The sequence below is a fragment of the Oceanisphaera sediminis genome, assembly GCF_039539745.1.
Lineage (GTDB): Bacteria > Pseudomonadota > Gammaproteobacteria > Enterobacterales > Aeromonadaceae > Oceanimonas > Oceanimonas sediminis.
Genome location: NZ_BAABDS010000019.1, coordinates 1 through 42,060 on the forward strand (window position 1 = coordinate 1; position 42,060 = coordinate 42,060).

Here is a 42,060-nt window from a genome sequence, read left to right on the forward strand (position 1 = left end):
GTTGGATGATTGAGAGGGGCTGCTCCTAGTACGAGAGGACCGGAGTGGACGAACCTCTGGTGTTCGGGTTGTATCGCCAGATGCATTGCCCGGTAGCTACGTTCGGAATCGATAACCGCTGAAAGCATCTAAGCGGGAAGCGAGCCTCGAGATGAGTCATCCCTAGAGCTTTACGCTCTCTAAAGGGCCGTTGGAGACCACAACGTTGATAGGCAGGGTGTGTAAGCGCAGCGATGTGTTGAGCTAACCTGTACTAATGACCCGTGCGGCTTAACCATACAACACCCAAGAAGTGTGAGACCTTGCGGTCAAGGCAACTACAGATTATTTCGAATAACGTCAGCTTTTCAGATTAAAGTTTATGCCTGGCGGCGATAGCGTTGTGGTCCCACCTGATCCCATGCCGAACTCAGAAGTGAAACGCAGCCGCGCCGATGATAGTGTGGCAGCTGCCATGTGAAAGTAGGTCACTGCCAGGCACCCAATACAAAAAGCCCGATTCGAAAGAGTCGGGCTTTTTTCGTTTTCGTGCTTTGAGGGCTTTGGCCTTCGCTCCTCCCCCTTCCTTCTGATCTGTCATACCAATCTAAGTAAGAATATGATCTATTTCAAAGCTGGATACTCGAGGCAACAGAGTCAGCTCCCACGACACGCCATAAACCCATCCATGGGGGCTCGGGAAATGCCATCCTTGGCATTTCACGGTCGTGGGAGCCGATCTCTGTTGCCTCTCCTTAAGCACCGAGTTGTCTGCAGGACGCTCCGACAGGCGACTCCGCAGCAGAGGGGCGGATGAAGGGTTCTACTCCAGCGACCATCACATGACAGGACGTCATGTGCTGAGCGTCGCAGGGATGCGGTTTAGCGTGTCGGTGGAGTAGACCCTTCGTTCGACCTTTACAGGGCAGCTAAATAGACCAGTTAGTTTTCCAGATTGGTATCACTTCATCTGTTACGGCTCCCAATTTAGTGAGCTGGTACTCATTCATGTTTACCCATTAGACAAGATTGCTTGCCTGAAGCCGAAAAACGGCATAGCGTTAGGTTGTAATAAAGCTGTCATTGCACTGTGCTTTAACTGGGCAATGACCATGATAAGGGCCAAGCCCGAGGGAGCATGTCTATGGACGACAATGACCGTAAACGCTTTATTCTGGATACCAACGTACTGCTGCACGAACCTCTCTCCATTTATTCATTCAATGAACATAACGTCGTCATTCCCATGACGGTGCTTGAAGAGCTGGATCGCATCAAGGATCGGCAAAAAGACGTCAGTCGGGATGCCCGGGTCGCGATTCGCACACTGGAAGGAATTTTTCACGACGCCACTCCCGAGCAGATTGTGGCCGGAGTCCCCTTGGGTCTTCAGGGCGCTGAAGCTTCGGGTACCATCGCCATCATTACCGACCGACACTTGCCGGAAGGCTATGCGGTATTTACCGATGATGAAGCCGATAACCGCATTATCAATACCGCACTCTATCTGCAAAAGCATACCGCCGAAGGCATGGCGGTGCTGGTGACCAAAGACATCAACATGCGGCTCAAGGCCAAGGGCGCGGGTCTGCAATATGTGGAGGACTACCGGTCCGATCAGCTGGTTGATGATATCCGTTTGTTATCCAAGGGTTTTTATCACCAGGAAAACAGCTTCTGGGATAGAGTGGGCGAGTGCGACAGCACCACTCATGGCCGGGAGGTCATTCATACCGTCGCCGACGAATTGTTGCCGGGAGCCTACATCAATCAGTACCTGGTTGATGACACGGATGACTTTGCCGGTCGTGTACTGAACAAGGCCGATGGCAAGGTCCGTTTCGTCGACCTGGGCCGAGAGCGAATGATGGGGCGCAAGGCCTGGGGGATTCATCCCAAGAACATCTATCAGGCCATGGCGCTGGATGCGCTGCTTGATCCCAATATCGAGCTGGTGATCCTCACCGGTCCGGCAGGCAGCGGTAAAACCCTGCTGGCCATGGCGTCGGCACTGGAAATGATCATTGAAAAAGGGATTTACGACAAGGTTATCGTGACGCGCAACACACCGGAAATAGCCGAAAGCATCGGCTTTCTGCCGGGAACCGAAGAAGAGAAAATGGCGCCCTGGCTGGCGGCCATCACCGATACGCTGGAAGTACTGCACAAGCAGGATGAATGCATGGACGGCTCGCTCAGTTACATCATGGGCAAGGCCAATATTCAGTTCAAATCGGTCAACTTCATGCGCGGGCGCAGCATTCAGAATACCTTCGTGCTGTTGGATGAATGCCAGAATCTGACCGCCTCGCAGCTGAAGACCATTATCACCCGCTGTGGTGAAGGCACCAAACTGGTGTGCTCGGGCAACCTGGCCCAGATAGACTCCAACTACCTGACCCCGGTGACCTCCGGGCTGACCTACATAGTGGAACGCTTCAAGGATTTTGAAGGCAGTGCCAATGTGTACCTCAACGGCGTGGTTCGCAGCCGACTCGCCTCCTTTGCGGAAGAAAATCTCTAGCGGCCGAGATAGGCCTTCAACTCTTTGGTTTGGGGAGCTGACAACAGCTCCCTTTTTCCTTGCTCCAGGATGCGGCCGTCATGCACAAAGGCGATGTTGTCGGCGACCCTGGCGGCTTCCTCCGGGTGGTGGGTGACCAGCAATACCGTCAGTTGCAGCCGATCGGTCTGATTGCGTAGCAGTTCCAGTAGCTCGAAGCGCAAGGCCGGATCCAGCGCAGAGAAGGGTTCATCCAGTAGTAACACCGGCTGGCGACGGGCCAGACAACGGGCCAGCCCCACTCTTTGTTGCTGACCGCCGGACAGGCTCGCAGGTTTGCGGTTCAGCAAGGCTTCTATGCCGACCTGACTGGCCACCTGCTGTACCCTTGCCTGTTGTTCTGGCGTGAGGCGCAACGAGGGGGCCAGGCCGATGGCGATATTCTGATACACCGTCATATGCCAGAACAGGTTATTATCCTGAAACAGGGTGGTGATCGGCCGCCGGGCCGGAGTCAGTGGCAGCAGATCCTGGTCATCATGCAGCAGTTGCCCGGAATCAATTTTGGTAAAGCCCCCCACCATGGCCAGCAGGGTAGACTTTCCGGCCCCACTGGGGCCGATAAGCGCGGTGACTTCACCGGCATTGGCCGCGAGGGTAAAACAGAGCTCCTGCTCCGGATAGCGGGAGCAGAGATTATTCAGTTGCAGCATCTTTGCCTCCCAGCACACCTTCTATCAAACCAAACAGGCCGAGACTCAGCAGCAACAGCATCAGCGCCGTGGCGGCGGCATCCGTCATCTGATAGTTGCCCAATTGCTGATACAGCAGCCAGGGCAGGGTCTGCAGTGACTGGCTGCCGAACAGGGCAATGGCACTGAGATCGCCGAGCGACAGCATCATCGCCAGCGCCAGTGCCAGCGCGATGGGCTTGCGCAGCAGCGGCCATTCCACCAGCCTGAGCCGCGCCATGCCCTGAACATCGAGGCTGGTACAGAGCCGGCCATACTGACGGGCAACCCGCTCCATCGGCAACTGCAAGGCGCGCAGCCCATAAGGCAACGCCATCAGGGCGTTGACCAGCAACACCAGTACCGGCCCCAGAGTAAAAACATCGGCCACGTTACGCAGCAAAATAAAAAGTCCGGTCGAGAGCACCACCGCCGGCAGCACCAGAATGACGGAGCCGGAGGCTTCCATCAGGGCGGCACCGAGCCTGCGATGTAACTGCAGACGCAAATAGCGGCTGCTGCTGAGTAGCCCCAGGGTCAGCAGTACCGACAGCAATGCCGCGCAGCCGGCAATGATCATCGAAGTCAGAGTGGCTTGCCACAGCTGGAGTGAATTCAGGGCGGGCCATAGTCGAGGGTTGAGGCCGCTGACGATGATGGCCAGCAAGGGCGGCAGAAACAGCCCCAGGCTCAGCGTCAGGATCAGGGCATCCCACAGGCGCACACCGATACGCAGTCTATCCGGCCGCAGCGCAAGCTCGTTGCTGCTGTTCTGCTCTGGCTGCACGCGAGTCAGCCCGTATTGCAGCAGCAGAAAACCGCTGCAGAACAACAGCTGCAACAAGGCGAGCATGCCCGCCAGTGGCAGATCGAAGTCGAAGCGCAACGCCTGATAAATGGCCACTTCCAGCGTGGTGGATTTAGGGCCGCCGCCCAGGGCCATGACGGTGGCGAAACTGGTAAAACACAGCATGAAGATCATGCTGGCCAATGCCGGTAGCGCACTTCTGATCGCCGGCCATTCCAGCCAGCGGAACAATTGCCAGCCGCTGAAACCGAGTTGGCTGGCGATTCGCCATTGACTGGCCGGTATGCTCTCTATGCCTTGCAGCAGAATACGGGCCGCCAGCGGCATATTGAAAAACACGTGAGCCAGCAGTATGCCGGCAAGGCCGTACAGATAACCCACAGACTCGAACCCCAGTGCCTGCAGCAACTGGTTCACCCAGCCCTGACGGCCATGCACGGTGACGATGCCGAATACCACCAGGATGACCGGCAGCACCAGTGACAGCCCGAACAACCGCAACAAGAGCCCCCGGCCCGGAAATTGGCGGCGGGACAGAGCCTGTGCCAGCGGAATAGCCAGCAGCAGGCTCAGCAGAGTAGACAACAACGCCTGATAGAAACTGAACCAGACAACATGGTGCAGGTAACTGTCGTGCAGCAGGCGAGACAGGCCGTTCTGACTGCTTTGCAGCAGCAGGGCGGCAATGGGTCCGGCAGTGAGCAGCAGAATACCGAGCAGGCTCAAGCTGCCCGGCAGCCACCAGTACTTGCGGTGCATCAGCGAGTGACGGCACTCAGCCACTGTCGAAGCCAGCCGCTGCGTTGGGTGGCCACCTGTTCGGCTCTAAACACGAGGCTCTGCTCGGGGCTGATCAGGGTATCGAAGCTGGCGGGTAACGGCGTCTCGATCACCGGATACATCCAGTTACCGGCGGGAATCTCTTGCTGAAAGGCGGGGCTGACCATGAATTGCATAAACTGCCTGGCCAGTTCGGGCTGTTGGCTGTTGCTGAGCATGGCTGCGACTTCTACCTGCAGATAATGCCCTTCCTCAAAGCCGGCGGCCCGATACCGGGTCTTTTGCTCGGCCTCGATATGGTAGGCCGGAGAGGTGGTGTAGGACAGCACCAGATCCGCCTCACCCTTGAGGAACATGCCGTAGGACTCGCTCCAGCCTTTGGTCACCGATACGGTACGCTTGGCCAGGTTCTGCCACACGGCCGGGGCCTCGTCACCATACAGCTTCTGTACCCACAGCATCAGGCCCTGACCGGGAGTGCTGGTGCGGGGATCCTGATACAGCAGGGTCAGTTCGGGGCGAGCCAGCAGTTCGGCAAAACTCTGCGGCGGCTGCTTCAGCTTGTCGGCGTCGTAGATAAAGGCGAAATAACCGTAATCGTAGGGCAGAAAGGTGCTGTCGCTCCAGCCGCCGGGCACCGTGATACCGTCCAGCGACTGGCCATGTTCGGCCAGCAGCCCGGTGTCCTTGGCGGCCTGCAGCAGATTGTTGTCGAGTCCCAGTATGATATCGGCCTTGTTATGACGGCCTTCCAGCCGCAGTCGATTCAGAATGGAGACACCGTCATCCAGCGCCACCAGCTCGAGCCGACAGGCACATTCGGCTTCAAAGGCTTGTTTGATGGCCGGACCGGGTCCCCAGTCGGACGCAAATGAGCTATAGGTATAGATGGTCAGAGTCGGTATTTGTGCCATTGCCTGGCCGGCTGTCACGAGCAGGGAAAGGGCAATAAGGAACTTGTTCACAGGCCACTCCTTGTGGATGGATAAGGCCGAAAGCTTGAATTCCTGCGCCGGCACGAGCCGGGGGCGATGCACGAGTATGATCTCAGCGGTTGGCCGCACCCCGTTTAAGAATGGCCGTTATTGTAGGGTTATTCTTTTTGCTAAACCAGTGTCTTATAAACCGTCTCTGATAAACCACAGCCTTATAAGCCACAGTCTGACAAGGAAGGTGAACCATGATGCCAGCTCAAGAAGAACAGCGAGTGTTCAGTCGTATGCAGCTCGACTCCAGGGTTATTCTGGCCACGACCCGGCAACGGGTAGAGGGAATTTGCCGTAACCTCAGTGCCGAAGGTGTACTGATGGAAGTGGCCACCGGTCAATGCGCGGTGGGACAGGAATGGCGGCTGGTGTTGCCTTCTGCCGACTCGGGGGTAGAGCCGCTGATTGCCACCGCGAGCGTGATCCGGGTGGATGCCGGAGAGAGCACCGACATGGTGGCGCTGGTATTGAGTGACGTGCACTGAGTCATGAGTACAAACAATAACGCCGGCTTGCGCCGGCGTTGACATCTATTACCTTGAAACCGCTTACAGCCAGCTGGGCTGCTTGGCCTCATAGGCGTCGATCTGATCCTGATGTTGCAGTGTCAGGCCGATGTTGTCGAGGCCGTTGAGCAGACAGTAGCGGCGGAACTCGTCGATTTCGAACGGGAAGTTGAGCTCGCCGGCACGTACCTGCTGGGCTTCCAGATCGACGGTGATCTCGGCCCCTTTATTGGCCTTGGCGTACTGGAACAGGGCATCGACCTGCTCTTCGGTCAGCCGCACCGGTACCATGCCGTTGTTGATGGCGTTGCCATAGAAGATGTCGGCAAAGCTGGGGGCGATGACTGCCTGCAGACCGAAGTCGGCCAATGCCCAGGGCGCGTGCTCGCGGCTGGAGCCACAACCGAAGTTTTCCCGTGCCAGCAGGATCACCGCCTGGTCGTAAGGAGTCTGGTTCAGCACAAACTCCGGGTTGGGCTGCTCGCCGGCATCATCGAGAAAGCGCGAGTCGTGAAACAGGTGCTTGCCGAAGCCGGACCGGGTGACCTTCTGCAAAAACTGCTTCGGGATGATCTGATCGGTATCTACATTGGCCGCATCCAAAGGGGCGGCAATACCGGTTAACTGCTTGAATCCGCTCATGTTGTACCCCTTATAATTCCCGAATGTCGACAAAGTGACCGAAGACGGCGGCGGCGGCGGCCATGGCCGGGCTCACCAGATGAGTGCGACCACCGCGGCCCTGGCGGCCTTCGAAGTTGCGGTTGCTGGTGGCGGCACAACGCTCGCCCGGCTGCAGCCGGTCGTTGTTCATGGCCAGGCACATGGAGCAGCCCGGCAGGCGCCATTCGAAGCCGGCTTCGATGAAGATCTTGTCCAGACCTTCCGCTTCTGCCTGGGCCTTCACCTGTTGAGAGCCGGGTACCACCAGTGCCTGTACGCCGGAGGCCACCTTGCGGCCCTCGGCGATGGCGGCGGCGGCGCGCAAGTCTTCGATGCGGCTGTTGGTGCAGGAGCCGATGAATACCTTGTCGATATTGACATCGGTGAGCTTGCCACCGGCCGGAATATCCATGTATTGCAGTGCCTTGACCGCAGACTGCCGCTCGGTGAGGTCTTTGATGTCTGCCGGAACCGGGATGATACCGTTCACCGGCATCACCTGGCCCGGGTTGGTACCCCAGGTGACCTGCGGCGCGATGTCGGCACCGTCCAGCTCGATAACGGCGTCAAATTCGGCGTCGTCATCGGACTTCAGGGTCTGCCAGTAGGCGACAGCCTGCTCCCAGTCGGCGCCTTCTGGTGCGAACGGCTTGCCCTTGAGGTAGTCGAAGGTGGTCTGATCGGGGGCAACCAGACCGGCCTTGGCGCCCAGCTCGATGGCCATGTTACAGATGGTCATGCGGGCTTCCATCGACAGCGACGCGATGGCGCTGCCACAGAATTCCACCACATAACCGGTACCGCCGGCGTGGCCGACCTTGCCGATAATGGCCAGCACCACGTCTTTGGCGCTGATGCCCGGCTTGAGCTCGCCGTTGACCTGAATCTTCATGGTTTTGGCCCGGCCCTGCTTCAGGGTCTGGGTGGCCATGACGTGCTCCACCTCCGAGGTGCCGATACCGAACGCCAGGGCGCCAAAGGCGCCGTGGGTCGCGGTATGAGAGTCACCGCAGACGATGGTGGTACCGGGCAGGGTCAGGCCCAGCTCGGGACCGATCACGTGCACTATGCCCTGGTACTTGTGGTGCAGATCATAGAGCGGTACGCCGAATTCTTCGCAGTTGCTGGCCAGCGTTTCCATCTGGATGCGGGCCATTTCACCGGAGGCGGCGATGTCGTTGGTCTGGGTGGACACGTTGTGGTCCATGGTGGCCCAGGTGCGATCCGGGCGACGCAGCTTGCGGCCTTTTTCGCGCAGGCCGTCGAAGGCCTGGGGCGAGGTCACTTCATGTACCAGATGGCGGTCGATATACAGCAACGGCGTTTCACCGGCCTGATCGCGCACCAGGTGGGCGTCGAAAACTTTTTGATAGAGGGTGGTAGCCATTAGTTTGCTCTCCGGATACGGGCGGTGATCTGCTCACCCATCTGGGCGGTGGTTTGCACCGGGTGGGCGGCGTCGGCACTGTAGAGGTCGCCACTGAAGTAACCGGCGGCCAGGGTTTCACTCACGGCACGTTCGATGGCCTGAGCGGCCTCTTCCTGCTTGAAGCTGTAACGCAGCATCAGGGCGGCAGACAGGATCTGGGCGATGGGATTGGCGATGCCCTGACCGGCGATGTCCGGGGCGGAGCCGCCGGCCGGTTCGTACAGGCCAAATCCCTTGTCGTTGAGGCTGACCGAGGGCAGCAGGCCCATGGAGCCGGTGATCATCGCCATTTCGTCGGAGATGATGTCGCCAAACAGGTTGGAGCACAGCATGACGTCGAACTGGGACGGATCCTTGATCAGCTGCATGGTGGCGTTGTCGATATAGATGTGGTTCAGGGTCACATCCGGATAGTCCCTGGCGACGTCGATGACCACTTCGCGCCACAGGATGGAGGCCTGCAGTACGTTGGCCTTGTCGACCGAGGTGACGATGCCGCGACGGCCGCGGGCGGCTTCGAACGCCAGGCGGGCGATACGTTCGATCTCGAAGCGGTGATAGACTTCGGTGTCGAACGCCTTTTCGTTGGCGCCGGTGCCTTCGCGACCCTTGGGCTGACCGAAGTAGATGCCGCCGGTCAGCTCACGCATGCAGACGATGTCGAAGCCGCGGGCGCTGATGTCGGCGCGCAGCGGCGAGAAACCTTCCAGACCCTGATAGATACGGGCCGGACGCATGTTGCAGAACAGCTTGAAGTGACCGCGCAGGGGCAACAGGGCGCCACGTTCCGGCTGCTCGTTGGGGGGCAGATTTTCCCACTTGGGGCCGCCCACCGAGCCGAACAGCACCGCATCGGCGGCTTCACAGCCGGCCAGGGTGGTTGCCGGCAGGGGAGTGCCGTGGTTGTCGATGGCGATACCGCCCACATCATGGTGGCTCAGTTCCAGGCTGAAACCGAATTCAGTCTGCACCTTGTCCAGTACCTTCAGCGCCTCGGTCATCACCTCTGGGCCGATGCCGTCTCCGGGCAATACGGCAACCTTGTAGCTTGCACTCATACTTACACTGTCTCCATACGAATTTTTTTCTGAATTTCTTCTTTCTTTTCCGCGACCTGCTCGGCCCGGTAGATGCTGTTGATCACATGTATCAGCGCCTGGGCCGAAGATTCGACGATGTCGGTGGCCAGTCCCATACCGTGGAACTTGCGTTCTTTATATTCGGCGACAATGTCTACCTGGCCGAGGGCATCTTTACCTTCGCCCTTGCTCTTCACTTCGTACTTGTCGATACGAATGTCGTAGCCGGTAACGCGGTTGATGCACTGGTAAACCGCATCGACCGGACCATTGCCCACGGCGGCTTCGTTGATGGTTTCGCCGCCGACGCTCATGCGCACGCTGGCGGTCGACATCACATTGCTGCCCGACTGTACGCTCAGGTAATTGAGCTTGAACTGCTCCGGCTCTTCGTGGATCTGGCTGAAGAACACCAGGGCCTCCAGGTCGTAGTCGAATACCTGACCCTTGCGATCCGCCAGTGCCAGAAAGCTGGTGTAGAGGGTATCGAGATCGTAGTCCTGCTCGGTGTAACCCATCTCGGCCATGCGATGCTTGATCACGTGGCGACCGGAGCGGGAAGTCAGGTTGAGCTGATTCTTGGGCAGGCCGATGCTCTCGGGGGTGATGATCTCGTAGGTATTCTTGTTCTTCAGCACACCGTCCTGATGAATACCGGACGAGTGGGCGAAGGCGTTGGCACCCACTATGGCCTTGTTGGGCTGCACCGGCATGTTGCACAGGTTACGCACCAGCTGGCTGGTACGGTAAATTTCCTGATGCTTGATATTGGTATGTACCCCGAGCAAGTCGCCCCGGGTCTTCATGACCATGGCCACTTCTTCCAGCGAGCAGTTGCCGGCCCGTTCGCCGATGCCGTTGATGGTACATTCGATCTGGCGAGCGCCTTGTTGTACTGCGGCGATGGAGTTGGCCACCGACATGCCCAGATCGTCATGGCAATGCACCGAGATGACCGCCTGATGGATGTTGGGCACCCGGTTGAACAGCGCCTCTATGATGCTGCCGAATTCGCTCGGCACCGTGTAACCCACGGTATCGGGAATGTTGACGGTGGTGGCGCCGGCCTTGATCACCGCTTCGACCATGCGGCACAGGTTGTCGATAGGGGTACGGCCCGCATCTTCGCAGGAGAACTCTACATCGTCAGTATAACCACGGGCATGCTTGACCGCGCCGACACTCATCTCCAGCACCGAGTCGAAATCCTTGCGCAGTTTGCTCTGCACATGAATGTCGGAGGTGGAAATAAAGGTGTGGATGCGAAACTGATCCGCGACCCGCAAGGCTTCGCCGGCGGCGTCGATATCGGCCTTGAGTGCGCGCGACAGGGCGCAGACTCGGCTGTTCTTGATGTGGCGGGCGATGGTCTGCACCGACTCGAAATCACCGGGTGATGAAATGGGGAAACCGACTTCCATCACATCTACGCCCAAGCGTTCTAATGCATAGGCAATTTGTAATTTTTCCTTGACCGTCAGGCTGGCGGAAAGCGCCTGCTCACCATCTCTCAAGGTGGTATCGAATATAATGACCTGGTTCGACATGTCGCTTTCCCTCTGTTGTTCCTTGCCGCCCGCGACAGATATAAAAAACCCGTGCGGATGGCACGGGTTTTAGTATGAATAGATGTGGATGATGAATTCCAGCTACGCTCGACCCGTGCGCTTGAGCACCTCTGAGGTTAGTAGTAGTAGCTGAATATGTTTGAACATAGCACTCATCACCGAAGAAGAATCCGTTAACAACGCTATACCAATAACGGGAATCGATGATGGTGTCAATATTAGCGACACCGATAACAAAAGACAGCTTGTGGGGTTGATAAGGTTATCATCTTGTTATGTGGTTTTTTATGTTGTTATTTAGCTTTTGACCTGGGTTTTAGTTCTTATTTTTTAATTATTATTGGTTTTTATGTCTCATGTCGGCGGTGGGTATTTTTTGCAGAAAAAGGGGTAATAATGATGTCATCTGTTCATCTCAACATAGTGCATGGTAGTGCAATGGTGTGACATGGCATTAACGGAGGCGTAGCCGGACCATGAAGGCGGCAACCCGGTTCAAACCGTGATTTGGTCTGACTTCAGGCTCGAAACTGGCCCCGTTTTCCGTATGGCGTCCGTGCTATAAAAACGCTGAGAGCTCTGCCTGGGCATGGTCGGACGTCGCTTTTTATAAAGCTCGTAGACAAGTGATTTAAAGCAGGTTAAGGTGATTTTTGATCCTTTTTCTGCCTATTTATATGCTGTGTGGCAGAAGTATTTGTTTCATAAAGATAAAAAACTGTTCACTTTGCCATATTACTTCAGTTCGACCGGGCTGTTCAGGCTGCGGAAGATGACAAGGTGAATGGAGTACAAGCCTGGAGGGCTTATCATGGAGATGTTATCAGGCGCGGAAATGGTAGTGCGGGCGCTGGAAGATCAGGGAGTCGAGCATATATTCGGTTACCCCGGCGGTTCAGTGCTTGATATCTATGACGCCTTATTTGAAAACGGCAAGATGGAACACGTGCTGGTTCGTCACGAACAGGCGGCCGTGCACATGGCCGACGGCTATACCCGCGCCACCGGCAAGGTGGGTACCGTGCTGGTCACCTCGGGCCCGGGGGCGACCAACTGCATCACCGGTATTGCCACCGCCTACATGGACTCCATTCCCATGGTTGTCCTGTCCGGCCAGGTGCCCACCTTCTATATCGGTGACGATGCCTTCCAGGAGACCGACATGATCGGTATCTCGCGGCCCATCGTGAAGCACAGCTTCCTGTGCAAGACCGCCGCAGATATTCCACTGGCAATCAAGAAAGCCTATTACATCGCGGCCACCGGGCGCCCAGGCCCCGTGGTGGTGGATCTGCCCAAAGATGTGCAGAATCCGAAAGAAAAGCATCCCTATGTGTACCCCAGCTCGGTGGAAATGCGCTCCTACAGTCCGACCGGTGTCGGGCATAAAGGCCAGATCAAGAAGGCGATGAAAGCCCTGGCCGATGCCAAGCGTCCGGTCATGTACGTGGGTGGTGGTGCCGTTACCGCCGAAGCCAGTGCCCTGGTGGTTCAGCTGGCCGAGTTGTTCAATCTGCCGGTGACCAACACCCTGATGGGACTGGGTGCCATGCCCGGCACGCACAAGCAGTTTGTCGGTATGCTCGGCATGCATGGCACCTATGAAGCCAACAAGACCATGCATAATTCGGATCTGATTCTGGCCATCGGTGCCCGCTTCGACGACCGGGTGACCAACAACGTCGAGAAGTTCTGTCCTCACGCCACCATAGTGCATGTGGATATAGACCCGACCTCGATTTCCAAGAATATCAAAACCCATATTCCCATCGTGGGCTCCGCCGATACGGTGCTGGCGCAAATGCTGGAAGCCATTCGCGAACTGGGTCTGAAAACCGACCCGCAGGCGATGAGCGACTGGTGGGAGCAAATCGAGCAGTGGCGCGCCCGTCAGTGCCTGAGCTTTGAAACCAGCGAGCAGTACATCAAGCCGCAACAGGTGATCCAGTCGGTCTATCGCATCACCAAGGGCGAGGCCATGGTCAGCTCCGATGTGGGCCAGCACCAGATGTTTGCCGCCCTTTACTATCCGTTCGACAAGCCGCGCCAGTGGATCAACTCCGGCGGCCTCGGCACCATGGGCTTTGGCTTGCCGGCGGCGATGGGTGCCAAGTTGGCGCGTCCCGACGCGGTGTCTGTCTGTGTCACCGGCGACGGCTCCATTCAGATGAACATTCAGGAACTGTCCACCTGTATGCAGTACAACATACCGGTGAAAATCATCTCCATGAACAACCATGCTTTGGGCATGGTGAAGCAGTGGCAGAAGATGTTCTACGAGGGGCGTCAGAGTCACTCCTACATGGATTCTCTGCCTGATTTCGTCAAGCTGGCCGAGTCTTACGGCCACGTCGGGATTCGGGTTTCCGACCCGAAAGAGCTGGATGCGGCGCTGGAGAAATGCTTCTCCATGACCGACAAGCTGGTGTTTATGGATATTCAGATTGACCCGGAAGAGCATGTGTATCCCATGCAGATCAAAACCGGAGCCATGGATGAAATGTGGTTAAGCAAAACGGAGAGAACCTGATGCGGCGTATTATATCCCTGTTGCTGGAAAACGAATCCGGCGCCTTGAGCCGGGTAGTGGGGTTGTTTTCCCAGCGGGCCTACAACATCGAGACCCTGACGGTGGCGCCGACCGAAGATTCGACCCTGTCACGGATGACCATCGTCACCACCGGTGATGATCGGGTCATCGAACAGATCACCAAACAGCTGAACAAGCTGGTGGATGTGCTCAAGGTCAGTGATCTGAGTGAAGGCGATCATATCGAACGGGAAATCGTGCTGGTCAAGGTACGCGCCGATGGTGCCAACCGCGATGAAGTCAAGCGTACCGCCGATATCTTCCGTGGCCAGATCGTCGATGTGACCCCGCACCTGTATACGGTGCAGCTGGTCGGCACCAGCGACAAGCTGGACGCCTTTATTCGCAACATGAGTGAAACCACCGAAGTGGTGGAAGTGGTTCGCAGCGGCGTCTGCGGCGTGTCGCGCGGCGAGAAATCCCTGCGCGCTTGAGTCCCGGTTGCCTGATGTTGAAAAACCGCCTGCGGGCGGTTTTTTATTGCCTGACGAACGGCTTTCCTTGCGGCGAGCGAACTATGCTTGGGGCAGGAGGTGCCGATGCGTTACGGGTGGGCAGGAGGGGGGCTGCTTTGGTTGTGCCTGGCGTTGATGCCGGCCCAGGCAGACAGTATGCGTTGCAACAACCGGCTGATCACCGACGGTGATCCCACCGCTCTGTTGTTGCTTTACTGTGGTGAGCCCCTGGTGCGGGAAACGGCCTGGCGGCATTATCGCAACCATTATGGCCGTTGGTACCAAGAGCCCGATGGCGAGCGTTGGACCTACCATTTCGGCCGCTACCAGTTCATGCAAATCGTCACCATCAGAAGGGGAAAAATTGTCAGCATCGAAAATGGCCCCCGCGGTTGAGTGGGTTTGTAGCTTAAATTTCCCTGACGGCGCGAGCGGGCTCCCAGCTGGTCTCAAAAATAGTTGACATCTGTCATCAGCAGTTGAAAATCAGAGCCAGATGTTTGGTGGGTGGGAGCCAGAAATGCCAGCGGAAAGTGGGACGGCCCGTTCCCTGAATAAAAGTGCAGCCAAAAATGCATTCAGCCGGCAAGACCGGCAGTTGCTGGATCTCCACGGCGTTCTGGTCGATGGTCTGGCCGATATGTTCGGCAAGCACTGTGAGGTGGTATTGCACTCGCTGGCAGACCCGAATCGCTCGGTACTCAAGGTGGCCAACGGCGGCCTGAGTGGCTGTCAGGTCGGCGCGCCCATAGGCGAGCCGGCGCTGCGGCTGTTGCCCGAGCTTGAGCGGCAAGGGGAGGCGCAGTGGCTGACCTGCTTTACCCAGAGCCGGTTAGGTACCCCGATGAAATCCTCGGTCCAGCTACTGCGTGATCTGCAGGGCGAGGCCATCGGCCTTCTGTGCATCAATCTGCACCTGGGCGCGCCGTTTCACGAATTGATGGCCGACTTTCTACCCAGAGTGGCGGAGCGGGCCGAAGTGTCGCCGGAAAACTTCAACAACAACGTCGAAGAGCTGGTGACCCTGACGGTGGAGCGCACCATCGATGCCATTAACGCCGATCCGGATGTGGCCAACAACGCCAAGAACAAGCAGATTGTCACCACCCTCTATGAAAAGGGCATTTTCGACATCAAGGACGCCATTGCCATGGTGTCGAACAAGCTCAATATATCCAAACACACGGTTTATCTTTATATTCGACAAAAAAAACGCGATGACGAAGAACCATCGCCCCACCAGGAGAACCCATGACTAAAACAATCATCGCCACCGACCAGGCTCCCGCCGCCATTGGTCCTTATGTTCAGGCTACCCGCATCGGCAATATGGTGTATACCTCTGGCCAGATCCCGCTCGATCCGGTAAGCATGGATGTGGTTGAAGGCGGTATCGAAGCCCAGACCAAGCAGGTAATGGATAACCTGATGGCCGTGTTGGCCGAAGCCGGTGCCGATGCCTCCAGCGTGCTGAAGACCACCTGCTTCCTGTCCGACATGAACAACTTCCTGGCCTTCAACGAAGTCTATGCCAGCTATTTCACCCTGGGTGCGCCGGCGCGTTCCTGTGTGGAAGTGGCCCGTCTGCCGAAAGACGTGCTGGTAGAAGTGGAAGCCGTTGCCTACGTCGAATAAGTCTTGCCCGGGGCAGCCGTCGGTTGCCCCATTCTGTCCGGATCCCGTCATGAAACCAGCTTCCCTGCAGTTTGCACTATTGGTTACCGGCCCCTGTTACGGCAGCCAGTCGGCGGCGGATGCCTACCGCTTTGCGCGCGCCCTGTTGCAGCAGGGCCATGTGCTCAATCAGATTTTCTTCTATCAGGAAGGCGTACATAACGCCAGCCAGCTGGTGCAGCCGGCCGGCGATGAAACTCACCTGCAGCAGGCCTGGGTCGAGCTGGCCGCCAAGCATGGACTGACGCTGGATGTTTGTGTGGCCGCCGCACTGCGCCGTGGTGTCAGCGACGAGCCGAGCGCGACTCAGGCCGGACTGGAACAGTGGAACCTGGCGGCGCCTTTTCGGCTCAGCGGGTTGGGCTCGCTGGCGCAGGCGGCGCTGAGTGCCGACCGGGTGGTGCAATTTTGAGTGGCGGTAACTTAACGAGTATATGCCGATGAACAAGGTCGCCTTTATTTTTCGAACGCCGCCTCATGGCTCGGCTTCCGGCCGGGAAGGACTGGACGCGTTGCTGGCTACCTCGGCGCTGAGTGAAGACATCGGCGTCTTCTTTATCGACGATGGTGTCTATCAGCTGCTGGCCGATCAGGACCCTGCCTCGATACTGGGGCGGCATTATGCGCCCACCTTCGGCCTGCTCGAGCTGTATGATGTCGATAACGTCTACATCAGCGCCGAGGCGCTGGCCGAGCGTGGCCTGCCGGTCGAACGGCTGGCCATCGAGGCGGCGGTGCTGTCACCGGCCGAATTGCAGCAACGGCTGGCGGATTACCCGGTACGGCTGAGTTTCTGAGGACCCCCATGCTACATACGGTAAAACACTCTCCCTTCGCGCGTCACGATCTGAAACAGGCGCTGGCGCAGATGCAGAATGACGATCGGTTATTGTTATGGCAGGATGCGGTGATTGCGGTCACGGTACCTGCCTGGCAGACACGGTTACAGGCCCTGGCCGACAGCAGACGCCTCTATGTGATGCAGGAAGACCTGCAGGCGCGGGGGCTGACGCATGGGCTGGGTGAACCTGTTACCATGGCCGGGTTGGTCGAACTGGTGGCAAAACTGGGTAGTCCTCAGGCCTGGTGACGACTTTTGCACAAATCATGTGCCAAAAATTGTATAAATCTTGACTCGCCAGCACGGCAAGCATAGAATTTTGCGTCCCCGCTTTTGGGGATAGATTTTTCACAACTGTAGAACGATACTTTTCAGGAGCTGTTAATGGCAACAATTAACCAGCTGGTTCGCAAGCCTCGCCAACAAGCCGTAGCTAAAAGCAACGTGCCGGCGCTGGAAGCTTGCCCGCAGAAACGCGGCGTATGTACCCGCGTATACACCACCACCCCGAAGAAGCCGAACTCCGCACTGCGTAAAGTATGTCGTGTTCGTCTGACCAACGGTTTCGAAGTCAACTCCTACATCGGTGGTGAAGGCCACAACCTGCAGGAGCACTCCGTCGTGCTGATCCGTGGCGGTCGTGTTAAAGATTTGCCCGGTGTGCGTTATCACACCGTACGTGGCGCACTGGACACCTCAGGTGTTTCCGCACGTCGCCAGGCCCGTTCCAAGTACGGTGCCAAGAAGCCCAAGTCTTAATGGTTCTCCGTTAAGTAAGGCCAAACATTTTATTTTTTAACCTGTTGTGTTTTGGGTTATCCCTGAAGTTACGGAGAGTTTGCAATGCCAAGACGTCGCGTAATCGGCCAGCGTAAAATCCTGCCGGATCCCAAGTTCGGATCCGAGCTGCTGGCAAAATTCGTAAACATCGTAATGGTAGATGGTAAGAAATCTACCTCTGAAAAGATTGTTTACGGTGCTCTGGAAATCGTTGCTGACAAGACCAGCAAAGAGCATCTGGCGCTGTTCGAAGAAGCGCTGGACAACATTCGTCCTACTGTTGAAGTTAAATCGCGCCGTGTAGGTGGTTCTACCTACCAGGTGCCGGTTGAAGTACGCCCCGTGCGTCGTAATGCCCTGGCCATGCGCTGGTTGGTAGACGCCGCTCGTAAGCGTGGTGAAAAATCTATGGCTCAGCGTCTGGCTGGCGAGCTGCTGGATGCTTCTGAAAACAAAGGTTCTGCGGTTAAGAAGCGTGAAGACGTGCACCGTATGGCCGAAGCAAACAAAGCGTTTGCCCACTACCGCTGGTAATTGGATGGGTGCGGCATTGCCGCACCCGTTTGATTGCTTACTAAGGACAATCGACCTTAGCAAGAGGATATTATTGTGGCTCGTACAACTCCCATTGAGCGTTACCGCAACATCGGTATCAGCGCTCACATTGACGCCGGTAAAACGACAACCACCGAACGTGTGCTGTTTTATACCGGTGTAAGCCATAAAATCGGCGAAGTACATGATGGCGCTGCTACCATGGACTGGATGGAGCAGGAACAAGAGCGTGGTATTACCATTACCTCTGCCGCGACTACCTGTTTTTGGGATGGTATGGCGCATCAGTATCCACAGCACCGTATTAATATCATCGACACCCCCGGGCACGTTGACTTCACCATTGAAGTCGAACGGTCCATGCGGGTGCTCGACGGTGCCGTTATGGTCTACTGTGCCGTTGGTGGCGTTCAGCCCCAGTCTGAAACCGTATGGCGTCAGGCCAACAAGTATGCGGTTCCGCGTATTGCGTTCGTCAACAAGATGGACCGTACCGGTGCCAATTTCCTGCGGGTGGTTGAGCAGATCAAGTCACGCCTCAAGGGCGTAGCTGTCCCTGTTCAGCTGCCGATCGGCGCAGAAGAACACTTCACCGGCGTTGTTGACCTCATCAAGATGAAGGCCATCAACTGGAGTGAAGAAGACCACGGTACCACTTTTGTCTACGAAGACATTCCTGCCGACATGCAGGAATTGGCCGACGAATGGCATCAGAACCTGGTTGAGGCTGCAGCCGAGGCCAATGAAGAGTTGATGGACAAGTACCTGGAAGGCGGCGAGCTGTCGGAAGCGGAAATCAAAGCTGCTTTGCGTAGTCGCGTGCTGAACAGCGAAATCATCCTGGTCACCTGTGGCTCTGCGTTCAAGAACAAGGGCGTACAGGCGATGCTGGACGTGGTGATTGACTATCTGCCGTCGCCGGTAGAAGTTCACGCCATCAGTGGTTTGAAAGCAGACGGCGAAACGCCGGACACACGTCCGGCCGACGACGCCGCTCCTTTCTCTGCACTGGCGTTCAAGATTGCGACCGACCCGTTCGTGGGCAACCTGACCTTCTTCCGCGTGTACTCCGGTGTGGTTAACACCGGTGATGCCGTGCTGAACTCGGTCAAGGGCAAGCGTGAGCGTTTCGGTCGTATCGTCCAGATGCATGCCAACAAGCGTGAAGAGATCAAATCCGTTTGTGCCGGTGACATCGCCGCCGCTATCGGTCTGAAAGACGTGACGACCGGTGACACCCTGTGTGCCCCGAACGCGCCTATCATTCTGGAGCGGATGGAGTTTCCGGAACCGGTTATCTCCGTGGCTGTTGAGCCCAGAACCCAGGCCGACCAGGAAAAAATGGGGTTGGCACTGGGTCGTCTGGCGCAGGAAGATCCGTCTTTCCGCGTATGGACCGACGAAGAATCGGGGCAGACCATCATCGCCGGTATGGGCGAGCTGCACCTGGATATTCTCGTTGACCGCATGAAGCGTGAATTCAAGGTAGAAGCCAACGTGGGTAAACCCATGGTTGCCTACCGTGAAAGTATCCGTGACAGCATCGAACAGGAAGGCAAGTTCGTACGCCAGTCCGGAGGCCGTGGTCAGTTTGGTCATGTATGGATCAAGATCGAGCCGCAGGCAGAAGGTACCGGCTACATCTTCGAGAACGCCGTTGTCGGTGGTGTTATTCCCAAGGAATACATCCCGGCAGTAGACAAGGGTATTCAGGAACAGATGAAGCAGGGCGTTCTGGCGGGTTATCCGATCGAAGACATCAAGGTCACTCTGTACGATGGTTCTTATCACGATGTTGACTCTTCTGAAATGGCCTTTAAAATCGCCGGTTCTATGGCGTTTAAAGCGGGCTTCATGAAATGTAATCCCGTGCTGCTTGAACCTGTGATGAAGGTTGAAGTAGAGACGCCGGAAGAGTATATGGGTGATGTTATCGGTGACGTGAATCGTCGTCGTGGTATCATCGAAGGCATGGAAGATGGCCCCTCCGGCAAGGTTATTAATGCCGTGTTGCCGCTGTCTGAAATGTTCGGCTACGCTACAGACCTGCGTTCACAGTCGCAAGGTCGTGCTTCTTACTCCATGGAGTTTGCCAAGTACGCCGAAGTACCTGCCAGCATGGCTGAAGCGATTATTGCTCGTAAAGGTTAACTAATCTTTGTTTAAACTCCCCATCCTTATAATGGGTGGGATCAAACTAGGAAGGACTAGTCCGTGTCTAAAGAAAAATTTGAACGTAACAAACCGCACGTAAACGTAGGTACTATCGGCCACGTTGACCACGGTAAAACCACTCTGACTGCTGCCATCACCAACGTGCTGGCCAAAAAGAACGGCGGTTCCGCCCGCGCATTCGACCAGATCGATAACGCTCCTGAAGAAAAAGCGCGTGGTATCACCATCGCTGCTTCTCACGTTGAGTACGACACTGACACTCGTCACTACGCTCACGTTGACTGCCCTGGACACGCCGATTACGTTAAAAACATGATCACCGGTGCTGCTCAGATGGATGGCGCTATCCTGGTTGTTGCTGCGACCGATGGTCCTATGCCGCAAACTCGTGAGCACATCCTGCTGGCCCGCCAGGTAGGCGTACCTTACATCGTTGTGTTCATGAACAAGTGTGACATGGTTGACGATGAAGAGCTGCTCGAGCTGGTAGAAATGGAAGTTCGTGAACTGCTGTCCGAGTACGACTTCCCGGGCGACGACATTCCGGTTATCCAGGGCTCTGCTCTGAAAGGCCTGGAAGGCGATGCACAGTGGGAAGAGAAAATCATCGAACTGGCCGATGCTCTGGATTCCTACATCCCCGAGCCCGAGCGTGCCGTTGACGGTGCTTTCCTGCTGCCGATCGAGGACGTGTTCTCTATCCAGGGCCGTGGCACCGTTGTTACCGGTCGTGTTGAGCGCGGTATCGTTAAAGTTGGTGAAGAAGTGGAAATCGTTGGTATCAAAGATACCATCAAGACCACTTGTACCGGCGTTGAAATGTTCCGCAAGCTGCTGGACGAAGGTCGTGCTGGTGAGAACGTAGGCGTTCTGCTGCGTGGTACCAAGCGTGAAGACGTTGAGCGTGGTCAGGTTCTGGCCAAGCCGGGTTCAATCAACCCGCACACCGACTTCGAATCCGAAGTATACGTGCTGTCCAAGGAAGAAGGCGGTCGTCACACTCCGTTCTTCAAAGGCTACCGTCCCCAGTTCTACTTCCGTACAACTGACGTGACCGGTACCATCGAACTGCCGGAAGGCGTTGAAATGGTTATGCCTGGCGACAACATCAAAATGGTTGTTAGCCTGATTGCTCCTATCGCGATGGAAGACGGTCTGCGTTTCGCCATCCGTGAAGGTGGCCGTACCGTAGGTGCCGGCGTTGTAGCCAAGATCGTTAAGTAATAACGTTTCTTGATTGCACGAAAAAGGAGGCTTCGGCCTCCTTTTTTCGTTTGGGGGCGCGACGGCAAACCAATAACATCAACATGTGCTAATGTTATTGGTTTGCAATCTGCGGTTAGCGATGTTGCTATCTGAGCCATTCAGTCAATTCACCGAGGTGTTATATGGACATCAAACCGGTTACTTCCTCTTTCTCGGTTGCCGACCAGGTGACCGCAGCCGATTTATCGCAGTTAAAGGCGCTGGGTTACCAGACGCTGATTTGCAACCGGCCCGATGGCGAGGTTGAAGGGCAGCCGGCGGCGGAGGCTCTGGCGGCCGAGGCAAGAGCGCAAGGCTTTGACTGGCACTGGATCCCTATCTCTTCCGGTCACTTTACCGATGAGGCGGTAGCCGACTTTGGTCAGGCGTTGGCCGGTCACGAACCGGTACTGGCCTTCTGCCGAACCGGCACCCGTTCCATTACTCTGTGGGCGTTGGCTCAGGCTGCTGAAAAGCCGGCGGCAGAGTTGCTGGGGCTTGCCGCCGCTGCCGGTTATGACCTGTCGGCTCTGGCACCGCGTCTGAGCGTCGCATCAGCCAAGCGCTAAGTGATGCAGCTGTTGCTTTCAGTCGGCTGCCAGGTGATGACAAGGCCACCCTGTGGCAGAATCCTAGGACGGTAGCGATTGTGATGCAGTCACCGGCTAGGCCCATGTTGGCCGAGTTGAGCGGCGACCCCTTTCTGACCCCGTATCAGGCCTGGAGCGGGGTGACGATACAGCCTGAATATGTGATTTGAGGCGCTTTTTTCAACGAATTATGACTTGCATTGATAACTCATATCATTTAGATTTACCGCATTAACGCGGAGGGTTCATCAATGTATGTGTGTTTGTGCAAGGGCATTACCGACAGCCAGCTGCGTGCGGCGGTGGCAGAAGGCAACACCGAATTCAGAGATCTGAAACAGGAACTCGGTGTGGGGGCCCAATGTGGCAAATGCATCCCGGTTGCCCTGGCCATATTGGCAGAAGAAAATGCCAAGGCACAGCTGTACTATGAAGTGGCCTGAACCTCATCAACCCGCCATGAAAAGCCCCGCAAGGGGCTTTTTTGCGTTTGGGCAAAAGAATCAAAACCCGATTCAGTGTCTGTCCAGTTGCTTGTAGGCGTACTTGGGGCGGTTGTTGAGGATCAGGTGCTTTTGTTCGTCGGTCATGTTCGTGGGGTTCAAACCCAGCACCTTGAAGGTGAGCAGGGGCCGTGCGGCTATGGTAATCATCAAGGGCTTGATGGCGTTGAGGCCTGCTTCTCCGGGTTCACCGAAGGCATAGGTCAGAATGCCCTGCTCCAGCAGATTTTTGACGGCCGGCTCGGTGACCGGCAATTTTATGACGTTTTTCCGTTGCAGTACGAACTCGCGCAGCACCGCCTTTTCGCTGGCGTCCAGGTAGTCCAGTAATTCCTTCAGCAGCTTCTGTTGCATCAAGCGCTGCTTGCGATAAAACACATGCTGAAACAGCATAACGGCGGCGTGGGATAAAAAGTAAGACGCAGACGCCACCATACCCAATACAAACAGCAGCCGATAGTCATTCAGCCAGAGACCGAAAGCACCGGAAAACAGCTGTTCTGGCAGCAGTGTCACCAGCATGCAGCTCAGCAGCAGCCAGCACATAAACCAGTTAAGCGGTGAAACCTGTCTTAAATCCAGCATCTTCTTCTCCACAATCCCGGACGCACCCGTCTGAAGTAGCAAGCATTAAAGCAAAGTGCGTGCCATGAGCCAGGCAAGTGCCATGGCGGGTATGACATCTGGCAGATATGAGGCTGGGCGGGTGGCTGACGTGCAGGGGCTTGCTTGGCGTAAATAAGTGATAAATAAATTACCTTTACGTTAAGTGTGTACAAAATATCTTAACATTGTGTGTATTTTGTGTTTTATTAGTATTCAAATAACCTCTATTGTTACAGTAGACAGGGAGTCCAGGTAAATGAGTACAGTTACACTTGAACAGGCGCTGACCATCACACGTGGTGCCTTGCAGCACGCATTGGAAGTCTCTGCTGCGCCGCTCACCGTTGCCGTGCTGGATAATGCCGGCCGTCTGGTGTCGCTGCAGCGTCAGGACGGCTCCAGCCTGTTGCGCCCCGATATTGCCACCGGCAAAGCCTGGGGCGCGGTTGCGCTGGGCCGCAGTTCTCGCGGTCTGGCAGACGTGGCCGCCGCCAGACCGGCATTTATGGCATCCGTTAACGTGATGGCGGGGGGCAATATCATTCCGGCGGCGGGTGGCGTGCTGATCCGTGATGCACAGAACCAGATTCTGGGTGCGGTAGGCATCAGCGGTGATCAACCCGATGTCGATGAAGCTTGCGCCGTTGCTGGCGTCAAGCTGGCCGAGCTGGTAGCAGATTGCGCCTGAATCTCGGTTTCAGGCAGTCAGCCTGATAAGTAAACCTGTTGTTTTGGTCGAGGGGTAACCTTGGTTACTCGTTTCAGCGCTCACCAGTGTGGGCGCTTTTTTTTTTGCGTTTTTTGCCGAACTACGACCGGAACTCGGGTATGGTTAGTCAATATCACTTCTTATTTTATGGCCTGGAGCCTGAAAATCAGTATGTCCCGGATCAGAGCTAAAAACGAAGAAATCATCATCCGCGCCGCCAGCCGTGTTTTTGCCGAAAACGGTTACGCCGCCACCAAGACCGCCGATATCGCCGTGCTGGCGGAGCTGCCGAAACCCAATATCTACTATTATTTCGGCAGCAAGGAAAAACTCTATCGCGCCGTGCTGGAGAGCGTGACCGAGCCTTTACTGGCGGCCTCGGCACCTTTTATCGAGTATCGGGATCCGGTCATGGCCCTGACGGCCTATATCAAATCCAAGCTGATCATTTCGAAAGACTACCCCTACGCCTCCAAGGTGTTTGCTAATGAAATCATGCATGGCGCCCCGCATCTGCCGGAAGACATCATAGCGCGCCTGAGTGAGCAGACCCGCACCCTGAGCGCCAAACTGACCGACTGGATGGGGCAGGGGCTGATGGCACCGGTCGATGCTCATCATCTGCTGTTCGCCATCTGGGCCTCGACCCAGACCTATGCGGACTTCAACTGGCAGATCACCATGGCACTGGGCAAGCAGGAGCTGGACGAGCAGGACTTCGAGCGGGCCGCTCAATTGATTACCCGGCTGGTGATTGGCGGCTGTGAGGTACAATCCCTGCCAACCACCTGATAACGACTTGCCTGTTACCTTGCGACCTCGATGACGTCAGTACCTTGTACTGACGTCATTTTTTTCATCTGTCATGACTTCTTTTCACCCGCCGTTATCTGGCGCCGTTCCCGCTACACTTTATATAAAGGACGAAAAAACTCGCCGCCGTAACCTGAGCACATGCCTGATAAATACTCATTGGTGACAATGGATTAACGGCCCCTGATGCAAGATTCAGGTTATCCGTCGGTAAAATATTTGTTGACTCTTTGGTCAGGTTTAACTTTAATTACACATGAAGATATTATTATTCCGCTGGTCGGTAATGTGTGCGATGTACTCGCTGAAGGAGGCAAGCCTTGATTAAGTTTCTGCTTAACCAGGAGGTGCGGGAGGAAAAAGACCTGTCGCCCAATATGACGGTGCTCAATTATCTGCGCACTCGCGTGGGTAAAAACGGCACCAAGGAAGGATGTGCATCCGGTGACTGCGGCGCCTGCACCGTGGTGCTGGGCGAACGCGAAGGCGAGCACATCCGTTATCAAACGGTGAATTCCTGCCTGACGTTCGTGTCGACATTGCACGGCAAGCAGCTGATCACGGTGGAAGACCTCAAGTCGCAAGACGGCAGCCTGCATCCGGTACAACAGGCGATGGTGGACTTTCACGGTTCCCAGTGTGGCTTCTGTACTCCGGGTTTCATCATGTCGATGTTTGCCCTGAGCAAGAACAAGCCCTCGGCCGACAAGCACGACATTCTCGAGGCCCTGGCCGGCAACCTGTGCCGTTGCACCGGTTATCGCCCCATCGTCGATGCCGCCAGGGCCATCGCCGAACAACCGCAACTGGCCGATGATTTTTCCCGCTACGAGTCCGAGGTGCTGGCCCGGCTCGATCAGATCCAGACCGATACCCTGGTTACCCTTAACGGAAACGGAAAGGTGTGCTACTCGCCCAGCAGCAGTGATGAAGTGGCGGCGCTGCTGGTTCAGCATCCGGGTGCCCGTCTGCTGGCCGGCGGCACCGACCTGGCGCTGGAAGTGACCCAGTTCTACCGCGAACTGCCGAAGATGATTTATGTGGGCAATGTGGCCGACATGAAACAGCTGAAAGAAGACGACCAACAGCTGGTGATTGGCGCGGCCCGCAGCCTGAGCGACAGTTACGAGGCGCTGAGTCGGGTCTTTCCCGACTTCGGCGAGCTGCTGCACCGCTTTGCCTCGCTGCAGATCCGTAATCAGGGCACCCTGGGCGGCAACGTCGGCAACGCCTCGCCCATCGGTGATGCACCGCCGGTGCTGATGGCGCTCGATGCCCGCCTGGTGCTGCGTAAGGGCGACCGTCGTCGGGAGCTGCCCATCGAAGCCTATTTCCTCGGCTACAAGGTGACCGCGCTGGAAGAGGGCGAGTTTATCGAGCAGATCATCGTGCCCAAACCGAAGGCCAATCAGCACTTCAGAGTCTACAAGTTGTCCAAAAGATTGGATGACGATATTTCTGCGGTGTGTGGCGCCTTCAATCTGACCATTGCAGGCGGCGTGGTGACCGATGCCCGCATCGGCTTCGGCGGCATGGCGGCGGTACCCAAACGTGCCTCTGCCTGCGAGCAGGCCCTGCTCGGCCAGTCCTGGAATCACGCCACCGTCAAGGCGGCGATGCAGGCGCTGACCGGTGATTTCGAGCCGCTGTCCGACTTCAGGGCCAGCAAGGAATACCGCAGCAAAACCGCCAGCAACCTGCTCTACAAGTTTTTTATCGAGCAGCAGAGCCTGAAACTGGAAACCAGGGTGACGTCTTATGTCTAACAAGCCAATGAACACACTGACCATCGACGAGATGATGGAGCGGGTCAAACAGAGCCTGCAAACCGGCGTGGGCAAGAGCGTGCCCCACGACAGCGCCGCCATGCAGGTGGCCGGTGAGGCCCAGTACATCGACGACCGGCTGGAGTTCCCCAATCAGCTGCATCTGTATGCGCGGCTGTCGGAGCGGGCCCATGCCCGTATTACCAGACTCGATGTGGCTCCCTGCTACCGGTTTGACGGTGTAACCATCGCCATTACCGCCAAAGACGTGCCCGGGGAGCTGGATATAGGCCCGGTACTGGCCGGCGATCCGCTGCTGGCCGACGGCAAGGTCGAATACCTGGGCCAGCCGATACTGGCGGTGGCGGCCAAAGATCTGGAAACCGCACGCAAGGCGGCGATGGCGGCCATTGTCGAATACGAAGATTTGCCGCCGGTGCTGTCGGTGGAAGAAGCGCTGGAAAAAGAGCTGTTCGTGACCGAAAGCCACAAGCAGCAACGGGGTGACTCCGCCGCCGGTCTAAAGCGCGCCAAGCATGTGATTGAGGGCAGCCTGCATATCGGCGGCCAGGAACACTTCTATCTGGAAACCCAGGTCAGCTCGGTGGTGCCCACCGAAGACGGCGGCATGATGGTGTTTACCTCCAGCCAGAACCCGACCGAGGTGCAGAAGCTGGTGGCCGGCGTGCTGGACGTGCCGATGCACAAGGTGGTGATCGACATGCGCCGCATGGGCGGCGGCTTCGGCGGCAAGGAAACCCAGGCTGCCGGACCCGCCTGCATGGCGGCGGTGGTGGCACGGCTCACCGGTCGCCCCACCAAGATGCGTCTGCCGCGGGTCGAAGACATGACGATGACCGGCAAGCGTCATCCCTTCTTCAACCAGTACAAGATCGGCTTCGATGATAACGGCCGCATCGAGGCGTCGGAAATCATCGTCGCCGGTAACTGCGGCTATTCGCCGGATCTGTCGTCCTCGATTGTCGACCGGGCCATGTTCCACTCGGACAACGCCTATTATCTGGGTGACGCTACCGTTATCGGCCACCGCTGCAAGACCAACACCGCCTCCAACACCGCCTATCGTGGTTTCGGTGGTCCCCAGGGCATGATGACGATCGAGCATGTGATGGACGAGATCGCCTCGAAGCTTGGCAAGGATCCGCTGGAGATCCGCAAGATCAACTTCTACGGCAAGGACGACCGCAACGTTACCCATTATCACCAGCCGGTGGAGCACAATATTATTCACGAGCTGGTGGCGGATCTGGAGCTGTCTTCCGAATACGCCAGCCGGCGCGCGGCGATCAAGGCGTTCAACGCCCGGAGCCCGATTCTGAAGAAGGGCATCGCCATCACCCCGGTGAAGTTCGGTATTTCCTTTACCGCCACCTTCCTCAACCAGGCCGGCGCCCTGGTGCATATCTACACCGATGGCAGCATCCATCTCAACCACGGCGGTACCGAGATGGGGCAGGGGCTGAACATCAAGGTAGCCCAGATAGTGGCGGAAGAATTTCAGGTGGACATCGATCGTATCCAGATCACCGCCACCAATACCGACAAGGTGCCCAACACCTCGCCCACGGCGGCGTCCAGTGGCACCGATCTGAACGGCAAGGCGGCGCAAAATGCGGCGCAGATCATCAAGCAACGGTTGATCGACTGGGCGGCGGGGCACTTTCAGGTCAGCCCGGAAGAAGTGGTGTTCAAGAACAACGTCGTGCGGGTGCGCAACCAGATACTGTCGTTCCAGGAATTCGTACAGCTGGCGTACTTCAACCAGATTTCGCTATCCAGTACCGGCTTCTACAAGACGCCGAAGATCTATTACGATCATGCCAGCGGATCCGGCTGTCCCTTCTACTACTTCGCCTACGGTGCCGCCTGTTCCGAGGTGATCATCGACACCCTGACCGGCGAATACAAGATACTGCGTGCCGACATACTGCACGACGTGGGTGACTCGCTGAACCCGGCCATCGATATCGGTCAGGTCGAGGGCGCCTTCATTCAGGGCGTGGGTTGGCTCACCACCGAAGAGCTGGTGTGGAATGACAAGGGCAAGCTGATGACCAACGGTCCGGCGGGTTACAAGATACCGGCGGTGGCCGACACCCCCCTCGACTTCCGCGTCAAGCTGGTAGAAAACCGCAAGAACCCGGAAGACACCGTATTCCACTCCAAGGCCGTGGGCGAGCCGCCCTTCATGCTTGGCATCTCGGTGTGGTGTGCGCTGAAAGACGCGGTGGCCAGCGTGTCGGATTACCGGAAATATCCGCACATGGACTCACCGGCCACGCCGGAACGGGTGCTGTGGGCGGTGGAGCAGATGCAGGCGCTGGTGGAACAGGACGAAGCCGTGACCGAGGAAGTGCTGGCTAAGTAAGGCGTATTCAGTAGCGGACTTAGGTGCTCAAGAGGCAACAGGGTTGCCTCTTCCGACCTGCTACAAGTACTTCCCTGTAACGCTCACACATGCCATCTGATCGCCATGGATGGCGAAAATGCCGGAACGGCAGGAGCATTTTCCGGCCATGGCATGTGATGGTCGGCCGAGGCAATCCCTGTTGCCTCTCCTTGACACTCGAGCTGCCAGCGGACTAGACCAACAGGCGACTCCGTCACCAAGGGAGGGCTGAGGGATCTGCTCCGCCGACCGTGACATGCCAGGGATGACATGTCCGAGCCCCCAGGGATGGGTTTATGGCGTGTCGGGGGAGTAGACCCTTGGCCCGATGTTTCTCCTGAGATAAAACCTGCGTTTGCTGTTGGTAGTAGAGGCGGTAGTAGAGGTGAAGTGATGTTCAAGGACAACTGGATTCAGGTGCTGGCCGAGCTGGAACGCAAGGGCGAACCCTGCGTGCTGGTGACTGTGGTCGAGCACAAGGGCTCTACGCCTCGCGACAGCGGCACCAAGATGCTGGTGACCGAGCAGGGCTGCTACGCCACCATCGGCGGCGGCCATCTGGAATACAAGGCGCTGAAGTTGGCGCGAGACATGTTGCTGCAAGGCGAACAACAGATGAAGGTCGAGCGATTCAACCTCGGCGCCAGCCTGGGCCAGTGTTGTGGCGGCATGGCCACCATCATGCTGGAGCCGGTGGTGCGGGCACGCCATCATCTGGTGCTGTTCGGCGCCGGCCATGTGGCCAAGGCGTTGGTGCACATACTGGCCACCTTACCGTTTCGCATTACCTGGATAGACGAGCGGGAGGATGAGTTTCCTACCGAGCTGCCGGCCGGTGCCAGCAAGCTAGTGAGCGATGATCCGGTGGCCGAGATCGACGGCCAGCCCGCCGGTAGCTTCTATCTGGTGATGACTCACAACCATCAGCTCGATCTGGAGCTCTGTGCCCGTATTCTCAAGCGGGGCGATGCCCGTTATTTCGGCGTCATCGGCTCGCGCACCAAGCGCAAGCGGTTCGATTACAAGCTGAAAGAGCGGGGATTCGACGAGGCGGCGCTGGCCCGGATGATCTGCCCCATCGGCCTGCCCGAGGTGATCGGCAAGCATCCGGCAGAAATCGCGGTGTCGGTGGCCGGCGAGTTGATTGGGGCCTATCAGCAGCCGGTCACGGCGCCCGGTACCGCGGCGGATACCCAGGCGGACGGCACCGAGTCGGTGCCGTCTCCATCATACCAAGTTTAAAGGAGCAGCCTTTACATGACGCAAGTGACCGCGTATCGCGCCGCCATTCTGCACAGCCTGGCCGATCCGGCCCGGGTCGGGCTGGACGCCAGCCATGCCTATTATGAAGACGGTGTGCTGGTGGTGGCCGACGGCCATATCTGCGATATCGGCCCGGCCGACCAGGTGCTGGCGCGCCAGCCGACGAATCTTGAGGTGATCCGTTTTGAAAACAAGCTGATCACCGCCGGCTTTATCGATACCCATATCCATTTTCCCCAGACCGAGATGATCGCCTCCTATGGCGAGCAGTTGCTCGACTGGCTGAACAACTATACCTTTCCGGAAGAGCGGAAATTTGCCGATCCCGCACACGCACGGCGGGTGGCGAGCTTCTTTCTGGATGAGCTGTTGCGTAACGGCACCACCACCGCCATGGTGTTCGGCACCGTGCACAAAGCCTCGGTCGATGCCTTTTTCAGTGAGTCCGAAAAACGTAACACGCGGATGATCGCCGGCAAGGTGATGATGGACCGGCACGCTCCCGACTATCTGCTCGATACTCCCGAGTCCGCTTATGCCGACAGCAAGGCATTGATCGAGCGTTGGCACCACAAGGGCCGCCAGCTCTATGCGGTAACGCCACGCTTTGCACCCACCAGTACCGCCGATCAGTTGGCCGTGGCCGGTCGCCTGCTGCAGGAATATCCGGATGTTTATCTGCAGACGCACCTGTCCGAAAACAAGCAGGAAATCGCATGGGTGAAGGAGCTGTTTCCCGAGCGCAAGGGCTATCTGGATGTATATGACCATTTCGGTCTACTCGGTGAGCGTTCGGTATTCGCCCATGCGGTACACCTGGAGCAGGAGGAATGCGAACGCATGGGGGAGACCGATTCGGTGATCTCCTTCTGCCCCACCTCCAACCTGTTTCTGGGCTCTGGGCTGTTCGATCTGCCCAGGATGGAAGCGCACCAGGTCCGGGTCGGTCTGGGCACCGACGTGGGCGGCGGCACCAGTTTCTCCATGCTGCAGACCATTGCCGAAGCCTACAAAATTCAGCAATTGCAGCAGCACAAGCTGCACCCGCTGAAGGCGCTGTATCTGGCTACCCTGGGCGGTGCCAAGGCACTTAGCCTGGACGATCGTATCGGTAACCTGACGGTCGGCAAGGAAGCCGATTTTCTGGTGCTGGATCTCCATGCCACCCCCTTGATACAGGCGCGAATGAAAAATGCTCACAATTTGTTCGAACAATTATTCGTGCTGATGATGCTGGGGGACGATCGGGTGATTGCCGAAACCTATATTTATGGTGACTGCTGCTACCGCCGGCATTAAGTTCCAATAGAAACCTCTTCTCGGCCCGCTGCGGCTGTGCTGCGAAAAGCGCCCATTTCGGGCGTTTTTTGTGTTCAGTCACAGTCTTGACTATTGCAACTGTCGTATCGTGCAAAACCCAGTAAGATTGTATACGAGATTACAAAAATTTAACTAACAGGCAAGCATGCGGTATACCTTTTGTCGTATATGCAGGCCGTAACTGGAAACCCACAGCATGAGTTCACTCAGTCAACTGGAGCCGAGACCCGTCAAGTCGAGCTCAAATACCCAGGATGATATTGTTTACGAACATATCTTCGATGCCATTCTCGAACAGCGGCTGGCACCGGGCACCAAGCTCAGCGAAGAAGCGCTGGGCGAAATCTTCGGCGTCAGCCGAACCATTATCCGTCGTGCTCTGTTGCGCCTGTCGCACGAGCAGGTCGTCAGCATCAGACCCAACCGTGGCGCCGTGGTAGCGGCCCCGAGTGTGGAAGAAGCGCGGCAGATTTTCGCCGCTCGCCGGGTGGTGGAGCTGGCGGTGATCGAGCTGGCGGTGAAACATGCCACGCCCGAAGGTCTGCAGCGCATCCGTACCATGGTGCAGGAAGAGCACGATGCCTTCGCGCGGGGTGACCGCGGCAAGGGCATTCGGCTGTCGGGCGAGTTTCATCTGGAGTTGGCCCACATGGCCAACAACACGCCGCTGCTCAACTTTCAGCGCAGCGTCGTATCACAAACCTCGCTGATCATTGCCCAGTACGAAGTCGGCCATCAGGTGCACTGCTCCTTTAACGAGCATGACGCCCTGCTGAAGGCCATCGAGTCCGGTGATCCGCAGCAGGCGGTCAACATGATGACCGAGCACCTGAACCATATCGAAGGCAAGCTGAACCTGGATAACGAGTCCGCTTCCACCGATTTGCATGTGGTGTTTTCCGGTGTGGTCAAGAAAAAGCCAGGCCGTAGCCGTTAAGCCTTAGCCGCTAAGCCATAGCCGTCAGGCCATGGTCGTTCATCTCCCCTGAGTGCGGAGCCGGTAGCAGGCTCCGCTTATCTTGTTGTTCTCTCTCACTTTATTCCTCCGCCTCCGCTGTCTTGCCGTGGCGTTTTTGTCGTGCCGACACCCCGGTCAGGGGGTGGTCCAAGCCACGGCAGCCAACTGGCGCTACCGGCATGGCCGCCTTCCTCCTAATGTTGTGAACATGTAAACGGCAGTAACAACTGCTGGATTTATGGTCATCGCACAGCCCAGACGGGGCTGCCAAAGGAGAATGTCATGTCAGCAGAAAATCAGAAAACCGTCGCCTTGCTTGAACAACTGTTTGCCGCCTTCAATCGTCACGATATCGAGGGCGTCATGGCCTGCATGAGCGAAGATGTTGTGTTCGAAGGTGCCGCCGGCACCGAAGCATACGGCACCCGTTTCGATGGTGCCGCCGCCGTGGCCGCCGCCTTCGTCAAGGTATGGACCACCTATCCCGATGTCAGCTGGCAGAACACCAGCCACTTTGCCGCCGGCGACAAGGGCGTGTCCCAGTGGACCTTCTGTGCTACCTGCCCGGATGGCAAGCGAATCGAAGCCGACGGCGTCGATATCTTTACCGTGAACGACGGCAAGCTGGTGCTGAAGCAGGCCTTCCGTAAAGACCGCCCGCTGCTGGATCCCAAGTAAACAACACCAGGGATTTCAACTTTTCATCCGGGGAATACAAATATGGATATTGCCAACAAAACCCAGGCGGATCTCCGCCAGCCGGCTCAGTCCAAGAAGGTGCTGGACAGCTATGATCCCACCTACGATCCACTGGTTGCTCCTACGCCGGGTCGTGGCCAGCAGTATGCGCCCACCTACTGGGTGGCCACCGCCGGCGCACCGCCGGAAGACGATGGCCCCATCACTCAGGACGTGGATGTGGACGTCGCCATTATCGGCAGTGGCTTCACCGGCCTGAGCTGCGCCCTGTTTCTGGCCAAGGAACATGGCATCAAGGCGACGGTACTGGAAGCCAACCAGATCAGCTGGGGCTGTACCAGCCGCAACGGTGGTCAGGCCCAGAATGCCTCTGGTCGCTTGACTCGTTCCCAGTGGATACAGCGCTGGGGCCTGGATACCGCCCGCAAGATGCACGAAGAGGTGCGTGAAGGTTTCGATACCTTCAAGGGGCTGATCAAGGACGGCAATATCGACTGTAATCCCCAGGATGGCGGTCATCTCTACATCGCCCACCGGGACAAGGCGATGCGCAAGCTGGAGGCCGAAGCCAAGGTATTGCGCAATCAGTTCGGTTACGAGACCGAGATGCTCGACAAGGCCACTCTCAGCCGCAACTACGTTGACGAAGCCGAGGCGGTGGGTGCCATGCACGAGCCGGACGGCATCGGTGTGCATCCGCTCAAGCTGGCCCATGGCTATCAGCGCATCGCGCGGGAGCTGGGCGCGACCGTACATCCGTCCAGTCCGGTCACCGGCTGGGAAACCAAAAACGGTATCCATTATCTGCAAACGCCGGGTGGCATAGTGCGTGCCCGGGCCGTGGCGGTCGCCACCGGGGGTTATACCTCGCAGGGGCTGCACCAGAGCCTGCGCAGCAAGATAATGCCGATACTGTCCAACTCGCTGGTGACCCGGCCGATGACGGATCAGGAGCTCGCCGCCTGTAACTTCAAGACCAACGAGGTGATCACCGACACCCGTACCCTGCGGCATTATTACCGCAAGCTGCCGGACAATCGCTTGCAGATCGGCAGTCGCAGCTCCATTACCGGCAGCGATGCGCCCAATCCCAAGCACCTGCAGTTACTGATCGACGGCATGCATCGCAAGTTTCCGGCGCTCAACGGCATCAAGGTGGATTATTCCTGGTGGGGCTGGGTGGATGTGAGTCACGACATGATGCCGCGTATCGCCCAGCCCGATGAAAAAGAGCAGGTATTCTATGCCCTGGGTTACGGCGGCAACGGTGTCATGTTCTCGGCCCATGCCGGCCGGCGCATGGCCCAGCGCGTGGCGGGCATCAAGGAAGGCTTCGAACTGCCGATTTACGACACGGCACTGCCGGGACACCTGTTTTCGCCCTTCCGTCGCATGGGGCAGCGGATGCTGTACCACTGGTACCAGCTGCGCGACGAGCATTTGTAAACCGAGCTAACAGCTTGAGATGCCGAAGCTTTACTTTTGCGTTCATTGGGTTACAAAGGTGTAACCTAATGACGCATTATGGCTTCGGCATTTTTGCGTCTGTTTTATCACTCGTAGACAGGTAAGTCGTTGTATGTTCCCGCTGTTTCATTTCTCCACGGAAAAAACCACCAGTCTGCAGCAGCAGCTGCGCGAGCAAATTGCCGCCGCCATCCTTAATGGCAATATTCCCCAGGACAGCCCTCTGCCTTCCAGCCGCAAGCTGGCCAAGCAGCTGAGTATTGCCCGCAATACGGTGGTGCTGGCCTATGAGCATTTGCTGGACGATGGCTATCTGCTGGCCAGGGAACGCAGTGGTTATTTCGTCAATCCGGATATTCTGTCCCGCCAGTTGGAGGTGCCGGTACAGAGCAGCCGCGAAGAAGAGGGCTCACCACCGGACTGGGCGAACAAACTCAAGATTATTCCCAGTCATCAGCACAACATCACCAAGCCCAAAGACTGGCAGAAATATCCCTATCCCTTTATTTACGGTCAGTTCGATACCAGCCTGTTTCCCAGCAACAACTGGCGCGAATGCTGCCGGGATGCGGTGAGTGTACCGGCGATTCGCGACTGGGCCTCGGATCGTTTCGATGCGGATGATCCGCTGCTGATCGAGCAGATCCGTACCCGGCTGCTGCCAAGGCGCGGCGTCTGGGCCTCGGCTGATCAGATACTGGTGACGGTGGGCGCCCAGCAGGCGCTGTACATGCTGGCCCGGCTGCTGCTGGACAAAGACAGCACCATCGGCATCGAAGAGCCGGGCTATGTGGACATTCGCAACATCGCCACCATGAACCCGGCCCGGGTACGCGGCCTGCCGGTCGATGATCAGGGACTGGTTGTTGATGAAGGGCTGAACGGCTGTGATGCGGTGTTTACCACTCCCAGTCACCAGTGCCCGACCACGGTGACCATGCCGCTGGAACGGCGCTATGCCCTGCTGGAAAAAGCGAGCGAGCAGGACTTTTTGATCATCGAAGATGATTACGAATGCGAGAGTAACTTCAAGTCCAATCCGATACCGGCGCTGAAGAGCCTGGATACCAACGATCGAGTGCTGTACGTCGGTAGCCTGTCCAAGACCCTGGCGCCGGGACTGCGACTGGGTTACCTGGTCGGCCCCGCCGAGTTGATCCGCGAGGCCCGGGCCTTGCGCCGCCTGATACTGCGCCACCCGGCCGCCAACAACCAGCGCTCGGTGGCGCTGTTTCTGGAACGGGGCTATCACGATGCGTTGATCATGACGATTGCCAAGGCCTACGAAGAGCGCTGGCAGGAAATGGGGGAGGCGTTGAACGAATACCTGCCTTCGTCCAGTCGTCAGCCCAGTTTCGGCGGCTCCTGTTACTGGGTGAAGGGGCCCGAAGGACTCGACAGCCGGCTGTTGCGCAAGGAGGCGGCCGACCGCGGCATACTGATCGAACCCGGTGATATTCACTTTCTGGAACAGCCGGCACCGCTTAACTATTTCCGTCTCGGTTATTCCTCGATTCCGGCCAACAAGATACGGCCGGGCATCAAGGCACTGGTAGAGCTGATTGAAGACATGATCTGATTCGCTTGCGCCAGTATGGTCGTCAATTCCTTTTCGACGAACAATGTTTTAAAAATGTTAACAAAAAGGCGCCGCAAGGCGTCTTTTTTGTATTTAAGTTTATGATTTTTATAATTTTATTTTCTGGCGTAACGATTGTTACGCAACTGGTCCTACTCAGTGATCCCCCCAGTTCCTACTCTAGTCCTCAGTGAATCGCATCCAGGTCACCAGACGTTATTTACCTGCGTCGGTTCACCGGGAGGGGAAGCTCGGGGAAACGGCCAGTATGGCGTCACTCGTTGCGATTCGCACTGAATTCATAATAACGAACGTAAACCTGCTTGAACCGAACATTGGATTGAACACTCCGGGGTGGCGGTAGGTACCGTCACCAACAGGACACAGCAAAAGGAAGACAGCTATGCCACGTATGACTCCTAGTGAAGCTCTGGTTGAAACTCTGGCGGCCAACGGTGTAACCGATGCCTTTGGCATCATGGGCTCGGCCTTCATGGATGCCATGGATATTTTCGCACCGGCCGGTATTCGACTGATCCCAACGGTTCACGAGCAGGGTGCGGGCCACATGGCCGACGGCTATTCTCGCGTCAGTGGTCGCCATGGGGTTTGTATCGCCCAGAACGGCCCCGGTATCACCAACTTCGTGACCGCCATTGCCGCCGCTTACTGGGCGCACAGCCCGGTAGTGTGTATTACCCCCGAAACCGGCTCCATGAGCCAGGGTCTGGGCGGTTTTCAGGAAGCCCAACAGCTGCCGTTCTTTGAAACCATCACCAAGTACCAGGGGCACGTGGCCAACCCGGCCCGTATGGCCGAGATCACCGCCCGCTGTTTCGACCGCGCCATGCTGGAAAATGGCCCGACTCAGCTGAATATTCCGCGTGACTTCTTCTACGGCGACATCAACGTCGAGATTCCCCAGCCCATCCGCATCGAACGCGGTGCCGGTGGCGAGCAGAGCCTGCAGGAAGCGGCCGAGTTGCTGGCCAACGCCAAGAACCCGGTGATCATCTCCGGTGGTGGTGTGGTGATGTCCGACGCGGTCGAAGAGTGTAAGGCGCTGGCCGAATTCCTGGGTGCGCCGGTGGTGAACAGCTACCTGCACAACGACTCCTTCCCCGCCAGCCACCCGCTGTGGTGTGGTCCTCTGGGTTACCAGGGCTCCAAGGCCGGCATGAAGCTGATTTCCCGTGCCGACGTGGTGCTGGCGCTGGGTACCCGCCTCGGTCCCTTCGGCACCCTGCCACAGCACGGCATGGATTACTGGCCGAAAGACGCCAAGATCATCCAGGTTGACTGCGATGCCAAGATGCTGGGTCTGGTGAAGAAAATTTCCGTCGGTGTCTGTGGCGATGCCAAGGCCGCTGCCGTGTCCATGCTGAAGCGTCTGGAAGAGCAGAACGTGTACTGCCTGGAAACCAAGGGCGCCCGCGCCACCGAAATTGCCGCCGAAAAAGCGGCCTGGGAACAGGAACTGGACGAGTGGATTCACGAGAAGGATGACTACTCGCTGGACATGATTGCCGAGCAGGCCGAAGAAGAAGGCAACTACCTGCACCCGCGTCAGGTACTGCGTGAGCTGGAAAAAGCCATGCCGGAAGATGCCATGGTGTCCACCGATATCGGTAACATCAACTCGGTGTCCAACAGCTATCTGCGCTTTGAAAAGCCCCGCTCTTTCTTCGCCGCCATGAGCTTCGGCAACTGTGGTTACGCCCTGCCGACCATTATCGGTGCCAAGGTGGCCGCGCCCGAGCGTACCGCCATTTCCTACGCCGGTGACGGTGCCTGGGGCATGTCGATGATGGAAATCATGACTTGTGTGCGTGAGCAGATTCCGGTGACTTCCATCGTGTTCCACAACCGTCAGTGGGGCGCCGAGAAGAAGAACCAGGTCGACTTCTACAACCGTCGTTTCGTGGCCGGCGATCTGGAAAACCCGAGCTTCGCCGAAATCGCCCGTGGCATGGGAGCCGAAGGGGTCACCATTGACCGTCTGGAAGACGTAGGCCCGGCCCTGAAAGCCGCCTGTGCTGCCCAGAAGGAAGGCAAGACCACCGTTATCGAAATCCTGTGTACCCGCGAGCTGGGCGACCCCTTCCGTCGTGACGCCCTGTCCAAGCCGGTACGTCACCTGGAGAAGTACAAAGACTTCTGCTGATAGTCGAGTCTGCCCGCATTGGCGGGCAGACTTCATTCATCAATGAGGTCATGCACCAGGGTTGGCCGCGCCGGCCCTGTTACGCTCATTCGCTTGTGGCGTCATCGACGCGAGAACAGGCGGTCACGGGAGCCAACCCGATGCCATTGTTGCAGTGGCGTGCGGTTGTTTTCTGTCAGTCAGGAAGGAATGGAATCATGCTCAGTACCACGCCCAAGGAATGTCCGGCCCGGTTGCTGGCCCAGGCCCGTCAGCATCCCCGGGTCACCACCGTAGTGATTAATCCGATCAACGAGGTTTCGCTGGCCAGCGCCCGCATGGCCAGCGAGCAGGGGTTGATCGAGCCGATACTGGTGGGCGATATCGACACCATGCGCCGTCAGGCCGAGATCATTGACTGGTCGCTTGACCAGGTTCGTCTGGTGCAGGCCGCCGACGAAACCGAAGCGGCCCGGCTGGGCGTGGCGCTGGTCAGCCAGAATGAGGCGCATTCCATCATGAAGGGACACGTGCATACCGACATTCTGCTGCGGGCCGTGCTCAACAAGGCGGCGGGATTGCGTACCGACAGCCGGCTGAGTCATGTGTTCTACATGACGGTGCCCGGCAGCGACAAGGCGCTGTGCATTACCGATGCGGTGATCAACGTACAGCCCTCGGTACTCGACAAGCTGCATATCGCCCGCAACGCCATCGGCTTCATGCATGCCTTGGGCAAGGATGAGCCCAGGGTGGCGCTGCTGTCGGGCACCGAAGAAGTGAGCAAGAGCATGCCGTCCAGTCAGGACGCGGCCGAACTGGTCAAGCTGGCGGCCATGGGCGCACTGCCCGGCGCCGTGGTAGAGGGCCCGCTGGCCTTCGACAATGCGGTGTCGCCGGAAGCCGCCGCCATCAAGGGCATAACGGGCAAGGTGCCCGGCCAGGTGGATATTCTGCTGGTGCCCAACCTGGAGTCGGGCAACTTCCTGTTCAAGCAGATGGTGTATTTCATGGGCGCCACCGCCGCCGGTCTGGTGCTGGGTGCCCGGGTGCCGATTATTCTGACCTCGCGGGCCGATCCGCCCGAGGCCCGGTTGGCGTCCTGCGCCCTGGCATCGCTTTATTGTGCTCATCAGCTGTCGCCTGCGCTGGTGCAGGCATCCTGAATTCGTTTTTTAGCGTAAGGAGTCGTTTATGTCGCTCAGTCGTTATGGTTTTATTGTAAAAGGGGCGGATCTGGAGCTGTTCAAGCACCATAGCCGCATCAAGAGTGAGCTGTTCGATATCGCCGTGTCCGGCGTGCGCACCCTGGAAGAGGCGGTGATGGCGGCACAGGAAATGCTGACCCGGCGTATCGAGGTGATCGAGTTGTGTGGTGGTTTCAGCGCCGAAGAAGAAGCGCACATTCGTGAGGCGATCAACGATCATATACCGCTGGGGCGGGCGCAATACCGCAGTGAAGATCAGGCGCGGGTCGACTGGCCCTGAGCTGGCGGGCGGATCCGCCGTTATGTTGTTCTTACTCTTTACCGCCGGCTGCTGCCGGCGGTTTTTTTATTCGCGACTTCCCCCTTTCCCTTGCCGTTAATAGCCACCCCGGCCACTGGCCTTCATGCCGGTTTTTCTCGTATTTGATCCTTGCCGAGCGGATAGCGCAGTGGGATTCGTTGCCGACACACATCACAATCGACACAATTTGTTAACAAAATATTTTGTATTTTTGTCGAACCTGAAATATTGTTAACGATATATTGTATTTTTTGTGAGCGATAAAAATGGAAGAAACGCTTGAACTCAAGCAGTACCCGATGCGAGCACGGCACGCAGTTCCGTCCATTGTCTGGTATCGGAGCGATTATTTTATTCATTTAGGGAGCGTCATTCATGGATGATAACAACCTGGACATCAAGCACATCGATCCTTCGCTGTACAACGAGGATCTGGCCCCGATCAAGCATAAAGACAGATCCTGGGGCTGGTTCGAGATCTTCAACGTCTGGTCAAACGATATTCAAAGCCTGTTCGGCTATACCCTGGCGGCCTCGCTGTTTTTGTCTTACGGCCTGAACGGCTGGGCGGTGATGGCGGCCATTATTCTGGCCGGTTGCATCGTGATGGTACTGGTCAACCTGACCGGCAAGCCCAGCGTAAAATACGGTATTCCCTTTCCGGTGATGATTCGGGCCAGCATGGGGGTGCGTGGCGCCAACTTCCCGGCCCTGTTGCGGGCCATCATCGGTATCTTCTGGTACGGGGTGCAGACCTACTTCGCCTCGACCGCCGTGACCCTGATGCTGACCGCCCTGTTTGGGCCGGGCAGCGGCGAGACCTATCTCGGCATGTCCGGCACCGCCTGGCTGGCCTTCGTGATTGTATGGGTATTCCAGATTGCCCTGTTCTGGCAGGGTATCGACAAGATCACGGTGTTCCTCAACTGGGCCGGTCCGCTGGTGTATGTGGTGATGCTGGTGCTGATGACCATCGTCTGGTTTGAAGCCGGCGATCAATTGCTGCCGGCAGTCGGCACCATCTTCAGTGGTGGTGGTGACTACGAAGGAGGTGATATCGCCGCCTTTGCCGCCATTGTCGGGACCATGGTGGCCTATTTTGCCGCCGTGGTGATCAACTTCGGTGACTTCACCCGCTTCGTACGTAGTGAGCGGCAAATGAAGATCGGCAACCTGTTGGGTCTGCCCCTGAACGCGGCCTTCTTTTCCTTTATCGCGTTGATCATTACCGCCGGTACCCTGGTGCTGTTTGGTGATGCGCTGACCAATCCGGCCGATATCGTCGAGCGGGTCGACTCGCTGCCGCTGACCATTATCGCGGCGCTGACTTTCTTTGCGGCGACCGTGGGTATCAACCTGGTCGCGAACTTCATTCCGCCGGCCTACGATCTGGCCAACCTGTTCCCCCGGGTGATCAGCTTCCGCATCGGTGGCCTGATCACCGCCACCGTGGCCTTCTTCGTCGGTGGCCTCTGGGTGTCGGTGATCAGCCAGATTGGTATTCCCGGCTTCGTTAATGCCCTGGGCGCGGTGGTAGCGCCGTTCTACGGCATCATAGTGGTCGATTACTATCTGATTAAACGCCAGGAACTGAGTATGGAGCAGCTGTTCTCATCCGATCCGAAAGGGGCCTACTACTACAACAAAGGCTGGAATGGCCGGGCACTGGCGGCGTTTGCCATGGCGGCGGTATTTTCCATCTCGACGGTACTGGTGCCGGCATTGAGTAACCTCAACGGCTACGGCTGGCTGCTGGGTGCCGGACTGGGTGGGCTTTTCTATTACCTGCTGATGTTCCGGCATGCTGCTGCCAAACCGGTGTCTGTCGGTCAGGCCGGGCATTAATGCCGGCCTCGTTGCCAAAAACGCCGGCAACAGGAGCCGGAACAGGAGCAAGGTGCAGTAAGTAATGCTGCATAACGGGTGTGGTTCTGTCGTCACTCCTGCGTGTCTTCTCTTGTCATTCCCGCGAAGGCGCTGAGGGCTCCCCAGTTTTTATAGGTCATGCCGAAACACCCCGCGAGAGCAAGTAAAGCCGGCTCAACCGTGCCAAGGCTCGCTCCAGTAGCGAGCCCGTTACTCGACGGGGCTCATGAAACAACATTTGCTTGCCCAGGGTCAGAAAGGACAGTACCCGGCGTTTCACCGTATTCGCCTGGAAGCGCCGATGCCACCCCTGCTGCTCACTCTCGAACCCCACTAACCACAGCATTAGCGTGGCAACTTGCGCAATCAGGCATAACACCGCAATCCGTTTTTCACCGAGGGTTTTGCTGTTGCTCCAGCCAAAACCGTATCGCTGACTTTTGTCATCACGGAAGTTCTGCTCAATTTGCATGCGGGTTTGGTAGATGGACACCACTTCCTTGGCGTTCAGG

38 protein-coding genes, 2 rRNA genes and 1 pseudogene are annotated in these 42,060 nt (G+C 57.3%); 32 read left to right on the forward strand and 9 right to left on the reverse strand.

Going from position 1 to position 42,060, the window contains the following annotated elements:
* The 3 genes from ABD827_RS06720 to ABD827_RS06730 form a co-directional block, all read left to right on the forward strand.
* Positions 1-278, forward strand: a 23S ribosomal RNA gene (locus ABD827_RS06720); the annotation flags it as partial.
* A gap of 86 nt (positions 279-364) precedes the next feature.
* Positions 365-479 (forward strand): 5S ribosomal RNA (gene rrf / locus ABD827_RS06725).
* A 644-nt stretch (positions 480-1,123) separates the two neighbouring features.
* Positions 1,124-2,503, forward strand: coding sequence for a PhoH family protein (locus ABD827_RS06730; protein WP_298719800.1), 1,380 nt, complete (start codon positions 1,124-1,126; stop codon positions 2,501-2,503).
* Here the strand turns inward: ABD827_RS06730 and thiQ are convergent.
* The 3 genes from thiQ to thiB are packed head-to-tail and all read right to left on the reverse strand — an operon-like array spanning position 2,500 to position 5,715.
* Entirely contained in the window at positions 2,500-3,195 is a 696-nt protein-coding gene (gene thiQ, locus ABD827_RS06735) for a thiamine ABC transporter ATP-binding protein (RefSeq protein ID WP_344963529.1), read from the reverse strand. The genes ABD827_RS06730 and thiQ overlap by 4 nt on opposite strands.
* Complete coding sequence (gene thiP, locus ABD827_RS06740) at positions 3,179-4,780, reverse strand: thiamine/thiamine pyrophosphate ABC transporter permease (protein WP_344963579.1); 1,602 nt, start codon at positions 4,778-4,780, stop codon at positions 3,179-3,181. The genes thiQ and thiP overlap by 17 nt, the downstream gene beginning before the upstream one ends.
* Positions 4,780-5,715, reverse strand: a complete 936-nt coding sequence (gene thiB, locus ABD827_RS06745) for a thiamine ABC transporter substrate binding subunit (RefSeq protein ID WP_344963581.1) — start codon at positions 5,713-5,715, stop codon at positions 4,780-4,782. The genes thiP and thiB overlap by 1 nt, the downstream gene beginning before the upstream one ends.
* Positions 5,716-5,981: 266 nt before the next feature.
* On the opposite strand from thiB, the gene ABD827_RS06750 reads away from it, so the two are divergent.
* On the forward strand, positions 5,982-6,272 hold the full coding sequence (locus tag ABD827_RS06750) for a PilZ domain-containing protein (RefSeq protein ID WP_344963531.1): 291 nt from the start codon (positions 5,982-5,984) through the stop codon (positions 6,270-6,272).
* A 63-nt stretch (positions 6,273-6,335) separates the two neighbouring features.
* On the opposite strand, the gene leuD is transcribed toward ABD827_RS06750, so the two are convergent.
* Genes leuD through leuA form a run of 4 tightly spaced genes read right to left on the reverse strand, consistent with a single transcriptional unit; the run spans position 6,336 to position 11,011 of the window.
* The gene (gene leuD / locus ABD827_RS06755; RefSeq protein WP_298719794.1) at positions 6,336-6,935 is read right to left on the reverse strand and encodes a 3-isopropylmalate dehydratase small subunit; all 600 of its coding nucleotides are present in this window, start codon (positions 6,933-6,935) and stop codon (positions 6,336-6,338) included.
* A gap of 10 nt (positions 6,936-6,945) precedes the next feature.
* Positions 6,946-8,343 (reverse strand): 3-isopropylmalate dehydratase large subunit, encoded by a 1,398-nt coding sequence (gene leuC / locus ABD827_RS06760; RefSeq protein WP_344963534.1) that lies wholly within the window; start codon positions 8,341-8,343, stop codon positions 6,946-6,948.
* Complete coding sequence (leuB, locus tag ABD827_RS06765; RefSeq protein WP_298719790.1) at positions 8,343-9,443, reverse strand: 3-isopropylmalate dehydrogenase; 1,101 nt, start codon at positions 9,441-9,443, stop codon at positions 8,343-8,345. The genes leuC and leuB overlap by 1 nt, the downstream gene beginning before the upstream one ends.
* Positions 9,444-9,445: 2 nt before the next feature.
* Positions 9,446-11,011, reverse strand: coding sequence for a 2-isopropylmalate synthase (leuA, locus tag ABD827_RS06770; protein ID WP_298719788.1), 1,566 nt, complete (start codon positions 11,009-11,011; stop codon positions 9,446-9,448).
* An 832-nt stretch (positions 11,012-11,843) separates the two neighbouring features.
* Here leuA and ABD827_RS06775 point away from each other — a divergent pair.
* The 14 genes from ABD827_RS06775 (at position 11,844) to ABD827_RS06840 (ending at position 22,380) form a co-directional block, all read left to right on the forward strand.
* On the forward strand, positions 11,844-13,562 hold the full coding sequence (locus ABD827_RS06775; RefSeq protein ID WP_298719786.1) for an acetolactate synthase 3 large subunit: 1,719 nt from the start codon (positions 11,844-11,846) through the stop codon (positions 13,560-13,562).
* Positions 13,562-14,056, forward strand: coding sequence for an acetolactate synthase small subunit (gene ilvN, locus ABD827_RS06780; RefSeq protein WP_298719784.1), 495 nt, complete (start codon positions 13,562-13,564; stop codon positions 14,054-14,056). The genes ABD827_RS06775 and ilvN overlap by 1 nt, the downstream gene beginning before the upstream one ends.
* A gap of 105 nt (positions 14,057-14,161) precedes the next feature.
* Entirely contained in the window at positions 14,162-14,473 is a 312-nt protein-coding gene (locus ABD827_RS06785; RefSeq protein ID WP_344963537.1) for a DUF2845 domain-containing protein, read from the forward strand.
* A gap of 124 nt (positions 14,474-14,597) precedes the next feature.
* Positions 14,598-15,332: a helix-turn-helix transcriptional regulator gene (locus tag ABD827_RS06790; protein WP_344963539.1), complete on the forward strand. Its 735-nt coding sequence runs from the start codon at positions 14,598-14,600 to the stop codon at positions 15,330-15,332.
* Positions 15,329-15,712 carry a RidA family protein gene (locus ABD827_RS06795; protein ID WP_298719778.1) on the forward strand — a complete coding sequence of 128 codons (384 nt, stop codon included), beginning with the start codon at positions 15,329-15,331 and terminating at the stop codon, positions 15,710-15,712. The genes ABD827_RS06790 and ABD827_RS06795 overlap by 4 nt, the downstream gene beginning before the upstream one ends.
* Positions 15,713-15,761: 49 nt before the next feature.
* Positions 15,762-16,163, forward strand: a complete 402-nt coding sequence (gene tusD / locus ABD827_RS06800; protein WP_344963541.1) for a sulfurtransferase complex subunit TusD — start codon at positions 15,762-15,764, stop codon at positions 16,161-16,163.
* 28 nt (positions 16,164-16,191) lie between these two features.
* Positions 16,192-16,548 (forward strand): sulfurtransferase complex subunit TusC, encoded by a 357-nt coding sequence (gene tusC / locus ABD827_RS06805; protein WP_344963543.1) that lies wholly within the window; start codon positions 16,192-16,194, stop codon positions 16,546-16,548.
* 8 nt (positions 16,549-16,556) lie between these two features.
* Positions 16,557-16,841: a sulfurtransferase complex subunit TusB gene (gene tusB, locus ABD827_RS06810; protein ID WP_344963545.1), complete on the forward strand. Its 285-nt coding sequence runs from the start codon at positions 16,557-16,559 to the stop codon at positions 16,839-16,841.
* Between the two features lie 135 nt (positions 16,842-16,976).
* The gene (gene rpsL, locus ABD827_RS06815) at positions 16,977-17,351 is read left to right on the forward strand and encodes a 30S ribosomal protein S12 (protein WP_071474210.1); all 375 of its coding nucleotides are present in this window, start codon (positions 16,977-16,979) and stop codon (positions 17,349-17,351) included.
* 84 nt (positions 17,352-17,435) lie between these two features.
* Positions 17,436-17,906, forward strand: a complete 471-nt coding sequence (gene rpsG / locus ABD827_RS06820; protein ID WP_298719767.1) for a 30S ribosomal protein S7 — start codon at positions 17,436-17,438, stop codon at positions 17,904-17,906.
* 75 nt (positions 17,907-17,981) lie between these two features.
* Positions 17,982-20,078 carry an elongation factor G gene (gene fusA / locus ABD827_RS06825; protein WP_344963550.1) on the forward strand — a complete coding sequence of 699 codons (2,097 nt, stop codon included), beginning with the start codon at positions 17,982-17,984 and terminating at the stop codon, positions 20,076-20,078.
* A 63-nt stretch (positions 20,079-20,141) separates the two neighbouring features.
* Positions 20,142-21,326, forward strand: coding sequence for an elongation factor Tu (gene tuf / locus ABD827_RS06830; protein ID WP_298719763.1), 1,185 nt, complete (start codon positions 20,142-20,144; stop codon positions 21,324-21,326).
* Between the two features lie 164 nt (positions 21,327-21,490).
* On the forward strand, positions 21,491-21,916 hold the full coding sequence (locus ABD827_RS06835; protein WP_344963553.1) for a protein tyrosine phosphatase family protein: 426 nt from the start codon (positions 21,491-21,493) through the stop codon (positions 21,914-21,916).
* A gap of 272 nt (positions 21,917-22,188) precedes the next feature.
* Positions 22,189-22,380 carry a bacterioferritin-associated ferredoxin gene (locus tag ABD827_RS06840; protein ID WP_298719759.1) on the forward strand — a complete coding sequence of 64 codons (192 nt, stop codon included), beginning with the start codon at positions 22,189-22,191 and terminating at the stop codon, positions 22,378-22,380.
* Between the two features lie 72 nt (positions 22,381-22,452).
* Here ABD827_RS06840 and ABD827_RS06845 read toward each other — a convergent pair whose 3' ends face one another.
* Positions 22,453-23,025, reverse strand: a complete 573-nt coding sequence (locus tag ABD827_RS06845; protein ID WP_298719757.1) for a superinfection exclusion B family protein — start codon at positions 23,023-23,025, stop codon at positions 22,453-22,455.
* A gap of 277 nt (positions 23,026-23,302) precedes the next feature.
* On the opposite strand from ABD827_RS06845, the gene ABD827_RS06850 reads away from it, so the two are divergent.
* From ABD827_RS06850 to ABD827_RS06915, 14 genes are all read left to right on the forward strand, one after another.
* The gene (locus tag ABD827_RS06850) at positions 23,303-23,734 is read left to right on the forward strand and encodes a GlcG/HbpS family heme-binding protein (RefSeq protein ID WP_298719755.1); all 432 of its coding nucleotides are present in this window, start codon (positions 23,303-23,305) and stop codon (positions 23,732-23,734) included.
* Between the two features lie 192 nt (positions 23,735-23,926).
* Positions 23,927-24,547: a TetR/AcrR family transcriptional regulator gene (locus ABD827_RS06855; RefSeq protein WP_298719753.1), complete on the forward strand. Its 621-nt coding sequence runs from the start codon at positions 23,927-23,929 to the stop codon at positions 24,545-24,547.
* A 341-nt stretch (positions 24,548-24,888) separates the two neighbouring features.
* Complete coding sequence (xdhA, locus tag ABD827_RS06860; protein ID WP_344963557.1) at positions 24,889-26,334, forward strand: xanthine dehydrogenase small subunit; 1,446 nt, start codon at positions 24,889-24,891, stop codon at positions 26,332-26,334.
* Positions 26,327-28,723, forward strand: coding sequence for a xanthine dehydrogenase molybdopterin binding subunit (xdhB, locus tag ABD827_RS06865; protein ID WP_344963559.1), 2,397 nt, complete (start codon positions 26,327-26,329; stop codon positions 28,721-28,723). Before xdhA ends, xdhB begins: the two co-directional genes overlap by 8 nt.
* 414 nt (positions 28,724-29,137) lie before the next feature.
* Complete coding sequence (xdhC, locus tag ABD827_RS06870; RefSeq protein ID WP_344963561.1) at positions 29,138-29,986, forward strand: xanthine dehydrogenase accessory protein XdhC; 849 nt, start codon at positions 29,138-29,140, stop codon at positions 29,984-29,986.
* A gap of 15 nt (positions 29,987-30,001) precedes the next feature.
* A complete protein-coding gene (gene guaD / locus ABD827_RS06875; RefSeq protein ID WP_344963563.1) occupies positions 30,002-31,306 on the forward strand; it encodes a guanine deaminase in 1,305 nt (434 codons plus the stop codon).
* Positions 31,307-31,523: 217 nt separating this feature from the next.
* A complete protein-coding gene (locus tag ABD827_RS06880) occupies positions 31,524-32,264 on the forward strand; it encodes a GntR family transcriptional regulator (RefSeq protein ID WP_298719744.1) in 741 nt (246 codons plus the stop codon).
* Between the two features lie 303 nt (positions 32,265-32,567).
* Positions 32,568-32,963: a nuclear transport factor 2 family protein gene (locus tag ABD827_RS06885; RefSeq protein WP_298719743.1), complete on the forward strand. Its 396-nt coding sequence runs from the start codon at positions 32,568-32,570 to the stop codon at positions 32,961-32,963.
* A gap of 42 nt (positions 32,964-33,005) precedes the next feature.
* Positions 33,006-34,430, forward strand: a complete 1,425-nt coding sequence (locus ABD827_RS06890) for an NAD(P)/FAD-dependent oxidoreductase (protein WP_344963566.1) — start codon at positions 33,006-33,008, stop codon at positions 34,428-34,430.
* A gap of 133 nt (positions 34,431-34,563) precedes the next feature.
* Complete coding sequence (pdxR, locus tag ABD827_RS06895; RefSeq protein ID WP_344963568.1) at positions 34,564-36,030, forward strand: MocR-like pyridoxine biosynthesis transcription factor PdxR; 1,467 nt, start codon at positions 34,564-34,566, stop codon at positions 36,028-36,030.
* A gap of 403 nt (positions 36,031-36,433) precedes the next feature.
* Entirely contained in the window at positions 36,434-38,194 is a 1,761-nt protein-coding gene (xsc, locus tag ABD827_RS06900) for a sulfoacetaldehyde acetyltransferase (RefSeq protein ID WP_344963570.1), read from the forward strand.
* A gap of 197 nt (positions 38,195-38,391) precedes the next feature.
* Positions 38,392-39,339, forward strand: coding sequence for a bifunctional enoyl-CoA hydratase/phosphate acetyltransferase (locus ABD827_RS06905; RefSeq protein WP_344963572.1), 948 nt, complete (start codon positions 38,392-38,394; stop codon positions 39,337-39,339).
* Between the two features lie 28 nt (positions 39,340-39,367).
* Positions 39,368-39,661, forward strand: coding sequence for a DUF6506 family protein (locus tag ABD827_RS06910; protein WP_344963574.1), 294 nt, complete (start codon positions 39,368-39,370; stop codon positions 39,659-39,661).
* 396 nt (positions 39,662-40,057) lie between these two features.
* Positions 40,058-41,527 carry an NCS1 family nucleobase:cation symporter-1 gene (locus tag ABD827_RS06915; protein WP_344963576.1) on the forward strand — a complete coding sequence of 490 codons (1,470 nt, stop codon included), beginning with the start codon at positions 40,058-40,060 and terminating at the stop codon, positions 41,525-41,527.
* A 157-nt stretch (positions 41,528-41,684) separates the two neighbouring features.
* Here ABD827_RS06915 and ABD827_RS06920 read toward each other — a convergent pair.
* A pseudogene (locus ABD827_RS06920) lies at positions 41,685-42,060 on the reverse strand (IS4 family transposase); the annotation flags it as partial.

What these genes read in the sequence shown, in the direction of transcription:
- ABD827_RS06730 (WP_298719800.1), top strand. Translation starts at nt 1,124, where the DNA reads ATGGACGACAATGACCGTAAACGCTTTATTCTGGATACCAACGTACTG.
- thiQ (WP_344963529.1), bottom strand. Translation starts at nt 3,195, where the DNA reads ATGCTGCAACTGAATAATCTCTGCTCCCGCTATCCGGAGCAGGAGCTC.
- thiP (WP_344963579.1), bottom strand. Translation starts at nt 4,780, where the DNA reads ATGCACCGCAAGTACTGGTGGCTGCCGGGCAGCTTGAGCCTGCTCGGT.
- thiB (WP_344963581.1), bottom strand. Translation starts at nt 5,715, where the DNA reads ATGGCACAAATACCGACTCTGACCATCTATACCTATAGCTCATTTGCG.
- ABD827_RS06750 (WP_344963531.1), top strand. Translation starts at nt 5,982, where the DNA reads ATGATGCCAGCTCAAGAAGAACAGCGAGTGTTCAGTCGTATGCAGCTC.
- leuD (WP_298719794.1), bottom strand. Translation starts at nt 6,935, where the DNA reads ATGAGCGGATTCAAGCAGTTAACCGGTATTGCCGCCCCTTTGGATGCG.
- leuC (WP_344963534.1), bottom strand. Translation starts at nt 8,343, where the DNA reads ATGGCTACCACCCTCTATCAAAAAGTTTTCGACGCCCACCTGGTGCGC.
- leuB (WP_298719790.1), bottom strand. Translation starts at nt 9,443, where the DNA reads ATGAGTGCAAGCTACAAGGTTGCCGTATTGCCCGGAGACGGCATCGGC.
- leuA (WP_298719788.1), bottom strand. Translation starts at nt 11,011, where the DNA reads ATGTCGAACCAGGTCATTATATTCGATACCACCTTGAGAGATGGTGAG.
- ABD827_RS06775 (WP_298719786.1), top strand. Translation starts at nt 11,844, where the DNA reads ATGGAGATGTTATCAGGCGCGGAAATGGTAGTGCGGGCGCTGGAAGAT.
- ilvN (WP_298719784.1), top strand. Translation starts at nt 13,562, where the DNA reads ATGCGGCGTATTATATCCCTGTTGCTGGAAAACGAATCCGGCGCCTTG.
- ABD827_RS06785 (WP_344963537.1), top strand. Translation starts at nt 14,162, where the DNA reads ATGCGTTACGGGTGGGCAGGAGGGGGGCTGCTTTGGTTGTGCCTGGCG.
- ABD827_RS06790 (WP_344963539.1), top strand. Translation starts at nt 14,598, where the DNA reads ATGCCAGCGGAAAGTGGGACGGCCCGTTCCCTGAATAAAAGTGCAGCC.
- ABD827_RS06795 (WP_298719778.1), top strand. Translation starts at nt 15,329, where the DNA reads ATGACTAAAACAATCATCGCCACCGACCAGGCTCCCGCCGCCATTGGT.
- tusD (WP_344963541.1), top strand. Translation starts at nt 15,762, where the DNA reads ATGAAACCAGCTTCCCTGCAGTTTGCACTATTGGTTACCGGCCCCTGT.
- tusC (WP_344963543.1), top strand. Translation starts at nt 16,192, where the DNA reads ATGAACAAGGTCGCCTTTATTTTTCGAACGCCGCCTCATGGCTCGGCT.
- tusB (WP_344963545.1), top strand. Translation starts at nt 16,557, where the DNA reads ATGCTACATACGGTAAAACACTCTCCCTTCGCGCGTCACGATCTGAAA.
- rpsL (WP_071474210.1), top strand. Translation starts at nt 16,977, where the DNA reads ATGGCAACAATTAACCAGCTGGTTCGCAAGCCTCGCCAACAAGCCGTA.
- rpsG (WP_298719767.1), top strand. Translation starts at nt 17,436, where the DNA reads ATGCCAAGACGTCGCGTAATCGGCCAGCGTAAAATCCTGCCGGATCCC.
- ABD827_RS06835 (WP_344963553.1), top strand. Translation starts at nt 21,491, where the DNA reads ATGGACATCAAACCGGTTACTTCCTCTTTCTCGGTTGCCGACCAGGTG.
- ABD827_RS06840 (WP_298719759.1), top strand. Translation starts at nt 22,189, where the DNA reads ATGTATGTGTGTTTGTGCAAGGGCATTACCGACAGCCAGCTGCGTGCG.
- ABD827_RS06845 (WP_298719757.1), bottom strand. Translation starts at nt 23,025, where the DNA reads ATGCTGGATTTAAGACAGGTTTCACCGCTTAACTGGTTTATGTGCTGG.
- ABD827_RS06850 (WP_298719755.1), top strand. Translation starts at nt 23,303, where the DNA reads ATGAGTACAGTTACACTTGAACAGGCGCTGACCATCACACGTGGTGCC.
- ABD827_RS06855 (WP_298719753.1), top strand. Translation starts at nt 23,927, where the DNA reads ATGTCCCGGATCAGAGCTAAAAACGAAGAAATCATCATCCGCGCCGCC.
- xdhB (WP_344963559.1), top strand. Translation starts at nt 26,327, where the DNA reads ATGTCTAACAAGCCAATGAACACACTGACCATCGACGAGATGATGGAG.
- xdhC (WP_344963561.1), top strand. Translation starts at nt 29,138, where the DNA reads ATGTTCAAGGACAACTGGATTCAGGTGCTGGCCGAGCTGGAACGCAAG.
- guaD (WP_344963563.1), top strand. Translation starts at nt 30,002, where the DNA reads ATGACGCAAGTGACCGCGTATCGCGCCGCCATTCTGCACAGCCTGGCC.
- ABD827_RS06880 (WP_298719744.1), top strand. Translation starts at nt 31,524, where the DNA reads ATGAGTTCACTCAGTCAACTGGAGCCGAGACCCGTCAAGTCGAGCTCA.
- ABD827_RS06885 (WP_298719743.1), top strand. Translation starts at nt 32,568, where the DNA reads ATGTCAGCAGAAAATCAGAAAACCGTCGCCTTGCTTGAACAACTGTTT.
- ABD827_RS06890 (WP_344963566.1), top strand. Translation starts at nt 33,006, where the DNA reads ATGGATATTGCCAACAAAACCCAGGCGGATCTCCGCCAGCCGGCTCAG.
- pdxR (WP_344963568.1), top strand. Translation starts at nt 34,564, where the DNA reads ATGTTCCCGCTGTTTCATTTCTCCACGGAAAAAACCACCAGTCTGCAG.
- xsc (WP_344963570.1), top strand. Translation starts at nt 36,434, where the DNA reads ATGCCACGTATGACTCCTAGTGAAGCTCTGGTTGAAACTCTGGCGGCC.
- ABD827_RS06905 (WP_344963572.1), top strand. Translation starts at nt 38,392, where the DNA reads ATGCTCAGTACCACGCCCAAGGAATGTCCGGCCCGGTTGCTGGCCCAG.
- ABD827_RS06910 (WP_344963574.1), top strand. Translation starts at nt 39,368, where the DNA reads ATGTCGCTCAGTCGTTATGGTTTTATTGTAAAAGGGGCGGATCTGGAG.
- ABD827_RS06915 (WP_344963576.1), top strand. Translation starts at nt 40,058, where the DNA reads ATGGATGATAACAACCTGGACATCAAGCACATCGATCCTTCGCTGTAC.